The 57,671-nt window shown below is 69.0% G+C and carries 50 protein-coding genes and 1 pseudogene (1 of these 51 running past the window's edge); 20 read left to right on the forward strand and 31 right to left on the reverse strand.

Features of this window, described 5'->3' with window-relative positions; all coding sequences use genetic code 11:
- Positions 1–175: 175 nt before the first annotated feature.
- Together BXA10_RS27670 and BXA10_RS32485 are read left to right on the forward strand one after the other, a co-directional pair.
- Positions 176–508, forward strand: a complete 333-nt coding sequence (locus BXA10_RS27670; RefSeq protein ID WP_084753404.1) for a DUF6204 family protein — start codon at positions 176–178, stop codon at positions 506–508.
- 279 nt (positions 509–787) lie between these two features.
- The gene (locus BXA10_RS32485; RefSeq protein ID WP_084753405.1) at positions 788–1,081 is read left to right on the forward strand and encodes a class I SAM-dependent methyltransferase; all 294 of its coding nucleotides are present in this window, start codon (positions 788–790) and stop codon (positions 1,079–1,081) included.
- Here BXA10_RS32485 and BXA10_RS27680 read toward each other — a convergent pair.
- The 3 genes from BXA10_RS27680 to BXA10_RS27690 form a co-directional block, all read right to left on the reverse strand.
- Positions 1,055–1,970, reverse strand: a protein-coding gene (locus BXA10_RS27680; protein ID WP_425436127.1) for an IS5 family transposase whose coding sequence is annotated in 2 segments (ribosomal slippage) — positions 1,055–1,594 and positions 1,596–1,970 — 915 coding nt in all. Because the reading frame shifts where the segments join, the coding sequence is not laid out codon by codon here. The two genes, BXA10_RS32485 and BXA10_RS27680, sit on opposite strands and share 27 nt — an antisense overlap.
- Positions 1,971–2,239: 269 nt before the next feature.
- Positions 2,240–2,845, reverse strand: coding sequence for an isochorismatase family protein (locus BXA10_RS27685; protein ID WP_076473792.1), 606 nt, complete (start codon positions 2,843–2,845; stop codon positions 2,240–2,242).
- Between the two features lie 148 nt (positions 2,846–2,993).
- Entirely contained in the window at positions 2,994–3,701 is a 708-nt protein-coding gene (locus BXA10_RS27690) for a DsbA family oxidoreductase (RefSeq protein ID WP_076473793.1), read from the reverse strand.
- Between the two features lie 125 nt (positions 3,702–3,826).
- On the opposite strand from BXA10_RS27690, the gene BXA10_RS27695 reads away from it, so the two are divergent.
- From BXA10_RS27695 to BXA10_RS27730, 7 genes are all read left to right on the forward strand, one after another.
- Positions 3,827–4,270: a winged helix-turn-helix transcriptional regulator gene (locus tag BXA10_RS27695; RefSeq protein ID WP_076473794.1), complete on the forward strand. Its 444-nt coding sequence runs from the start codon at positions 3,827–3,829 to the stop codon at positions 4,268–4,270.
- Between the two features lie 24 nt (positions 4,271–4,294).
- Positions 4,295–5,596 (forward strand): IS256 family transposase, encoded by a 1,302-nt coding sequence (locus BXA10_RS27700; protein ID WP_139338183.1) that lies wholly within the window; start codon positions 4,295–4,297, stop codon positions 5,594–5,596.
- A gap of 750 nt (positions 5,597–6,346) precedes the next feature.
- Complete coding sequence (pdxR, locus tag BXA10_RS27710) at positions 6,347–7,786, forward strand: MocR-like pyridoxine biosynthesis transcription factor PdxR (protein ID WP_076473796.1); 1,440 nt, start codon at positions 6,347–6,349, stop codon at positions 7,784–7,786.
- Between the two features lie 107 nt (positions 7,787–7,893).
- A complete protein-coding gene (locus BXA10_RS27715; protein WP_245828578.1) occupies positions 7,894–8,562 on the forward strand; it encodes a TOPRIM nucleotidyl transferase/hydrolase domain-containing protein in 669 nt (222 codons plus the stop codon).
- Positions 8,563–8,856: 294 nt separating this feature from the next.
- Complete coding sequence (locus BXA10_RS27720) at positions 8,857–9,531, forward strand: NAD-dependent epimerase/dehydratase family protein (protein ID WP_245828580.1); 675 nt, start codon at positions 8,857–8,859, stop codon at positions 9,529–9,531.
- A 152-nt stretch (positions 9,532–9,683) separates the two neighbouring features.
- Entirely contained in the window at positions 9,684–10,916 is a 1,233-nt protein-coding gene (locus BXA10_RS27725; protein WP_084753408.1) for an MFS transporter, read from the forward strand.
- A 3-nt stretch (positions 10,917–10,919) separates the two neighbouring features.
- A complete protein-coding gene (locus BXA10_RS27730; RefSeq protein ID WP_217696867.1) occupies positions 10,920–11,771 on the forward strand; it encodes an HAD family hydrolase in 852 nt (283 codons plus the stop codon).
- Positions 11,772–12,781: 1,010 nt separating this feature from the next.
- On the opposite strand, the gene BXA10_RS27740 is transcribed toward BXA10_RS27730, so the two are convergent.
- Positions 12,782–13,444, reverse strand: coding sequence for a TetR/AcrR family transcriptional regulator (locus tag BXA10_RS27740; RefSeq protein WP_076473799.1), 663 nt, complete (start codon positions 13,442–13,444; stop codon positions 12,782–12,784).
- A 135-nt stretch (positions 13,445–13,579) separates the two neighbouring features.
- Here BXA10_RS27740 and BXA10_RS27745 point away from each other — a divergent pair, with 135 nt between their 5' ends.
- From BXA10_RS27745 to BXA10_RS27765, 5 genes are all read left to right on the forward strand, one after another.
- Positions 13,580–14,113 (forward strand): carboxymuconolactone decarboxylase family protein, encoded by a 534-nt coding sequence (locus tag BXA10_RS27745; RefSeq protein WP_076473800.1) that lies wholly within the window; start codon positions 13,580–13,582, stop codon positions 14,111–14,113.
- Positions 14,114–14,191: 78 nt separating this feature from the next.
- Positions 14,192–15,013: an isocitrate lyase/PEP mutase family protein gene (locus BXA10_RS27750; RefSeq protein ID WP_076473801.1), complete on the forward strand. Its 822-nt coding sequence runs from the start codon at positions 14,192–14,194 to the stop codon at positions 15,011–15,013.
- A gap of 61 nt (positions 15,014–15,074) precedes the next feature.
- Positions 15,075–15,722, forward strand: coding sequence for a nitroreductase family protein (locus tag BXA10_RS27755; RefSeq protein WP_076473802.1), 648 nt, complete (start codon positions 15,075–15,077; stop codon positions 15,720–15,722).
- 45 nt (positions 15,723–15,767) lie between these two features.
- The gene (locus tag BXA10_RS27760) at positions 15,768–16,148 is read left to right on the forward strand and encodes an MmcQ/YjbR family DNA-binding protein (protein ID WP_076473803.1); all 381 of its coding nucleotides are present in this window, start codon (positions 15,768–15,770) and stop codon (positions 16,146–16,148) included.
- Positions 16,149–16,192: 44 nt separating this feature from the next.
- Positions 16,193–17,104: an NADP-dependent oxidoreductase gene (locus BXA10_RS27765; RefSeq protein ID WP_076473804.1), complete on the forward strand. Its 912-nt coding sequence runs from the start codon at positions 16,193–16,195 to the stop codon at positions 17,102–17,104.
- Between the two features lie 169 nt (positions 17,105–17,273).
- On the opposite strand, the gene BXA10_RS27770 is transcribed toward BXA10_RS27765, so the two are convergent.
- From BXA10_RS27770 to BXA10_RS27800, 7 genes are all read right to left on the reverse strand, one after another.
- On the reverse strand, positions 17,274–20,030 hold the full coding sequence (locus BXA10_RS27770; protein ID WP_076473805.1) for a YncE family protein: 2,757 nt from the start codon (positions 20,028–20,030) through the stop codon (positions 17,274–17,276).
- Between the two features lie 4 nt (positions 20,031–20,034).
- Positions 20,035–21,390 (reverse strand): ABC transporter permease, encoded by a 1,356-nt coding sequence (locus BXA10_RS27775; RefSeq protein ID WP_076473806.1) that lies wholly within the window; start codon positions 21,388–21,390, stop codon positions 20,035–20,037.
- Positions 21,390–22,322, reverse strand: a complete 933-nt coding sequence (locus BXA10_RS27780; protein ID WP_076473807.1) for an ABC transporter ATP-binding protein — start codon at positions 22,320–22,322, stop codon at positions 21,390–21,392. Before BXA10_RS27780 ends, BXA10_RS27775 begins: the two co-directional genes overlap by 1 nt.
- Before the next feature lie 201 nt (positions 22,323–22,523).
- Positions 22,524–23,414 carry an alpha/beta fold hydrolase gene (locus tag BXA10_RS27785; protein WP_084753410.1) on the reverse strand — a complete coding sequence of 297 codons (891 nt, stop codon included), beginning with the start codon at positions 23,412–23,414 and terminating at the stop codon, positions 22,524–22,526.
- 181 nt (positions 23,415–23,595) lie between these two features.
- Positions 23,596–24,246, reverse strand: coding sequence for a hypothetical protein (locus tag BXA10_RS27790; RefSeq protein ID WP_139338184.1), 651 nt, complete (start codon positions 24,244–24,246; stop codon positions 23,596–23,598).
- Positions 24,247–24,360: 114 nt separating this feature from the next.
- Positions 24,361–24,945, reverse strand: coding sequence for a hypothetical protein (locus tag BXA10_RS27795; protein WP_245828582.1), 585 nt, complete (start codon positions 24,943–24,945; stop codon positions 24,361–24,363).
- 141 nt (positions 24,946–25,086) lie between these two features.
- The gene (locus BXA10_RS27800; protein ID WP_076473810.1) at positions 25,087–25,443 is read right to left on the reverse strand and encodes a hypothetical protein; all 357 of its coding nucleotides are present in this window, start codon (positions 25,441–25,443) and stop codon (positions 25,087–25,089) included.
- A 177-nt stretch (positions 25,444–25,620) separates the two neighbouring features.
- On the opposite strand from BXA10_RS27800, the gene BXA10_RS27805 reads away from it, so the two are divergent.
- Complete coding sequence (locus BXA10_RS27805) at positions 25,621–26,157, forward strand: cysteine hydrolase family protein (protein WP_076473811.1); 537 nt, start codon at positions 25,621–25,623, stop codon at positions 26,155–26,157.
- Positions 26,158–26,271: 114 nt separating this feature from the next.
- Here BXA10_RS27805 and BXA10_RS27810 read toward each other — a convergent pair whose 3' ends face one another.
- Positions 26,272–27,345, reverse strand: coding sequence for a helix-turn-helix transcriptional regulator (locus tag BXA10_RS27810; protein WP_076473812.1), 1,074 nt, complete (start codon positions 27,343–27,345; stop codon positions 26,272–26,274).
- Between the two features lie 144 nt (positions 27,346–27,489).
- Between BXA10_RS27810 and BXA10_RS27815 the strand changes: the two genes are divergently transcribed.
- Complete coding sequence (locus BXA10_RS27815) at positions 27,490–31,371, forward strand: S8 family serine peptidase (protein ID WP_139338185.1); 3,882 nt, start codon at positions 27,490–27,492, stop codon at positions 31,369–31,371.
- Positions 31,372–31,726: 355 nt separating this feature from the next.
- Here the strand turns inward: BXA10_RS27815 and BXA10_RS30590 are convergent.
- Positions 31,727–31,891 (reverse strand): annotated as a pseudogene (locus tag BXA10_RS30590) (ISL3 family transposase); the annotation flags it as partial.
- 204 nt (positions 31,892–32,095) lie between these two features.
- Entirely contained in the window at positions 32,096–32,371 is a 276-nt protein-coding gene (locus BXA10_RS31110; protein ID WP_139338186.1) for a hypothetical protein, read from the reverse strand.
- A gap of 457 nt (positions 32,372–32,828) precedes the next feature.
- Between BXA10_RS31110 and BXA10_RS27820 the strand changes: the two genes are divergently transcribed.
- On the forward strand, positions 32,829–33,185 hold the full coding sequence (locus tag BXA10_RS27820; RefSeq protein WP_076473841.1) for a VOC family protein: 357 nt from the start codon (positions 32,829–32,831) through the stop codon (positions 33,183–33,185).
- A gap of 472 nt (positions 33,186–33,657) precedes the next feature.
- On the opposite strand, the gene BXA10_RS27825 is transcribed toward BXA10_RS27820, so the two are convergent.
- Positions 33,658–36,921 (reverse strand): S8 family peptidase, encoded by a 3,264-nt coding sequence (locus BXA10_RS27825; protein WP_076473814.1) that lies wholly within the window; start codon positions 36,919–36,921, stop codon positions 33,658–33,660.
- A 285-nt stretch (positions 36,922–37,206) separates the two neighbouring features.
- Here BXA10_RS27825 and BXA10_RS27830 point away from each other — a divergent pair, with 285 nt between their 5' ends.
- Both BXA10_RS27830 and BXA10_RS27835 read left to right on the forward strand, forming a co-directional pair.
- On the forward strand, positions 37,207–38,181 hold the full coding sequence (locus BXA10_RS27830) for a helix-turn-helix domain-containing protein (protein WP_076473815.1): 975 nt from the start codon (positions 37,207–37,209) through the stop codon (positions 38,179–38,181).
- A gap of 131 nt (positions 38,182–38,312) precedes the next feature.
- On the forward strand, positions 38,313–39,524 hold the full coding sequence (locus BXA10_RS27835) for a HEAT repeat domain-containing protein (protein ID WP_175649329.1): 1,212 nt from the start codon (positions 38,313–38,315) through the stop codon (positions 39,522–39,524).
- A gap of 80 nt (positions 39,525–39,604) precedes the next feature.
- Here the strand turns inward: BXA10_RS27835 and BXA10_RS27840 are convergent, their stop codons facing one another.
- The 7 genes from BXA10_RS27840 to BXA10_RS27870 all read right to left on the reverse strand — a co-directional run bounded on the left by BXA10_RS27840 (position 39,605) and on the right by BXA10_RS27870 (position 46,974).
- A complete protein-coding gene (locus tag BXA10_RS27840; protein ID WP_076473817.1) occupies positions 39,605–40,273 on the reverse strand; it encodes a 3-oxoacid CoA-transferase subunit B in 669 nt (222 codons plus the stop codon).
- Positions 40,270–40,968 (reverse strand): 3-oxoacid CoA-transferase subunit A, encoded by a 699-nt coding sequence (locus BXA10_RS27845; RefSeq protein WP_076473818.1) that lies wholly within the window; start codon positions 40,966–40,968, stop codon positions 40,270–40,272. The genes BXA10_RS27840 and BXA10_RS27845 overlap by 4 nt, the downstream gene beginning before the upstream one ends.
- A 3-nt stretch (positions 40,969–40,971) precedes the next feature.
- Positions 40,972–42,162, reverse strand: coding sequence for a thiolase family protein (locus BXA10_RS27850; RefSeq protein ID WP_076473819.1), 1,191 nt, complete (start codon positions 42,160–42,162; stop codon positions 40,972–40,974).
- A 3-nt stretch (positions 42,163–42,165) separates the two neighbouring features.
- Positions 42,166–43,059: a dioxygenase family protein gene (locus tag BXA10_RS27855; RefSeq protein ID WP_076473820.1), complete on the reverse strand. Its 894-nt coding sequence runs from the start codon at positions 43,057–43,059 to the stop codon at positions 42,166–42,168.
- Positions 43,056–44,117 (reverse strand): maleylacetate reductase, encoded by a 1,062-nt coding sequence (locus tag BXA10_RS27860; RefSeq protein ID WP_076473821.1) that lies wholly within the window; start codon positions 44,115–44,117, stop codon positions 43,056–43,058. The genes BXA10_RS27855 and BXA10_RS27860 overlap by 4 nt, the downstream gene beginning before the upstream one ends.
- Complete coding sequence (locus BXA10_RS27865) at positions 44,114–45,916, reverse strand: FAD-dependent oxidoreductase (protein WP_076473822.1); 1,803 nt, start codon at positions 45,914–45,916, stop codon at positions 44,114–44,116. The genes BXA10_RS27860 and BXA10_RS27865 overlap by 4 nt, the downstream gene beginning before the upstream one ends.
- A 134-nt stretch (positions 45,917–46,050) precedes the next feature.
- On the reverse strand, positions 46,051–46,974 hold the full coding sequence (locus tag BXA10_RS27870; protein WP_076473842.1) for an AraC family transcriptional regulator: 924 nt from the start codon (positions 46,972–46,974) through the stop codon (positions 46,051–46,053).
- Between BXA10_RS27870 and BXA10_RS31115 the strand changes: the two genes are divergently transcribed.
- Positions 46,961–47,224: a hypothetical protein gene (locus BXA10_RS31115; protein WP_139338188.1), complete on the forward strand. Its 264-nt coding sequence runs from the start codon at positions 46,961–46,963 to the stop codon at positions 47,222–47,224. The two genes, BXA10_RS27870 and BXA10_RS31115, sit on opposite strands and share 14 nt — an antisense overlap.
- 26 nt (positions 47,225–47,250) lie before the next feature.
- Here the strand turns inward: BXA10_RS31115 and BXA10_RS27875 are convergent, their stop codons facing one another.
- From BXA10_RS27875 to BXA10_RS27915, 9 genes are all read right to left on the reverse strand, one after another.
- On the reverse strand, positions 47,251–47,862 hold the full coding sequence (locus BXA10_RS27875; protein ID WP_076473823.1) for a suppressor of fused domain protein: 612 nt from the start codon (positions 47,860–47,862) through the stop codon (positions 47,251–47,253).
- 176 nt (positions 47,863–48,038) lie between these two features.
- Entirely contained in the window at positions 48,039–48,533 is a 495-nt protein-coding gene (locus BXA10_RS27880) for a hypothetical protein (RefSeq protein WP_076473824.1), read from the reverse strand.
- A gap of 177 nt (positions 48,534–48,710) precedes the next feature.
- Positions 48,711–49,172, reverse strand: coding sequence for a GNAT family N-acetyltransferase (locus BXA10_RS27885; RefSeq protein WP_139338193.1), 462 nt, complete (start codon positions 49,170–49,172; stop codon positions 48,711–48,713).
- An 80-nt stretch (positions 49,173–49,252) separates the two neighbouring features.
- On the reverse strand, positions 49,253–49,990 hold the full coding sequence (locus tag BXA10_RS27890) for a class I SAM-dependent methyltransferase (protein ID WP_076473826.1): 738 nt from the start codon (positions 49,988–49,990) through the stop codon (positions 49,253–49,255).
- A 129-nt stretch (positions 49,991–50,119) separates the two neighbouring features.
- Entirely contained in the window at positions 50,120–51,502 is a 1,383-nt protein-coding gene (locus tag BXA10_RS27895; RefSeq protein ID WP_076473827.1) for an alpha/beta hydrolase domain-containing protein, read from the reverse strand.
- A gap of 107 nt (positions 51,503–51,609) precedes the next feature.
- On the reverse strand, positions 51,610–52,176 hold the full coding sequence (locus tag BXA10_RS27900; protein ID WP_076473828.1) for a QsdR family transcriptional regulator: 567 nt from the start codon (positions 52,174–52,176) through the stop codon (positions 51,610–51,612).
- A 176-nt stretch (positions 52,177–52,352) separates the two neighbouring features.
- Positions 52,353–56,690 (reverse strand): type VII secretion protein EccCb, encoded by a 4,338-nt coding sequence (gene eccCb / locus BXA10_RS27905; protein ID WP_076473829.1) that lies wholly within the window; start codon positions 56,688–56,690, stop codon positions 52,353–52,355.
- A gap of 2 nt (positions 56,691–56,692) precedes the next feature.
- Complete coding sequence (locus BXA10_RS27910; RefSeq protein ID WP_139338190.1) at positions 56,693–57,130, reverse strand: hypothetical protein; 438 nt, start codon at positions 57,128–57,130, stop codon at positions 56,693–56,695.
- Positions 57,131–57,288: 158 nt separating this feature from the next.
- Positions 57,289–57,671, reverse strand: the 3' portion of a protein-coding gene (locus BXA10_RS27915; protein WP_245828584.1) for a GntR family transcriptional regulator. The gene runs 322 nt beyond the window's last position; 383 of the gene's 705 nt are visible here — the last part of the coding sequence; the start codon falls outside the window, past its right edge — the gene reads right to left on this strand; the stop codon is at positions 57,289–57,291.

Raw genomic sequence — 57,671 nt, forward strand, 5'->3', positions numbered from 1 at the left:
CGACGCCAACGATCCCTGTCCCGGTTGACCCCTATCGAGTACGAGACCAACATGACCCCACCGGCCAGTCAGGCCGCGTGACTGAAACTGTCACCCATCGGTGCAGCAGACCCGCCGCACTAGACCGCCGACCGACAAAGGCGCGACGCTCAGCCAGATCCGGAGGTTCCCAGCAGTGGCTCGCAAGATGTATCAAGTCATCGTGCGCGGCAAGTTCGCACCACTCGATGACGAGCAGCGGGCCGCCCTGCTCGCCAAGGCTGACGAACACGACGTGTTCCGGGCGAAGTTCACCGAGGAAGGCACCGTGACCTACGAGCGGTCCCTGCTCGCGTTCACCTTCCGCTGCGTGGTCCCAGCCACCGAGGAGGAGAAGGAAGCAGCCGTAATCGGCAGGGCGGAGACGCTTGCTGCGGCTGCCGTCCGGAAACTCGGTGCCGACTACCGCGACCTTAAGTCGGTGTCGACCGACCTCGAGAACATCAAAATCCGCCGGCGCGCTGACTGACCACTTTCGACAGATCAGCGCTGCTACCGGGCCGTGATGGCGTCAGCGCGCCCGGCTGAACTCGTCGAGGCGGTTACCACTTCGCTACGCTGCCCCCAATCTGCTCTCAATGCAAGCACCACCTGTTGCATTCGTCCGTCACGGCTTTGACCTGCCCACACTCCCCCACCGTGCGGGTATAGGAAGCCGTTGACGTCGTCCCTTGCCCCGTTCACAAGCTGACCATGTTCTAAGCAGAATTGGTCGCTTCTCCGATCGTCCTGCCGACATGCTGTCCGCATGGGAGCAGGCTTTAGCGGGGACGTCGCGACCTACTACGCGAGACACCGGCTCAGTTACCCGCCCGAAGTGCTCGATGCCATCGTCGGTGCGTACCGCCTGGGTCCTGGCGACACAGTGGTCGAGCTCGGCTGCGGCACCGGCCAGATGAGTTTGCCGCTTGCATCCCAGGTGGGGACCGTCGTCGGCGTAGACCCTGAGCCCGACATGCTGGCCTTGGCCCGCCGAGCCGCCCTCAACGCCGAGAGGGCCAACGCCGCGTGGTTGCTAGGCCGTGTCTCGAAGTGCGTGTAGCCATTCGTTGATCACGGTGACGTGGATGGTGGCTTCGTAGCGGACGGCCAGCTTTTCGTATGTGGTGGCCAGCCCTCGGTGGCGTTTGAGGCGGTTGATGCCGCACTCGACAGCGTGGCGCTGTCGGTAGACCTCGGGGTCGAAGGCAGGTGGTCGGCCGCCGGCGGAGCCCTTGGCCCGCCGGTGGGCGTCCTGGTCGACCTTGCTCGGGATGCAGGCCCTGATCCCACGGCGGCGCAGGTAGGTCCGGTTGGCGCGGGAGCTGTAGGCCCGGTCGGCGATCACGCGGTCTGGTCGCACGCGCGGACGGCCGACACCGAGACGGGGCACGCGGATGCCGGCCAGCACGGCGGCGAACTGCGGGCTGTCACCGCGATGCCCGGCGGTCAGGAGCATCGACAGCGGCTTGCCGCCCTGCTCACAGGCAAGGTGCGGCTTGGTGGTCCACCCGCCACGGGACCGGCCCAGGGCGTGGTCGCCTGGCTCGGCACGGACCCCACCCGGGCGGCTCGATCTGCTGCGGCGGGCGCCGACGTGCACCCACGGCGTGTTGGTGAGCCCGAGCGATGGTGGAATCGACGCTGACATCCCACGTGATCAACCCGGCCGCGTCCGCGCGAGCCTGCAAGCCGGTCACGATCTGCTGCCAGACCCCGGCCCGCTGCCAATTCCGGAACAACGCGTAGATCGCCTGCCAGGAGCCGTAGCACGCCGGCACATCCCGCCACGGCGCACCGACCCGCACCCGCCACCGGATGCCGTCAATGAGTTGCCGCTTGCTCCACCGCGACGGTCGGCCCGGCCGCTTACCCGCAGGCAGCAGCGAATCCAACACCCTCCACTGGCCGTCGGTCCGGTCGTGCCGCCTCGTCACCGCTATGGTGGCCACGAGGTCTCCGGTATTCAGGTTCCTCTTGGTCGATGAACCCTCTACCGGAGACCTCGCTATTTATCGACCACCGACACGCCGCACCCAACTTCGAAACACTGCCTAGACCACCGGGCCGTCGCGCTCCTGCTCAACGGGCGAACACGGTGGATGCGCGAGTCCGACACCTCTACGTGCGGGATCCGTAACCGTCATGCCCCTGAAGCGGGCCCGGCGGGGGCTGAGTTGAGCGAGCGCAGCCTGCCGTCGGGCCCGCCTGAGCACCGCGTCTACTTCGCCAACCCGAATCCACCGATGGTGGTCGTGAGGTTCTCGGCCAGTAGCTTGCGGATCTGGGCGCCCTGCGGGGTGGCCCAGTCCTTGGCGAGTTCGCCGAGGACCGCGGCGGTGGTGATCAGGTTGACGCCGGCCTGGATCATGCGCAGTCGGGCGATTTCTTCGGAGTACTGGAACACCGATCCTCCGGCGTCGAGCACCGCGTAGACGTCGTATCCGGCTTGCTTGGCGCTGAGGGCGGTGTAGACCAGGCATCCGTCGTTGGTGGTGCCGGCCATGATCAGTGTGCGGCGGCCGGTGGCCTCGACGGCCCGCACGAAGTCCGGGTCGTCCCAGGAGTCGACGATGCCGGTGCGCTTGATCCGGTTCGCGTACGCCTCGGGGTTGATCTCCTCCAGTCCGGGCATCCACCAGTCCTTGTTGTCGTCCTCGGTGCTGCTGGTCCAGACGTTGGGGATGTCGAGGACCTGGGCCGCCTTGACCAGGGTGATGCTGTTCAACTTGGCGATCTCTGGCGGCTGGGTCTTGATGAAGCCCATCGAGATGACCTGGTGGTCGATCAGGATCAGCGCACTGTCCTGCGCCTTCAGGTTTGTCATGGTCTTTAACTCCAATTTGGGTATGGCGGACCCTCGTGGGTCCACTCCTTGTTCCCCGAGCGGTTCGGCTCGGGTTGCTGGCGAGGCGCCGGCCGGGATTCGCCCGCGGAGTTCCGGGCGGGCTGTCGGGTGGTGCCGGCCCCTCGGGTTATGCGCAGCCGTCCGGGGTGCAGACGCCGTCGGTGTCGACGCCGGTGACGAGCGGCAGCGGCTGCGGTGTGGGGTGGCTCTCGTCCCACACCGTGGTGATCACCTTCAGCAGGTCGTCGGTGCCGATGGCCCCGGGGACGGCGACGCGGCCGTCGAAGACGAGGAACGGTGCGCCGCGGGCGCCGAGGCGCTGGGCCTCACTCTGGTCGGCCGTCACGCGGGCTCGGTAGCGGCGGCTGCGCAGTGCCTCGGCTGCCTCCGCACGGTCCAGGCCCACCTCGGTGGCGAAGTCGAGGACCTCCTCGGCGGTCCACAGCTTGCGGGCCTGCCCGAAGTGTGCGCGGAACATCGCCGTCCAGATCTCGTTGCCCCGACCCTGGTCCGCCGCGTAGGCGAGCAGTTCGTGGGCCAGGTCGGTCGGGCCGAGCGTGCGCTCGACCGCGTGGTAGGGCGTCAGGCCCTCCGCCTTGGCGGCCCGCTCGATCGGTCGCAGGACCTGGTTCACGGTCGACGTGGGCGCCCCGGCCATCTCGATCAGCTTCCGCTGGGTGACGCCGGACCGCGGCAGGTCGGGGTGCAGCTGGAAGGACCGGTGGATCACCTGTACCTGGTCGCCGTAGGCAAACCGGTCCAGGGCCCGGCGCAGCCGATGATCCATCAGCCCGCAGTACGGGCAGACGATGTCCGACCAGAACTCGATCTTCATGGCACCTCCTCCTAATTCTTACCCTCTGTTCGTAGCCCCATCATGCATTAGAATTTGAAGCGTGCAAAAGGCACATTCATGTGCGTAGCGACCGAGTGACCGAACAGACGGAATAGGCGGAGACCATGAAGGCAGAAAATCTTCGACGGACACGAACCAACGTCCGGGCGAACGTCCGGAACGTCCCAGGGCCCTGTGCCCACTGGAACGACGAGGACGCCGACTTCATCCGCGAGGTCCTGGATCTTGTCGGCGACAAGTGGAGCGTGCTGATCATCGGCACCCTCGCCGACAAGCCCGTCCGCTACTCGGACCTCGCCGACGCGATCCCCGGCATCTCCCAACGCATGCTCACCCTCACCCTGAAGCACCTGCAACGCACCGGACTCGTCACCCGGACCTCCTACCCCGAAGTCCCGCCCCGCGTCGAATACGCCCTCACCGAACTCGGCACCTCACTCCTGTCCACCGTCCTGGCCCTGGCGGCCTGGTCCGCCGACAACCACGCCGAGATCCGCCGTCACCAGACCGAATACGACCGCGCCGGGACTGTAAGACGAACGGTGTAACTCCTGATCAAGGAGCAGCACCTGATGTCTGATAGATCGACGATCGCCGTGGATACTGCCGCGGTGGCGAAGAACGTGCCGGGACAACCGGCGGAGGGTGTGGACGCGGAGCTGGTCGCCCAGCTGGTGGAGCAGGCCCGTGCAGCGGGTCTGCAGCTGACCGGGGACGGTGGTCTGCTGCAGCAGCTCACGAAGCGGGTTCTGGAGTCGGCGCTCGAGGGTGAGATCACCGATCACCTGGGCTATGACAAGGGCGACCCGGCGGGTAAGAACGGCGGGAACTCCCGCAATGGTGTGCGGGCCAAGACGGTGCTGACCGACGTGGGCCCGGTCGAGATCGATGTGCCGCGCGACCGCGACGGGTCGTTCACGCCGCAGATCGTGCGCAAGCGGCAGCGCCGGCTGTCCGGGCTGGACGACATGGTGATCTCCCTGTCGGCCAAGGGCCTGACCACCGGAGAGATCCAGGCCCACCTGGCTGAGGTGTATGGCGCTGAGGTCTCACGTCAGACGATCTCGACGATCACCGACAAGGTCGTCGAGGGCATGACTGAGTGGCAGAACCGGCCCCTGGACCCGGTCTATCCGGTGATCTTCCTGGACGCGGTGCATGTGAAGATCCGCGACGGGAAGGTCGCCAACCGGCCCATCTACCTGGCCCTGGCCGTCACGGTCGAGGGCACCCGGGACATTCTCGGCTTGTGGGCCGGCGACGGCGGCGAGGGCGCCAAGTTCTGGCTGCAGGTCCTCACCGAGTTGAAGAACCGCGGAGTCGCGGACGCGTGCATGGTGGTCTGCGACGGGCTCAAGGGCCTGCCGGACGCGATCGCCGAAGTGTGGCCCGAAGCCGTCGTGCAGACCTGCGTGATCCACCTGCTGCGGGCCTCGTTTCGGTATGCCGGCCGGCAGCACTGGGACGCTATCGCCAAGGCCCTCAAGCCGGTCTACACGGCTCCCACCGAATCAGCGGCCCGAGCCCGGTTCACCGAGTTCACCGAAGCCTGGGGCGACAGGTATCCGGCGATCGTGCGGCTGTGGGAGCAGGCGTGGGCGGAGTTCGTGCCGTTCCTGGCCTTCGACGCCGAGATCCGCACCGTCGTCTGCTCCACCAATGCCATCGAGAGCGTCAACGCCCGCATCCGCCGCGCCGTCCGCGCCCGCGGGCATTTCCCGAACGAGGCCGCCGCGCTCAAGTGCGTCTACCTCGCCGTGATGAGCCTCGACCCCACCGGGCAGGGCCGCCGACGCTGGACCATGCGCTGGAAACCCGCCCTGAACGCCTTCGACATCGCCTTCGAAGGACGCCTGTCCGCAGGCCGCAAGTAGCCGTCAACAACCCGAGTTACACCGTTCGTTTGACAGACCCACCGCGCGACGAGACGTAGGAGCAGGGACTGTCAGTGGCGGGTGTGTGCGATGTCGCCGGCACTGCGACGTGGTGTCGTTGCCCAGGACTGGAGCCAGGCAGTCTCGAAAAGCGGTGTCAGGTTTCCGAGGTGGTTGATGATCGCCCGAAGTCCCGGGTGCGGATTCGTTCTGGGAAACATGAGGGAGAGCGGGTAGGCGAGCGTCGGGTTCACGATCGGGATGCGGCGTAGGTCGTGGTTCGTCGGCCAGATGTACGCGCGCACCGACGAGGGTGGCCACGTCGGCGGAGCCCGCAAGGGCAGCTGTCTGCGCCCTGGTCATACACCATGTGACAAACCGGCGACATATGCTCGCCGAGATGCGTCGTGAGTGACAGATGCACCAGGAGAGATCGTCTTGCTCCGAGCCTGTAGTAGCTCGGAGCAAGATGATTAATTTCGCGCTGGCTCCCGTCACTTTTGACCGCATCAAGATACTTTCGCGAGAGGAGACAAAGCGGTTATTTACAACAGCGTTGATGACCATCGAGTCACCGTCGGCGATATGGCCCTGGCCTCATCTGGTTCCCCTTGAGGCGGATTTCCGGACGGTGGCCCTGCGGTAACAGGGTGGGCAGGGCCTCGGAGCGTGGGAGACGGTTCGTGCCGTCGTTGATCGTCATGCCGGCAACGCGACGCGGCCCGTGGTACTGGGATACGGTCCACTTCCGTGACAGATTCGCGGGCCAGTTCGGGGGCCGTCCCACCGTCGGTGTTCGGCGCCGACCTGCATCTGGACCTGATCGGCCCCGGGCTGCGCGCCGGGCTCACGGACGCCCTGCGGGAAGCCATCCGCACCGGACGTCTGGTGCCTGGCACCCGGCTGCCGTCGTCCCGTTCACTCGCCGCCGATCTCGGCGTCGCCCGCAACACCGTCGCCGACACCTACGCCGAACTAGTCGCCGAGGGCTGGCTCACCGCCCGGCAGGGCTCCGGAACGCGGGTGGCCAAGCGGGCCGAACCGCGCAGCGCAGCGCCCACTGCCCCGCGCGCAAGGCCCACCCAGCGCCGTCCCACGTACGGCCTGCTGCCGGGTGCGCCGACCCTCGCGGAGTTTCCCCGCACTCAGTGGCTCAAAGCCGCTCGCCGGGCGCTGACGGCGGCCCCGAATGATGCCTTCAACTACGGCGACGCGCTCGGCCGGGTGGAGCTGCGCACCGCCCTCGCCGACTATCTGGCGCGGGCTCGCGGGGTGTACGCCGAACCCGACCGGATCGTGGTCTGTGCCGGTTTCCACCACGGCCTGACCCTGATGGCGCAGGTCCTACGGGCGCGGCGGGTCGCGGCGCTAGCTGTCGAGTCGTACGGCCTCGACGTCTACCGCGACCTGCTGACCAGCGCCGGCCTACGCATTCCGCCCGTCTACGTCGACGAACACGGCGCGCGCACCGACGATTTGACGGGGTTGAGCGCGGTGGGCGCAGCGCTGTTGACACCGGCGCATCAGTACCCGACGGGGGTCGCGTTGACCCCGCAGCGGCGCACGGCGGCGGTGGACTGGGCCCGCGCCACCGGCGGGCTGATCCTGGAGGACGACTACGACGGAGAGTTCAGATACGACCGCCAGCCGGTGGGCGCGCTGCAGGGCCTCGACCCGGAGCGGGTGGTGTACTTCGGCACGGCGAGCAAATCACTGGCGCCCGGACTGCGGCTCGGTTGGATGGTGCTGCCGAAAGAGCTGGTCCCGGAGGTCGTAGCCGCCAAGGGAGACATCGACTACATGTCGAGCGCGCTGGAACAGCTCACGCTCGCCGAGTTCATCGCCTCGGGCGCGTACGACCGTCAGGTACGCACGATGCGCGTGCGCTACCGCCGCCGCCGGGACGAGCTGGTCACGGCGCTTGCCCGGCGTGCGCCCGCCGTCCGCGTGACCGGGATGGCCGCCGGCCTACAGGTGGTCCTCGAGCTCCCGCCCGGCACCGAGAACGCGGTCGTCCAGGCGGCGGCCCGCCAGGGCCTGGCGGTGGCCCCGATGGCCGACTTCCGCCACGAGCTGGCCGACGCGGACTGGCGGTCGGCCGAGCCGGACGGGCTGGTGGTCAACTATGCGGCTCCCTCGGACAGCGCGTGGGCGGGAGCGCTGGACGCCCTGTGTGGGGTCATGCCGTAGGCCGGCCCGGTCAGACGCTTGCCGTGCCGCCGGGCCTGGTGAGGTTGTGCCAGTGATTCCTGAAATCCCCTGGTTGGTCGAGAGGCTCATCATCGATGATTGCGGCCATGGCCACGACCCGGCAGGCTGACGCCTTTCCCGCCGACGCGCTCGATGGCCACTTGGGCGGCAATGGCGCCTCGATTCGGGCGACGGCACGTGCTCTGGCGAAGGTCGAGTCCGCCGTGGCCGTGGTGCTCGTGGAGGGCATCAGCGACCAGGCTGCGCTGGAGACGGCCGCCATGGGCCGCGGCCGGGATCTCGAGGCCGAGGGTGTCGTGATCGTGCCGATGGGCGGGGCACACGCAATCGGCCACTTCCTGGCCAGGTTGGCCCCCCTGGCTCCCGGGGTGCGACGCGCCGGTCTGTGCGACATGCGTGAGGAGGTGGTGTTCAGGCGTGGGCTGGAGGCCACCGAGGTTGGCTCACCCCGTACGCGCAGCGACATGGAGCGTCTAGGGTTCTACGTCTGCGTCAAGGACCTGGAGGACGAACTGATCCGGGCGCTGGGTGCCGCAGAGGTCGAAGCGCTATTCGACTCGCAGGGCGACCTCCGGTCGTTCCGCTCTTTCCAGAGCCAGCCCGCCTGGCGCGGCCGGCCGCCCGAGGCGCAGCTGTGGCGGTTCCTTCGTAGCAGCTCCCGCCGCAACCAGCGCTACGCACGCCTGCTCGTCGAGCTGGCAGTCGCCCGAGATCGCTTGCCGCGTCCGCTCGACGCGTTGCTCACCCACCTCTGACCCAGGCCCAGGCTTCTGTCTGTGCCTTCCGCCGCGCCTGATCCTCCGACCGGTCGGTGGCAGACGTTCGACCTGCCGTCGATCGGTGCTGTGAGCGGCAGGTCAGCCGGCTGCCTGTCGGGCAGTCGGCGCTCCCCTTACTCCCGGGTGGCTCTCGTGGAGTTCCTCACCGAATTGGCCCATGAATCCGTCGGGCAACTGGACCAGATCGCAGCGCCACTCGGCGCGTAACTTTGCGACCGCGACCGCAGGATCAAGCCCTCGCGGGAACGGATACCGACTACCAAAGCACGCATGCGTGGCGCGGACGGGATCTGCCGCTGGCCGGGGCGTGGTTCGACGGCTTCAGAGTGCCAGACCTACCGAACGATGAAATTGGGAGAAATGATGCGGGTATTTCTCGCTGGTGCGTCCGGCGTGATCGGGCGGCGGCTGATCCCCCGGCTGGTGCAGGCGGGGCACGTGATCGGTGGCATGACGCGATCGTCCGACAAGACGGAGCTGCTGGCGCAGCTCGGCGCCGAACCGATCCTGTGTGACGTCTTCGACCGGGATGCCCTGATCAAGGCGGTTCGAGAATTCGAACCGGACGTCATCCTGAACGAGCTCACCGATCTGCCCGATGAGGTCGAGAAGATCGGCGAGCACACGGAGCTGAACGCGCGCATCCGGACCGAGGGCAACCAGAACCTGATCGAGGCGGCACGCCAGAGCGGATCACCGAAGATCCTGGCCCAGACCGTCGCCTGGAAGTTGCCGGACGGACCCGATGCCCGGGCCGTCGCCGAGCTGGAGCGCGTCGTTCTCGCCGAAGGTGGCGTGGTGCTGAGCTATGGGCAGTTCTACGGGCCCGGCACCTACAACGAAAAGCAGATCCCCGCCGAGCCCCGGGTCCAGATCGATCGGGCTGCCGAGCGCACAGTGGAGCTGCTGGATGCGCCGTCGGGCGTCGTCGTCATCACCGACTAGCGATCACGATCCGGCCGCCGGGCCGCATCGAACTCGGCCGTGGACCAGATCCCGGCCGACGGCGGTCCGACCCGGCGGCGGATTCCCCTTCCCACCCTCACCGACTCGGTCGGCCCGCGCATCGCTGCGTGCGGCCGCCCCAGGGAGCTGTCATGTCCTCGATCCCGGAAACCATCGACACGCCCGCGACCCGCCGGCGGCGGGCTCTCCCCGCCGGACTGGCGTTGACGGGCGCGGCTCTCGCGTTCACCAGCCTGTATCTCGCGGCAGGTGTGCTGACCCCGCTGCTGGTGCTCTATCGCCAGCAGTGGGACTTCGCACCGTCACTGCTCACGCTGGCGTTCGCGGTCTACGCGATCGGGTTCCTCGCCGCCGTCCTGACGCTGGGGTCGCTGTCCGACCATGTCGGACGGCGTCCGGTGCTGATCGGCGCGCTGGTGATCCAGCTCGCGTCGAACGTCCTGTTCCTCGTCGCACCCGATGTGGGCTGGGTGATCGCCGGGCGCATCGTGCAAGGTGTCGCCAGTGGCGCGGCGACGGCGGCCTTCACCGCGGCGCTTGTTGAGCTCGCCCCGCCGAACCGGAAGAGACTGGGCACCGTCCTCGGCAGTGTCAGCCTGACCGGCGGGCTGGGTGCCGGCTCTCTGCTGGCCGGTCTCGCCATCCAGCTCACGTCCACGGCGAACACCGTCGTCTTCGTCGTTCTCATCGCCCTCACGGTAATCGGGGCCGTCGTCATCGCCCTGTCTCCGGAAACCATGCCCCGCACCTCGGGCGCACTCCGCTCGATGATTCCGCGCGTCGCGATCCCGCCCGCTGCCCGGGCGGAGTTCGCCGCTGCAGCGCCGGTGGTCGCCGCGGTCTGGATGCTCGCAGGTCTCTCCGGCGGGCTGGCTCCGAGCATGGTCCGCAGCGTCTTCCACCTGGACAGCGGCCTGCTCAATGGTGTGGCCGGGTTCATCGCGCCGGCCGTGTCAGCCGTCGTCGGACTGACCTTCGCCCGCATCGACCCGCGCCGCGCGATGACCATCGGAATCCACGCGTCCCTCGTCGGGGCCCTCGGCATCATCGGTGGGGTGTTCGCCGGAAGCCTGGCCGTCATGATCGTCGGGCAGGCCATCGCCGGCGTCGGTTTCGGTGCCTCCTTCACCGCCGCGCTGCGCCTCGTCTTCCCGCTCGCGGCCGCACACCAGCGCGCGGGGGTCGTCGGCGGGATCTACGTCGTCTCCTATGTCGCCTTCGGCCTACCCATCGTCGTCGAGGGGCAGCTCACCGGCCCACTCGGCGAGGTGCCAGCCGTCGTCTGCTACACCGCGCTGACCGTCCTCCTCACCCTCATCAGCCTCGCCGCGCAGACCCACATCACACGACGTACCTGTGGCTGACGGATGCGACGTAGGCGACTCACGAAGGAACTCGGAAGTGAACCTGACGGACCTGACCGAAGCTGCTTCGTCGCTCGTCGCCCTGGACCTCGACGGAACCACGCTCCGCCAGGACGGATCCATCAGCGGCGCGCTGATCGAGCAGTACGCCGGCTCGACACGGCCGGCCATCACGTGGTGCTCGCCACTGGCCGCTCCTCCGCGACCACCATCCCGGTACTCGATGAGCTCGGCATCGCACCGCGGTTCCTGGTCTGTTCCAACGGTGCGGTCACCCTGCACCGTGACCCGGGTGGCTACCGGCGAGAATGGGTGGAGTCCTTCGACCCGGCCGAGGTCCTGCGGTCGATCCGCGCACACTTGGTGAACGTCCGCTTCGCGGTCGAGGATGAAGCCGGTCGCTACCGGTACGCCGAGCCGTTTCCGCCCGCCACGACCGGTCTCGACAGCGAGCAGGTGCAGGTAGCGTTCGAGGAGTTGTGGGACCGCCGGGCGACCCGTGTCGTCGCGGTCTCGCCCGGCCACGGCCTGGACGATTTTCTCGCCGTGGTCGAGAAGATGGGCCTCCGTCGGGTGAGCTACGCCATCGGCTGGACTGCCTGGCTCGACATCGCGGCCGAGGGTGTGAACAAGGCCACGGCGGTCGAGCGGGTGCGCGCCGAACTCGACATCCGGCGGGATCGGGTGATGGCCGTGGGCGACGGTCACAATGACGTCGAGTTGATCAGTTGGGGCGCCGAGAGCGGCCGCGGCGTTGCGATGGGTCATTCGCCCGTCGAACTGATCGAAGCTGCCAGCGAAATCACTGGGTCCGTACACGAGGACGGCCTCGCACAGGTCCTCTCCACGCTGTAGTCGCCCTCATGCCGCGACGGGTCGCAGCTCACGTCCGTTCGATCCGCCACGCTGCGCTGTATCGCCTCATCGCCGTGCGCGTACCGAACTCTTGGACCCTGAGCGCAGCGGCGCGGGCGATCCGGACGACCGCCGTTCGCGGTGCCGTGCCGACGGCCCGACCGACGTACATGTGTCGTCGGCCGGCCACCACCGAAGCCGGCCCTGGCGGATCCCGGCGTGCGAACGTCGCCGAGCACCTGCTCCGACCGAACGCCTGCTGCGCGCCGCAGCGATCGGCCGTCACGCGAACGAGCTGGCCCCGGCGGGCGCGAGGGTGAAGTTGCAACCGGAGTTCGGCGGGTTCGCGCCCCCGAACCTCGGCTGACCTGGCACTGCCCCGGGGCGCACGCCGGCCCGTGCAACGAACTGCGCCGCCCGGGCCGGTGCGGCCCAGAGATGCGGATCGGCGCCAAACACCTGGCCCTCGGATTGGCCCGCTAATCCGCCCTCGCTGGCGCCTGTGACCACGGCGACCTCGCCGTCGAACTGACCCGTTGCTGAACTCCCTAACGTGATGCCGGAGCGGGCAGCCCGTTGGCCGCCCGCCCCTCCAGCACACTGGGCGCAGCGGGCACCATCAATGACCGGTTGCGCATGCGCGGGTACCCGCCAGGTACCGGTGTCGGCGTGCGGCGCCCGCCGCGCCCCCCGCGCGGAGCCGCTACTGCTTCAACCAGGCCTGATCGAACGCGGGCGTCGGCGGCGGCCACGAGCGTGGACGGGTCGATGGCTTCATTGCTCAAGTCTGGTTCGATCTTGCCAACGCTCAATGCAACGGAGCTTCCTCAGGTCGCGTGCGCGCTGGATCGCGAGCGGGTATCCGAACCGAACATGACTGCTACGGCGAGACCAGCCAGGTCACTCGTACCGCCGGGTTGGAGCACGCACGGATGGGTTGCGGTGCGGGCACATCGCCCTCGGCATCGCTGTCGGGATGCGGCCGATGATGGGCGGCAGATCTAAGGGACTCAAGCGGCGGACTCGGTTCCAACTGCCTGTGTTTCGTGTGAGATCGCGAAGGTCTCGACGTAGTCGAGGGCGGCTTCCAGTGCGTCCCTGAGGGGGGAGATCTCCCGGGCGACCTGGGCGAGGAGCATGCCGCCCTGGAACGCGGCGAGGAGCAGGCTCGCGAGCTTCTCGGGGTCGGCCGCGTTGCTCAGACGGCCCTGCCGCTGCAGGCGGAGGAGCGCGTCGCGGAAGATCTCTCGCCACTGGGTGAACGCATCCGCAAGCTCGTCGTGAACGTCGAGGTCGGTCTTGATGATCTCGCTGGCGAGCGACCCGAGGCTGCAGCCTTCGTGGTAGGCGCGTTCATACCCGATATAGAACGCTGCCCACTTCCGGAACCCCTCGAGGCTCTCGAAGCGGTCGAACTGTTCGCTGCGATGGAGCCCGAGGACGCGTTCAGCCTGCCATTGGATCACCGCCAGGACGAGGCTCTCCTTGGTCGGGAAGTAGTGGTTGATCTGCGACCCGCTGACGCCGGCGGCGCGCCGGAGCTTGTCGTTGTTCGTGGCGTGGACGCCCTCGGCGTAGATGAGCGCGGCGGCGTGCTCCAGTATCCGGGCACGCGTCGCCTGCCCCTTCTCGGTGAGCTGGCGAGGCTCTGGCGCCGCCGTCCTGGACTTCATGATTCACATCTTAGCAAAAGTGGGCTTGACAGCCCAGTCTCGTGTAGTGTTCCATCCAGCGAGTGGGCTACGCAGCCCAAAACTTGCCCCAGGTCGATCACCGACCACCCCCACATGGACTGGAGTGGATTTCCCATGTCGCGCCTGAACGTTCTTCCTGCCGATGAGCACTCCGCCGACGTGCGGAGCACGCTCGACCAGGTCGGCGCGCAGTTCGGCTTCGTACCGAACATGTTCACCATGCTCGCGTCGAACCCGACAGTCCTCGATCTCGTCATGACGGTGCAGACGAAGGCGAGCAGGCTCCTGGACGCGAGGACGCGCCATACGATCGCGCTGGCCGTGTCCGAAGCCGATGGCTGCGACTACTGCCTGGCACTGCACACGGCCGGGTCCCTGAAGGGCGGCATGTCCGTGGAGGACATCGAGTTGGCGCGGGCGGGAAGCTCGGTCGATCCGAAGCGGGCTGCGGTGGCTCGCTTCGCCCAGCGGGTGATCGAGACGCGCGGACGGGTCAGTGATGCCGACCTCGCGGCCGTCCGAGGGGCCGGGTACACCGATCCGGAGATCTTGGCGATCGTCACGCTGGTCGTCCGGGCGCTGCTGACCAACTACCTCAACAACGTCAACCTGACCGACGTCGACATCCCGGCCCCCGACCTGGCATGAGCGCTTACCGAATTCGCGAGAACAGGGACCTGACCGGTCGCACCCTCGCCCTGATCAACCGCAATGGGAGGGAACGACATGTCCGGCTCTGAGCTCTATGAGAAGTTCATGGCACTGCACACCCGAGAAGAGGGCCTCGTCATGCCGAACGCCTGGGATGGCGTGTCGGCGCTGATCCTGGCAGATGCCGGCTTCGAGGCCATCGGCACGTCGTCGGCGGCCCTGGCGGCCGCACTCGGCCGCATCGACGGACGCCACAGCGTTACCCGCGACGAGCATCTCGACCACGCGCAGCTGCTCGGCCGGATCACGGGGTTGCCCGTCAACGGTGACTTCGAGGACGGCTACGGCGTCACCGCCGCGGACGTCGCCGTCACTGTGGACAGCGCTGTCGCGCACGGGCTTGCCGGTATCGGGATCGAGGACACCACCGGGAATCCCGATGACCCGATCCGCGACTTCGACGACGCGGTGGACCGGGTTCGCAGCGCGGTCGCCGCGGCGAAGCGACGCATCGTCGTCACCGCTCGCACCGACAACTTCATCCAGGGGCGGCCCGACCTCGATGACACCATCCGACGGCTGACCGCCTTCGCCGAGGTCGGCGCCGACGTGCTCTACGCACCGTTCCCGCCCGACCTCGAATCCCTGGTCGCGATCGTCACCGCCGTCGCGCCGACGCCGGTGAACGTTCTCATCTCACCGGCGGACCAGGTGCTGACCGTCTCCGAACTGCAGAAGGCCGGGGTCAAGCGCATCAGCCTGGGCCCCGCGCTCTACACCCACGCGATGGGTGCTCTCGAACGGGCCGCCGTGGCGCTCAAGGCCGGCGACATCGCGTCGGCCACGACAGGCATCAGCTTCGACCGGGTGGGCGAACTCCTCGCCCGCAAACCCTAGCCAGATCCGACTTTCACCACCTACGCACCCCGCAACCCATCACCACAGAAAGCGCGATGACATGGATCTCGACAAGCTCATGAGCAAGCACCTCAGCCGCTACTTCGACGGCAGCAGGACGATCCCGGACGAGACTCTTCAGCAGCTGCTGAAGTTCCTGCGTTCGGCTCCCACGTCGACGAACATCCAGCCGAACCACTTCTACGTCCTGTCCACTCGGGAGGGCAAGGAGCGGCTGGCGGCCAACCTCGGCGAGCGGTTCCAGGACAACGCCGAGAAGGTCCTGAACGCCTCGCACACCATCATCCTCACCACTCGGGCCGATATACCCGAGCACCACCTCGACGCGGTGTTCGCCAAGGAGCGGGCCGACGGCCGGTTCGCGGATGCGGCCAAGCAGGAGCGGTGGGAATTCATGACCCGCGACTTCTTGAACCTGCGCAGATACGGCTACAAGGACGAGTACCACTGGATGGAGAAGCAGACCTACATGGTGATGGGTCTGACGATGATGGCAGCCGCCGAGCTCGGCGTCGAGGCCATGCCGCTGGAAGGCTTCGACCCAGTCAGCGTGGACAAGGCCTTCGACATCCGCGCTACCGGATACACCACCACTGTGCTGCTCGCGCTGGGCTACCCCGACGAGGCGAAGCAGTACAAGACCCCGGTGTCGCGGTTCGAGCCCGAGCGTCTGTTCACCTTCGCCTGAGCGGTCCGATCCGGGCCAACCGATCGTTAGAGGACTTGATCAGCTATGGACGGACAGGAACTTCAGAAGGTCGCGAACGCATACGCGACAGAGCTGCCGGACGTGACGTTCGAGCACCGTGTCGGCCCGAACTGGGAGCTGTACAAGGTGGGCGGCAAGGTCTTCATGCTCATGACCGACATGCCGGGACACCCTGTCGTGATCCTGAAGGCCGATCCGGACGAGGCCGTTGCGCTTCGTGAGCAGTACGCAGAGATCACGGCCGGCTATCACATGGACAAGAAGCACTGGATCACGGCCGCAGGCGGGCCCAGCCTTGATAAGAACCTGGTGAAGGAACTCGTCACCGACTCGTACCGGCTCGTGGTCGACAAACTCCCGAAATCCAAGCGGCCCGTGGACTCAGGCACGAACCCGGCCGCCTGAAACCCGAAATCCGCACGAACAGAATCGACACAGAAGGACAAATCATGATCGGACTCGGTGTTCGAGCCGCCAACGGCGCTCTGGAGATCCTCGACCTACCCAACCCCCGTCAGCCTGACGCGGGCGAGCTCCTCCTGGAGGTGGTCGCGGCAGGGATCGGACCTTGGGACGCCCTGCTGCACACGGGCGGATGGGACGTCAGCCTCGTTCCGCCCGCGGCTCTGGGCGTCGAAGCCGTCGGCCGCGTCATCGCAGCCGGCCCGGACGAGACCGAATTCCGCACGGGAGACCTCGTGCTGGTCCACGAGGCGCCCCTGCCGGGCGGCAGTGGCACCTGGGCAGAGCGCGTCCTGGTCCGTTCCGCGCACGTCGCACGACTGCCCGAGAACCTGGCTCCGGAGATCGCGGCGGCACTCCCGGTCGCCGCGCTCACCGCCCAGCAGGCCCTCGACGAGCTCCACGTCGACGCCACCACCCGCCTGCTCGTCGTCGGAGCCTCCGGCCCCACCGCGTCACTGGCCGTGCAACTCGCCCGCCTCCGGGGCGCCGAGGTCGTCGCCGGTGCGGGGCCGGCCCGCGCCGATCAGCTCCGCGCTCTCGGCGCCAGCGAGGTCATCGACACCCACGCCGACGGTTGGGCGCAGAGGAGCGATCGCCGATTCGACGCCGTCCTCATCGCCGCGAAAGGCACCGCCGAGGACGCGATCGGACTGCTCACCGATGGAGGCCGCCTCACCTCGATCACCTCGGACGCACCCGACCCGGTTCGCGGAATCACCACCTCGAACCTCTACGTGCAGCCCGACGGGCGTGCGCTCGGCGAACTCGCGGCACTCGCCGCCTCCGGCGAACTGAAGCTCGACGTCCAGACGACACCGATCAAGGACGGCGCCGCGATCGCGAACCAGGTCGCGGGCGGCCGATCTGGTGGGGTCAAGCACGTCCTCGAGTTCTGACGTCCGCGGTAGGAGGACGTCGCAGATTGTCAGAGATGATGGTGCCGGCAACCCACGAAGCGAGGAAGGCCGCGGCGCCTCCGCCGGCGGCGCGGCGCCCCCGGAAGATGAACAGGGCCCCTGCCGGCGGTGATGCCGGTCAGGGGCCCCGTCGACGGGTCAACCCACGTCAGCCGTCGGACTCCGGCGACGGGATGTAGGCGCCGGGCACGTCCTCCGGTGCCAGGATCTTGTCCTCGCCGGGGTACGGCTTGGTCCAGTCGTGCGCCTCGTACCACGAGAAGTGGTTCATCTGTGCCGGGTTCGCGAAGTCGGGCTTGGCGTCAGGCCCGGTCAGCCGCTGGCGCGACTTCCACTCGTCCCACTGCGCGGCCACCTGCTGCTTGTCCGCCGGCACCGTCGCCGACGGCGCGGCCGCGGCGAGGGGGTTCTGCGGAGCCGGGGTGTCCAGGCCGCAGGCGGGCGGGGTCTTCAGACCCGCGGTGAGCGAGGTCCGGTTGGGCAGCGCGGTGAACGGCGTGAAGTCGGGCTTCTTGGTGAAGGCCGCACGCATGGGGCTGGCGGCGCTGTCCTTCTGGTTCATCGGGTGGATCCCGAGGATCTGCTCGATGGTGCGGATCATCGTGATCTGCGTGTAGTAGTGGCTGTCGACGACGCCGCGCTGGGCCCACGGGCTGATGATCTGGATCGGAGCGCGGTGGCCGTCGACGTGGTCGAGGCCGGCCTGGGAGTCGTCCTCGACAACGAAGATCGCCGAGTCCTTCCAGTAGGGGCTGTGCGAGATCGTGTCGACGATCTTGCCGACCGCGAGGTCGTTGTCCGCGACCTGAGCGGCCCCGTTCGCCGGACCACCGGTGTGGTCGCTGGAGAGCCAGAACATGTTCAGGTTGGCCGGCCCGTTCTTCGCGAAGTCACGCTTCCAGATCTCGTACCGGTAGATGTCCGGGACCGCGGTGTCGAACTTCGGGAAGCCGGGCACCGACACGCTGTTCAGTGACGGGATCGGCGAGGACGAGACCAGGTCGTAGGCCGTGTCCTGCCCGGTCGTTGCCATGTTCTTGGTGTCGCAGTACAGGTTCTGCCAGCTCGCGTCGGCCGGCTTGGTCAGGAACTGGTGGAACTCGCCGAAGTTCCGCACCGTCTTCCCCGCCGCCGTCGCACCGGTCCAGATGAATCCGGTCCGCTGGTGGCCGAGAGCGTCGTCCTCCGTGTCGTAGCTGCGGAGGTACTCACCAGCCGTGGACTCGGTGTACTCGGGGTTGTCGGCCTGCATCAGCCAGTTGTGGCCCTCGGCGGAGTTCGTGCCGATGTCGTAGGTGTTGTCGTACAGCCCGAACTGCTTCGCCATCGCGTGCTGGTTCGGCGTCACGTTCTCGCCGTACTGCGCCAGCGACGGGTCGCCGTTGCCCCGCGCGTCGTCACCGAGGATCTGGTCGTAGGTCCGGTTCTCCTTGACGATCAGGAAGACGTGCTTGATCGTCGACGGGTCGCCGAGCCGCTGCGGCACCGGTTCCGCCTTCGCCTTGTTGCCCTTGGCCAGCTTGACCGAGCCGTTGGTCCAGCCGTTCTGGCTGAACACTTTGCCGGTCTGGGCCTTGATGTCCTTGTCGCTGGGCAACGTGAACCGCTGCAGGCTCGACGTCGTGTCGTGCGTGCCGTGGCCGGCGCTGGCCGTGGGGCGGCGGGCGTCGATACCACGGGTGTTGGAGATCAGCACGTCCTTGCCGACCGTGGTGATCTCCGCGGGGAAGTAGTCCGTCGGGAGGAGGCCGACATAGCTGGCCGGCTCCAGCGGGGACGTGTACCGGTAGACGGCGACCGCGTTGGCGCGGCCGAGCGTCACCAGCAGGTGACCGTCGTCGGTGAGCGTCACGGCGTCGGGCTCGTAGCCCACCGTCGCCTCCGGCCACGGCTGGGTGGCGATGGTCTGGACGACCTTGTCGCTCGCGGTGTCGATGACCGACACGTCGTTGGTCGCGGTGTTGGTGACGAACAGCGTCCCGTTCTTGACGTACAGGGCGGTCGGGTGCAGGCCGACGTCGATGCTCCCGACGGCGGCGTCCGGGTTCGCCACGTCGATGACGCTGACCGTACCCGTGGTGGTGGCGGCGGTCACCGGGTCGGCCGGCACCTGGGTGTTGTACGAGTTGATGGTGCTCTCGCCGGGCAGCGCCTTGCGCCCGCCCTCGTTGCTGACGTAGAGCTTGCCGCCGACCAACGCCAGGTCACGCGGGGCGTTGCCCACGACCCAGCTCTGCCGGATGGCGCCGGTCGCCGTGTCGATGGCGACCACGCGGTTCTGGCCGTTGACGGCGGAGTACACGGTGGCGCCGTCGGGCGAGAAGACGGCCTCGGCGACGAGCGCCTGCCTCGGTCCGTCCTTCGCGATCGCGATGGACGTCGGGTTGGCGAGCGTGCCGTCGGGGTTCACGGTGAACTTCGTGTAGCCATCGGGCTGGCCCAGCCAGAGCTGCGAACCGTCGGGTGAGTACGTGGGGCCTTCCTGACCCACGTTGTTGCCGCTGATGCGCAGGTCCGCAGCCGCGTTGTTGCCGACGAGCTGCTGCACCTTCCAGGTTTTCAGGTCCACGATGGCCAGCGCCATCCCACCGTCGGTGACCGAGGCCGCCAGGTGGGTGCCGTCCGGGCTGACCGAGGACGACATGATCTTGCCGTTGTTGATGACGAGACGCTCGCCGATCGGGTCGACGTACTGGGCGTCGGACACGACCAGGCCCTTGTCGGTCACCTGGCCGACCTGGTCGGTGCCGAACTGCTGCGTCTGGGCGAAAGCGATGCCGGTGCCGGCCGCGACGACGATGGCGGTGGTGCCTGCCGTCGCCAGGGGTAGCCGGCGGCCGATGCGTTGACGGAGAAGGCTGGTCTGGCCCTTCTCCACACGCCGACGGCGGCGTGTTACCTGCATGGGATCATCCCTTCGTGGTGTGGAGCAGCTCGACGTTGCCGTCGAACTGCCATAGCGGGTTCGGTGCGTCGCCGGTCGGCGTCTGCACCAGGAAGTAGCCGTTCACTTCCTTCGGTCCGTCGCCATCGGCCACGAACCGCCCGTCGGGGGTGACGTCGAGTTGGTAGATGGCCGACCCAGCGGCCTCGACGTCGGGGAGATGCCAGGAGACGACACAGCGCCAGTCGTTACCGGGCCCTTCGGGGGTGAGCTTCCCGCCGCCCTTGTTGCACGTCGCCGTCGCCTTCAACTGCTCTTCAGTGACGTCGGGGCGGTTGAGCTGCTCGGTCTGCATGCGGTAGAGGTGGGCGAACGCCGTGGCGACCGAGCGTTGCAGCTTCTCTTGCTCGATCCCTGATCCGGTGGCCGGGGTCGCCACGGAGACGACCCCGACTGTCACGGCGAGCAACCCGACCAGCGGCAGGGCTCCGACGGTGAGCGCACGGCGCCCGGAGCCCTCGTAGGTCAGGTTGGTGAAGTCGCGGCGCAGGAACAGCAGGTAGGCCAGTGCTGTCGCGATCACGGCCCACACCAGACTGACCACGATGCCGATCAGGAGCGGGCCGAGCTGCCTCGGGCTGGTGAACAGGCCGTTCCAGGCGATGAAGGTGTAGCCGGGCAGTGCGAGGCGTACGGCGACGGGCAGCGGCAGCATCTGCGCGAGCTGCATCGCGAGCGCGACGAGTGCGGGCAGCAGCAGCCCCATCGGCGACCGCCCGAGAGCGACCGACCCGAGTAGACCGATGGCGGCGAGGGCCAGGGTCGGGGCGAGCACGCAGACCCAGGCGAGCAGCGTCGTCCCGGCGGCGCCTCCCGGCGTCAACAGGTGGCCGTCGAGGCCGACCAGTGGCTGGTTGCCGACCGCCACGACCCCGCCGGCCGCGCTGGAGCAGGCCAGCCCGGCCACGAGCAGCAGGATGACGGTGAGGCTGGACAGTGCCTTCGCGGCGAAGATCCGTCGCGGTGACCGGACCGCCACGAGCAGGTGGCGCCAGGTGCCGAGCCGGTCCTCGGCGGCGAACACGTCGCCGGCCACCACCGAGGTCAGCAGCGGCAGCGCCCAGGTGCCCGAGAACCCGAGCGTCACCAGCGGCCCGGCCCACCCGGTGGCGTGCATCCAGCGGCCGAAGAGGGTGTCGACGGGCAGCGAGCTCTGCTGGCTCACCGCGGCGACGAACAGCGCCGGCGCTACCCAGCAGGCGAGGACCAGCAGCCGGATCCGCCATTGCGAGACCAGCTTGACCAGTTCGAATCGGTAGCCGCGCGCCACCGACACCCGGCGGGTGTCCGCAGCGCGGTCGGCGGCGATGGTCGCGGTCATCAGTTCTCCTCCTGCTGCTCGCTGAGGGCGAGGAACGCAGCCTCGAGCGGCGACACCACCGGGGCGAGTTCGCGCACCGCGACGCCCGCGTTCACGAGCCGCGCCACCAGTTCGTCGAGGGCGGACACCAGCGCGCGGACGACGAGCACCTCGGCGTCCCGTGCCCCGGCGTCGTCGAGGTGGATCCCAGCCGTGTCGGCCGCCAGCTGGCGGGCCGCCTGTGGGTCGGAGGTGCGCAGCCGGTAGTCGAGCTCGCGGTCCTCGGCGGCCAGCTTGCTCAGCGGGCCGGAGAAGACGACCCGTCCGGTGGCGAGGATGGTTACCTCGGAGCAGAGCGCTTCGAGGTCGTCCATGCGGTGGCTGGAGAGCACGACGCTGGTCCCGTCCGCCGCGAGCCGGGTGAGAACGCGGTGTACGTGTTTCTTGCCGGCCGGGTCGAGGCCGTTGGACGGCTCGTCGAGCACGAGCAGCCGCGGCTTGGTGAGCAGGGCGGCGGCGAGCCCGAGCCGCTGACGCATGCCGAGGGAGAAGCCGCTCGCCCGGTCGTCGGCGACGTCGGTGAGCCCGACCTCGGCGAGCACGTCGTCGATCCCGGTCGTCCGCGCGTCCTGGCCGCGGAGCGCGGCCAGGGCGGCGAGGTTCTGCCGGGCGGTGAGCGACGGGTAGAGCCCGGGTCCGTCCACGAAGCCGGCGACGCCGTCGGGAGCGGCGAGCGCCCGCGCGAGCGGTGCACCCAGGATCTCGAGGCGCCCGCTGTCGGCGACGGCCAGGCCCAGCAGGAGACCGAGCAACGTGGTCTTGCCGGCGCCGTTCGGCCCGACCAAGCCGTGGATCTGCCCCTGGGCCACGTCGAGGTCGATGCCGTCGAGCGCAACGACCTCGCCGAAACTCTTGGTGATCCCGCGAGCTCGGATTGCGAGTGGTGCGTCCATGAGCCCCTCCTTTCGTCGCCTTAGGCAACTTAGGGAGGACGAACGGCGCGGGCAGGGACGAATAGCTGAACGTTCATGGAACGGCAGACGACCAGAGCGCAGGGATCGTGGCCGGGCCCACCGGTTCTCGCATCGGCGTCGGTCCTACTAGGAGTCGTCAGAGAGGCTCGACCCCAGTGGTAGAGCGAACGGCGCTGATGTTCAGCCGAGAAACTCCACCAGTTCCCGGTTGAGGTGCGCGGGGTTCTCGGTCGGGACGCCGTGGTGCGAGACTGCGGGCAGGACTGCGGTGACGATGTGGGGCATGAGCTCGCGGGCCTTGGCTGACACCTTGCGAATGTCATGCGCCCGGCTCTTCTCGGCCAGCAGGAGCAGTGTCGGGACGGACGAGGCGCGCAGCCGGTCGGGGTCAGGGTGGCGCGGCATGACGACTTTCGCGCGGGGCATCTCGGCGCCGAGGCACACGAGCTGCAGCCATGCGGGATCGACAGGAATACCTGCGGTCTCCCAGTCGAGAAAGGCACGCATCCGGGCCGCGTTTGGCCTGACGAATATCGGCACGGCGCGCAGGCGGTAGCTCAGCCGCAGGCCGGTGAAGCAGTCGGTCGGGTCCAGTAGCGCGAGCTTGTGTACCCGATGCGGCGCGTGCAGGGCGTAGTTGAGCGCGAGCCAGCCGCCGTACGAGTGGCCGCATAGGCTCGCACCGTCGAGGCTCAACCCGCTGAACAACCCGTCGAGCCAGTCCATGAACCTGGCGTGGGTGTCGACGGGACGGCCGTCGTTGACGCTGCGGCCGGCGTTTCCGATGATGTCGATCGCGTACACCCGATGGGCCCGACTCAGCTCACCCACGTTGGCGAACCACACCGTCGACGTGGCACCGCTGCCGTGCAGCAGGATCAGCGGCTTGCCGTCGCGTGGCCCGCAGCTGTGAACTCGGGTCATGCCGTACGGCGACGGCAGGTCTACGGATTCGACGGCAACCGGCCACTGGGCCAGGACGGCGTCGTATGCCGCGAAGTACTCGACGTGTCCCTGTCCCGTGCTGTCGGCGGGCGGGAGGCCGGGGTCCGGTGCACGATCGTCGGTCATTGGTCACCTCAGCCTGTCTGATCGTCACGGTGTTCGATGTTTCCCGGCTGCCGCTCGGCAAGAGGCCGGCGGCGGCTCCGGCACCACGGTTCGAGTATCGACAGCGTCGCCGCGGCGACCACGAGGACCAACTCTTGGACGGTCCGACAGTCTTCGGTGAGCCGCCGCGGCAGGGTCGTCGTCACGATGCGGGTTCGGGTGTACCGCCGATCCGTCCGCGGAGCACGGCGACGGCCACGCCGACGATCCAGACGATGGCCAGGAGCCGGAACAACGGCTCGAGTTTGATCAGCGGCGACCAGAGAACCGACACACACGCCAGAGCGATGAGCGGGCCGGCGACGAGCCCGTAGCGGAACACCCAGCGAGTCGGCGTGCCGGACCGCAGAACGCCCGTGGAGGCGGACCGGATCAGCACGGCGGTGCCGAGCAGATGCAATGCACCGCCGCAGATCAGCGCGGCCCGGCCGAGCCCGGACAGCACGGCGTCCGTAGCGGACGCGGCCACGACGGTGAGCAGCACGGAGAGCAGGACCGACAGTCCGAGGAACCCCGACGCAGCGACGGCGCCTCCGTACACCGCCCGGCCTGAGGCACGTAGCCGGCGGCCGAACAGCAACAGCGCCAAGGCGGCCACCATCTGCAAGCCAGACTGCACAGCGACTGCGAGCCCGTTGGTCGAGTAGAAGTGGCGCAGTTGCGCCGCCGAGGCGCCGGGCAGGTACAGCGTCTTGCCGACGGCAAGCGCGCCCCCGGCGACGAGGGAGGCGACGAACGCAGCGGTGAAGACGAAACCCCACCAGCCGGAGCGCCGATGATCGATGCTGGTCACACCGCCGATGCTGCTCGCCGCGGGCCGCGCGGGCATCGGCCCTGGAGCGGCTCCTCATATACCTCAGGGAACGTAGCCCAGGACCGACTGGTACGCGAACACCACCAGTGACGCTCAGGAGTCTGCTGGTACGCCGGCTTCCAGTTGGCCGATCATCGGGGCGAGGAGTTCGTTGAGTTCCCGAGCCAGCACGATCACGGCCCTACGGGCGGCGGACGCTACGGAATCGTCCGGACCGTCGGGAGCCGAAGGCAGATCATCGAGGGGAACCGGGGCTTCCACCTGCAGCATCGCACGTAGATGTGGGCTGCGCGTCAGGTCCTGGTCCGAGGGTGTCGTGTACTGGCCGAACAACTGCGGCCAGTCACGCCAACCACGATCACGCTGCCACTGCTTGGTCCACGTGAGCTCGGCCGGCCACCGCGAAACCACCGATACGGCGCAGGTCATGCTCCCGTCCCACCTGCTCGGCGTACAGGTCGCTGAGATGATCCGCCTGTGCCAGCGGACGTAGCCAGGTGACAGCTCGATAGCCAGTCGCCAGGCTGTGGCGGCGAAGGCAACGGGCGCGATGTCGCCCCACGTGTCGGCGAACTCGTCGGTACGACTCAGCACCTCGGCCTCGTAGCGACCGCGCCCGTCTGCGCCGTGCTCACGGTCGAACTGCTCATCCAGCCAGAAGGCGCGGGGTTCAGGCATCCTCATCTCCGTCCGAGGCCGTGGCTCATCACATCTTCCGCACCATGGCGGTCTATCACGATCTGCAAGAGACCCGCGACCGTTCGTGCCCCTGGTGACCGTCCAGGGAGGCCAGCTACCGGAACGTGGATGGATTGCCGGTCAGGCGGAAGAGCCGGCGGGTCCACTTCGCGCGGACACCGGAGACGGCTTGCCGTTCACGCAGCTCTCGATGAACAACCTCTCGCCTTCTTTCAGCAAGGCGACCTTCTCGGCGTAGTCCTCGACCTGGGGCGCGTCGTGTCCGTTGGGGCCAGCGTAGAGCTGTTGGTAGGAGTCATAGCATTCTTCCTGGTCGCCGAAGAATCCCGCGCCCTTCGTGGCATGCAGTTCGACCCCGTGCTGAGCCATCCTGCGCAGGTACTCCATCTGCTCTTCATGTGAGGCACTGCGGCTGCAGGCGGCGAGAACTGCCGCCAGGGACAGCGACAGGGCCGCTGCCACGTAGCGCTTCAACATGGGCGCGGAGTGTATCAACCACCCGTGATTTCCTGGGGGTAGGCAGCTGGGCGCCTGCCAGGAGTCGAACCTACGGCCTTGAGCGGGGAGCGTCCTTCCTCATCTGGGACTGCGAGGTTGGATCGGTTCCCGCGAACGATCCGAAAGCGCGTGTCTACCGGATGTTAGGGTCACGGGATGCCTGCACTCCTTACCAAGCCGTTCCCCGCCGGACGCACCGCGTTGATCGTTGTGGACCTGATGCCGCGTATCGTCGAGCAGGACATGGGTCCCCACAAGGGGGCCGACGTGGTGACCCGGGCAAGCCGCCTGGTGACGGCGTTCCGCCGGGCCGGCGGCACCGTGGTGCTGGTCCGGGTGGATCGGCCGGGCGTTGCCGAGCAGCCGCCAGGCAGTGGGTTCGTCCCGGAGATGGAGCCGCAGCCCGGCGACATCGTTGTCGTGAAGCAAACCATTGGCGCGTTCTACGGCACAGGCTTGGCCGACCAGCTGCGGGAGCGCGGCGTGCAGTCAGTGGTCATGACCGGCCTTGCCACGACGATGGGCGTCGAGTCGACCGCGCGCGCTGCGTCCGATCACGGGTTCGAGGTCATCTTCGTAGCCGATGCGATGAGCGGTATGACGGCGGCGGAGCATGACCACGCTCTGGCGGTGGTCCTGCCGCGGTTCGGCGAGGTCGTCACCACCGACGAGGTGCTCGACTGGCTCAGTTGACGCCCGTCACCGTCGCTGCAGGAAACGGCGGCTGCCCGGCAGTGATTCAACTGGTTTGGGTGGAACACATAGATCATCGAGGGGCAGCCGCCGCGCTGCCGGGCTATGACCGGACTACCCGCCGATCAAGTATGCGAACTGGTCGGCGCGGTGTTCGACCTGACCGGGATCGTCCGGCACGTCGTCGAGCCAGCCCCGTTGCTGCGCCCTGAGCGCGATCTGGAACCGGGTGCGTGCCCCGAGGAGAGCGCCGACATCGCTCACCGTCTGTTGGACGGTGCGCCGGCTGAGCCCGAGGGCCCGGGCGATAGCGTCGTCCTTCATCCCGAGTGCCATGAAGCGCAGCACCTGCAGCATCCGAGGGTCGGGCGCCGGCCTCAGGTCGGGGTCCGGCGGAGCGACCGGCCCGGCCTCGCTCCACGGCTGGCCGTGCTCCCACAGCTCCTCGAAGAGGACGCGTAGCACGCGCAGGAGCGGCCGCGCGTAGACGAGCAGCGAGCCGGCCGCGGGATCGTCCGGCTTGAGCGACATGATCGCGGCTACGTCGTCGAACATGACCAGCTTCATCGGCAGACCGTTGCTCAGCCGGATTTGACCGCCGAGGCTGCCGCCCTCCCGCGCGGTCCGCAGCGAGAGTTCGTCGTCGAAGCTGCCGCTGTCGTAGACGGAGCGGAAGCGCACGCCCCGGGCCATCGCCTCGCCCTGCGCGCCCATCCGCTCCGGCAACTGCTCTGTGGGAGCGACGTACGGCGGCATGACCAGATGCAGGACCTCACGCTGAGCCGAGCGCAGGTGGTGCTCATAGCGAGCGTTGAGGCGCTGCGGGCTGTCGAGCACCTCGAACTGGTCGCCGATGAAACGGCGGTCGACGGTCTCGGTGTACACCTCGTGCAGCCGCTCCGCCTGGAGCCGGACGTTTGCGAGCCGGGCGCTGCGGCGGGCGAGCAGCGACTCGATCGCGGCGCGGGGCGGGTTCGCACTCCACCGCGCGGGGCTCAGGCTCACCCGTACGGCGAGCAGCTCGTCGCTCAACGTCCGCAGCGCGAGGGCGACACCGCGCGATGGAAGGCCGAGCGCTTCCGCGATCTCGGCCGGCGTCGACTCGGGGTGCGCGACGAGGTGCTCGAGGACCTGACCCGCGGCGGGCGGCAAGCCGGCGTCGGACCACCAGGTCGTCGGCTCGTCCACCGGGACCCTCCTCCGCGCGGCATTTCACACTTGCGCAACTGCCCGGAGTCGCACCCCCGAATGCGTTGTGGCGGAAGTCTACGACCCCGACGGTTCTTCTATGTCGGGTGCGTTCCACCCGACTCCGCATACCGAAGGAGCACGATGTCCGGGAGTTCTACGAGGACGGTCTCCGTCCTCGCCTCCTTCCTGCTCGTGGGTGCTCTCGGCGCCGTCGGCATAGCGCCGGCCAGCGCCTCCCCCGCACCCGGAGTTCCCGTAGCCGGCGACGATCCGGCTGCCCATAACCACACACTGGACGACGGGTCGAAGGTGACCTGGTACGACGACGGCACCGCTACCGTCACCGACGCCAAGGGCGCGCAGCGCCCGTTCGTGGTGCCACCCGTCGCGGGCATGAGCGGCTACGGCACGACGTACAGCCCCACCATCGAGACCATCGAGGCCCGGGCGGCAGCTCAGACCTACCAGGTCGGCTCCGGTGCCGTCGGCATCGGCACGATGAACACCTCGGTCCACCTGCCCGAGAAGGTCGCAAAGGGCGCCCAGGCGCGCGCGAAGGCCGCGACCGCGACCGACGTCGTCGGCGTACCCACCAACGACGCGCTCACCAGCTCCTTCTCGTCCTGGCTCAACGCACAGGGCGTCAACGCGGTCGGCGCCTTCGTCGACGCGAAGCGCCACCTGAACGCGCTGCCCGGCGCGGGCCAGATCATCACCAACGTCTCGATCGGTGACGTCAACGACGACACCACCATCGTCCGGGACGGCCAGCGCTACCTCGACATCCCGTCGATGCCGCTCATCCCGACGTACACCGCCGACGACGACGGTTCCCTCGACCCCATGGGCACCACCGAGGGCCAGGATCCGGCGCTCGGCGAGGTGCTGCTCGACTTCTCGATGATGGCGCCGCTCCCCCACCACCAGCAGCGACCGGAGGCGCTCGGCGAGGGCGCGACAGACCTGCTCGGCATCGCGCCCGGCGCGGACTACCGTCTCGTCGTCGCCGAGGAGCCCACGTTCGAGGGCATCAACCAGGCGTTCATCGCCGCCGCCAACCAGAACCCGCGGCCGACAGTCATCACCGCGAGCCTCGGCGCCGGCACCGACACCAACCTCGGCTTCCCCGGCCGCTGGATCGAGGACATCCCGCAGATCCGCGAGACCCTGCGCAAGATCGTCGCCTCCGGCATCGTCGTCGTGGTCAGCTCCAACGACGGCACCCGGCTGGCCCTGCCCGTGTCGGTCGGCCCGGACGGGGGCAGCACGCCGACCGAGCGCACCAAGAAGAAGTCCGACCAGACGGACCTCGACGACATCGCGCCCACCACGGTCCCGACCAAGGTCACCGACACAGGCGTGATCGCCGCGGGATCGACGACGGTGGACGACACGCTGACGAGCACGGACATCCGCGCGGGGGTCTGGCCGACGACCCGCTACAACGGCGCCGCGGCATACGCCTCGGGCTTCGGGTCCCGGATCGACCTGTCCGCCCCCGGAGACAACCTGCCCGCGTTCTTCCACGCGCAGAGCCAGGGCCCCCAGGCCGTCGGCCTGCAGCTCGGCGGCGGCACGTCCGCCTCGGCGCCGATGATCGCGGCCGCCGCGGCGGTGGTCCTGCAGGCGGGTGAGGCGACCAGCACCGACCTCACCCCGAAGCAGGTCCGCCAGATCCTCATCGACACGGCCCGCCCGGTTGCCACCCCACCGCAGGCCGACCAGGAGCTCCACGTCGGTCCGCAGATCGACGTCACCCGGGCCTTCGAGAAGGTGCTCTCGCGCGGCTTCCCTATCGCCCGCACCGCCGCCCGGCTCTCGATGGCCGAGCGTCAGGTCATCCCGACCCTGCAGGGCATGTCGTTCGAAGAGGACACCGACCCCGACGCGATCGACCTGGCCGGCCCCACCGGAGGCAACGGCGACAAGACCGGACAGAACGCGGTCTCCCCGATCACCTTCGGGATGGACCTCGCCGGTGACACCAGGGGTCTGACCTACCAGCTCGTCGTCGGCAGCCGCACCTTCCCGGCGGCGGTGCCGAGCATCCGGGTTCTGCCGAAGGAGCTCTTCGACGCCGCCGGCCTCTCGATGACATCGGGCTCGCCGCAGCGCATCGACGTACGCTTCCAGGCACTCGGCAAGGTCAGCGGCAGGACGGCGGTCGTCGCGGAGCTGTCGCGGACGCTCACGTTCCTGCCCTCCGATGGGACCTACGAGCAGGCCCTGCCTCCGACGGCCCCTGGCAAGGTGGCGCTCGGCGAACCGGTGGCGGTCTCCTACGACCTGACCGGCGTCCGCGGCGTCAGCAACCCGCGCCTGGTCGTCTCCAGCGTCGGGCACTACACCCCGTCGGCCGGCGTCGACATCTTCAACGAGGCCTGGAGCACGCCGCTCACCGGGACCAAGGGCACCGTCACCGTCCCCGCCTCCGCGTTCACCGCCGGCGGCGGCGGCCTCTACGGCGTCGGCCTCCAGACCGCCACGCTCGGCGGTTACCTGAAGGTGTGGGGAGACTTCCGGGCCTTCCTCGTCGGACCCGGCGCAGACCAGCGGCCCGCCCCGATCACCTTCGGCCCCGACGTCCACGCCGCCGCGGTGCGCCGTGGCGACGCGCGCGTCCCAGTGAACTGGGACGTGCGCGACGTCAAGGGCGCGACCGGCGCGGCCGTCGAGGTCATGGCGCCGGCCCCGACCCTGGCCGGTACGCTCAACACGGCGACCAACCAGAACGGCACCAAACGCGACGACGACGGCTTCAACCACGCCTCAACGGTGTGGCGTGAGCTGCCGTCGACCAACGGAACCACCGTGCTCGACCTGGACACGCTGGACCTGACGACCGGGCTGCAGTACCCGGTTCGCGTCATCGCCACGAAGCACGGCCAGCCGATCGGCCAGGCCTCGGCCACCTCGTTCCTGCAGTACGACGACGGCGACCGCATCGACGGCGCGGTCGAGGGCTTCGTGGTCGACGGCGGCAAGGCCTACATCTCGGCCGACACGTTCGACGGGTTCGACCTGGTCGACTCCGCCACGGTGCCGTACGACCTCGCCTCCGGCACCCTCGGGGCGAAGATCAACCACAGCGCCCCGGGCTCCCACTTGCAGCTCATCAAGGGCATCGACCCCGCGAGCGGGCATGCCCTGGTGCTGCATCGCCCGTTGCTCGGCACTGAGGCCGAGGTCCGGGTCATCGACCTGGCCACCGACACCGTGGTGAAGTCGACGCAGGTCGGCAGCCTGCCCGGCCTCACCGTCGGACAGAGCTACCTCGACGGCGCGACGGTCGACCGGGTTCGAGGGCGCGGCTACATCGAGGTGTACGACAGCTCGCAGGGCTACAGCCTGCTCTACACCGTCGACATGGCCACCGGCAACGCCACCGGCCCGCTGATCCTCAACCCGAACAACCGCGGTAGGACGTTCTCGAACCTGGCCGTCGACTCCTCCACCGGCACGGTCTTCGCGACCACCGTCGGCACGGCAGGCCCCTGCCTCGCCGGCCGGGCGGGCTACTGGATGGTCAAGGCGGACGTCGCCGCGCAGACGGTCAGCCCGGCCACGACAATGCCGCTGTGCACGGCGGCTGTGGCACCTGACGGGAAGGGCGACAAGCTGTACGTCTCTGTCGGGGCCCACCAGCCGTACGGCGGCAGCTTCCCGCTCAGCTCTTTCCTGACCATGGACCAGGCCACGATCACCAAGGGTCCCGAGAAGGCCATCGACACCCGCGGCCCCGAGTGGCTGACCTATGACGCCACCCACCACGTGCTGGTCCAGACCAGCATCTACGAGGCCGACCACGACACGGACAACAACCCGATGAGCGAGGTGACGCTCATCGACCCCGACACCGGGGCGGTCCTGTCGCGCAAGCCGATGGTCAACCTGGTCAACTCCACGCTCGCCGCGTCCAACTTCGACTTCACCGCGCGCCAGGGTCTCTACCTCGACCCGACCACCCGCACGGGGTACGTCGTCGACGCGTGGGCCGGCGGATTGTCGAGGTTCACCTACTGAGGCACCCACCGACCAACTGAGGCACCCGGCCCGTCCACCCTCACGGACGGGCCGGGGTCCTCGGTGCTCGCAGCGCCATCCGCGACCCCGGGCCGTGGAAAAGGAGGCAGCTTCCCCTTGAGAACGCGAGGTTCACCAGAGCCTGCCGTACGTCGGGTCGCGGACGACGTCCGGAAACTCATCAGACCCATCGGCCCCATGCCGAGCCAACCCTCGCGGATACCGCGAATCGTACCGGCGACGCCCACGCGCGACTGGGCATAACCGCCAAGTCCTGACGCACTAACCGGTGTGCCAAGACACGGGACTATCGGGCAAAGGCCCTGTCCACATTCGGCGGTGACGGAAGGTGCCGCTATCCGAGGAGGATGCGGTGGCGAAGCAGGGTGAAGCCCGCTCGTCCGTGCATTGGCGTGCGATCCGTTTGGTCTTGGTGTTGACGCCTTCGGTGGGGCGTTGCTGTAGGGAAGCCTAGCGCGGCGTTCACGGCGTCGCGGTCTCGTTCCAGGCCCCGGGCGAAGCGCCGCTCGCCCCTCGGCTACGAACGATCAACCACCGGAGCCCTGGAGGCTCAAGCCGCATAACGGAGACCTCCACGCTTCCATGGGATGGACAGTCCGACTGGTGGCAACGCCTCGGTGCCCTGTCTGTAGCGCACGTGCGTCGACCCGGGGTCGCGGTCGGTACGACGACCCCGGGTCGATGGGTAAATCAGAGCCGCTTGTCATGCGTCGCCCAGAAGATCCTCCAATTGATCAAAGAGGGCTTCGCAGAGCCGACGATCGAACGACTCCTCGCGGGGCGCCAATGGCCGCCACAACTCGGGATCGTTAGGAGCGACCTTTCGAAGGAGCAAAGATTCCCATCCTAGATTCTGCCCAGTTCCGAGGTCACCGACCAGTTTCTCCTTCAGTTTGGCGAGCAGATCGTCGCCGACCCCCTCTCGATAACCATAGAAAAAGGCGACGTACATGACGTATGAGCCGTCCAGTCCGAACATGCCGGGTCGCTCCCGGAGATTCCGGATGAGTTTCCGTCGATTCACGAGACCGGCGTCCATTTCAAGATGTCGCCGCCATATTCCCAGCGGGATTCGAACTCCTCCATGGAGACATCCGTCCTATCTGTGAACCCGTTATAAACTCTGCCATTCGCGTCACGCGGGGTGAAGTCCTCTCGTGAGTGCGTGGAAGAAAAAAGATCCAGTCAGAAGGTAGGGCGCAGCGGGCTGGCGCGGCCACCCCTTTCCTCCTGGGCCGGTCAGGGGCGGGTTGGCGAGCTGGGCGTCGACCCGCGCCGGTCACCTTCGCGGCCTCTTTCTGCCGCCGCCGGGCCACCTCCCGTAGGACTTGGTCGTTCCGCTGGCCGTTGCCCAGTCCGTCGGCGGCCTCGTCGGGGCGACACCGCCGAGGCAATCCGGACGTGGATTGTCCGCAACCGCCCCTACCATGGCCGGCATGGCAATCGCTCGCTTCCCCAGCATCGTCATCGACTGTCCCGATCCTGGTGCGCTCGCGAAGTTCTACGGCGCAATGTTGGATTGGAAGGTCGACGTCTCCTCAGATTGGGCCGACGTCCGCGCGGAGTACGGTCAGTGCATCTCGTTCCAGCAGGTGGAGGGGTACACGCCGCCCGCGTGGCCGAGCCAGGAACCGCCCCAGCAGATGCACCTCGATGTGATCGTTGACGACCTCGATGCCGCCGAGGCGGCAGTGCTCGATCTCGGCGCAACCAAACACCCGCATCAGCCCGGTACGTCCTTCCGTGTCTTCCTCGACCCGGCAGGTCATCCCTTCTGCCTCTGCACGAACTGATCCGGACGGGCAATCCTCGTTTGCGACAAGCCCTGGCCGGCTCGGCATGATTTCACGCTCGCCGGCGCGTCCGGACGGCAACCGATCCGGCTCAGCGGGACGCACCGGGCGGATCGTCAGGCGCACCGCGCCGCAGAGGAACGACTCGGGCGACCGAGCGTCCGCCTCTTCACTGCTGCCCCGGTCCGGTGCCGCCTCAGGGGTTTACCCGCTGCGGTTTCGACGTGCGACGACGTGACCGCCGGCAATGCCCTCCCGGCCGCGCCGGCCAGGACGACGACGTCCCGCCGCACACGGTCAGCTTCATCATCGGGGAACCACTTGAACGCCTGTCCGGCTCGGCGACATCGCTTCGGGCCGGTCGGCTCCTGAATGGGCCGCGGGCCTCTGATTTCCGTGGGGCTCTGCAGCGGCCGCCGTGGTGACCCGGGCCCGAGCGGCGTCGCGAGCTGCTCGGGCCCGGATCACGTGGTTACCGGGACCGTACCCCGTAGGCGCGGTAGACGGTCTGCGTGACCTGGTTGCCGGCCCGGTCGTCGAGGGTGACGCGCAGCGCGACGTGACCCGCGGCGGATCGGTTCTCGACCATCACCTGGCCCAGCTGCCCCTCGGACGTGGCGGTCACCGCGAGCGGCTGCCAGGTGCCGCCCTCGTTGTAGGAGACCTCCACCCGCTTGACATGGGTGCCCGCAGTGCCCCCGCTGGGACGGCCGCCGACGCCGATCAGCACCTTGGTTCGCGACCCCTTGACGGCCTGGTTGTATCCGTCGAGCCCGACGGCGGTCAGCCGGGGCACGAAAAGCGGATTGTCGACGTACGAGTCGGTGCCTTCGGCGGTGAACCGCCACTCGGTGTCAATCCTGTTGGACAGGGTCGAGTAGGGCACGTCCCGACTGACGCTCGCCCGCAGGCTGTACGTCGACTTCTCGGTCGGCAGCCCGTACACGTAGCCCCACTGGTCGGCCGGCCACTGGGTGACCTGCTGGCCGTCCCGGCTGAGGGTGAGTGTGCCCGACGCGGGGCTGAAGCCGAAGGTGTGCGGCTCGGCGTCGATGAACCACGGAATGCTCGGGATCGACATGAAGTCTTCGCGGCGCGAGCCGGTGGAGTTGTCCAACATCGGCCCGAGGATCGCGTTGTTCCAGGTCTCCTTGCTCTCCTGGTCCAGGCTGACGGTCTTCGTCGGCGCGAAGATCCAGTCGTCCCCGATCCGGATGTCACTCTCGTACTGCCCGGGTGAGCGGTACTCGATGACGGTCGACGGATAGGTGACGGGGCCCTCGAAGGACAGCGTGGGCAGGCCACTGTCGCTGACCATGCCGACCGAGGCGAAGCCGCTGGAGGCGACGCCTGGGGCCTTGAAGGTCGTCACCACCCGGGCCAGTTCCTCCCTCGCCACCGTGCGTACCGGTTTCGTCGGGACGCCGTCACGGACGTCTGCGATGCGGTAGTAGTACGGGCTCGGTGACTGGGCGCTCGATCCCTTCTTGTCGAAGACCGCCCGGGCGTTGTAGGTGACCGCCGGGTCGTCGAGCGGGAGCACGTAGTTGGCGCCCTCCAGGCCGAAGGCGCCTCCGTGCGCCAGACGCCTGCCCGCCACATCGAGGGCGAGGTCCACAGAGGTCATGAGGTGCTCGGCCGAGCGGTCGGAGACGTCGAGGCGGACCTGCTTGCCGAGGCGGGCGTCGACTGTCACCGGCAGGATGGCGCTCTCGTCGGTCACGGTGATCGGCACGATCCCGTAGGTGAAGGTGACGTCGTCCGGTCCGCCCGGATAGACCGTGGTCAGCAGGTAGTGCCGGCCGGCGGGCAGCAAGGCCCGTGCCGTGCCGCCGGCGACGCTCAGCCAGGTCATCTCGCCGGTGGCACCGTTCACCGCGGCGACCCCGCCGTCGGCGACCTCGCCGAGCCGGTTGACCAGGTTCACCGAGACGTCGTAGCGCGCCTCCTGGTGGTACGTCAGGGCCGTGCGTGCCACCTGCGTCCCGTTGACGCTGGCGGTGAGCGCGCCGAGGTGGTAGGCCTCGCCCTCACCCTCGCTGCCCATCGTGAGCGTGACCGAGGCGCTGCCTCCAGCCGGTACTTCCAGGCGGGAGGTGTTCAACGTGACCAGCGCGGCTGGCACCGACGACACGGCCAGGTCAAGCACGGCCGGGGCGTTCCCGTCGTTGCGGTAGCTGACCGTGCGGGTGACGGGGGTGGTGGGGCGGGGCCAGGGCTGGTTGACGTTGACGGCGCCGGCACTCGGGGTGACCTGAGCGGCGATCGCCCGCGCGAGGTCCACCCGGCCGGTCCCGTACCGGGTCGACGGTGTGCTCTCCCAGGAGATCCCGACGGCGCTGCTGGTCAGGGCCGCCTTGAGCTGTTGACCGGTCCAGTCGGGGTGCTGCTGGGCCAGGATCGCCGCTGCGCCGGCCACGTGTGGAGTGGCCATGGAGGTGCCGCTGAGGGTCCCGTAGCCGCCGCCGGGGACGGCCGCCGTGATGTTCACGCCGGGGGCGCTGATCTCCGGCTTCAGCGCGGAGTCACCGGCGCGGGGGCCGCAGCTGGAGAAGCTGGCGATGTAGTCGTCGTCGGTGACCGCGGCCACGCTCAGCGCCGCGTCCGCGGTGCTGGGTGAGCCGATCGGGTGGGCGCCGTACGAGCAGCCGTCGTTGCCCGCCGCGATGACGAAGAGCGCCCCGGTCTGGGCCGACAGGTCGTTCACCGCGGCTTCGAGCGGGTCGACACCGGGCGTGTCGATGCTGCCGAGGCTCATGTTGATGACCTTGGCGTGCACCTCGGTCGCCGCCCACTGCATACCGGCGAGGATCGCCGACCAGGGGCAACCGTCCACGCCGCAGACCTTGCCCTCGGCCAGCTTCGCGCCGGGTGCCACGCCCTTGAACGACCCTTCGGAGGCGGCGCCGCTGCCCGCGATGGTCGAGGAGACGTGGGTGCCGTGGCCGACGTGGTCGTCCACCGTGCCTTCGCCGACGAAGTCTGCGGAGGCGACGACCGCGTCCTTGAGGTCGGGGTGGTCGACGTCGTAGCCGGTGTCGAGAACGGCGACGGTGACACCGGTGCCGGTGAGCCCGGCCTGCCAGGCGATGGGGGCGTTGATCTGGGGCACGCTGCGGTCCAGCGAGACGGCCATCTTGCGGTCCAGCCAGAGCTTGCCGAGATCGCCGCGCAGCCGATGCGCCGACTTCTCGCCGCCGGTGACCGCGCGCCACATGCGGCCGGTGTCCTTCGGCGCCACGCGCACCGCGTTCAACCCGAGCCGGGGCAGCGTACGGGTGGTCCGGGCGGTGTCGGAGAGCATGGCCCGCACCTTGTCGGACCGCTCGGCCGTGGCCGTCTTGCCGTACTGGGTGAGCAGCGGCAGATCGCCGCCGTCAGTGGTGGCGTTGTCGATCAGTGCTCCCAGGTCGAACAGCTGGGGGTCCAGGTGATCGGTGGCGAGCAGGGTCAGCGCGTCGGAGGGTACGACCGAGACGGCGCCGTCGCCGGACGACCGGGTCAGGAACGTGATGTCCTCGCGCCCGGGGCCGGGGGTGACGCGGTACGAGGTGATCCCCTTCGGCCCGCGGGTGATCGCCACCGTGTCGCCGGTGACCAGAGCCACCGTGTGGTGTTCGAGTTGTTGCGGCGCACCGCCGGATGCGGCGGCCGGCTGCGGTCCGGCGACCGCCGGGGCTGGGGCCACGGCCGCCGACGCGGCTATCCCCACCACCGTGAGGGCGCCGGCTGCCACCTTCCGGGCGACACTCCGGGGCGACCGAAGTAGATATACGGACATCGACCCTCTCTTCAGCTGACGAGCCTTGATCTTTCGTGACGTCACGACTGGCACCTGCCGACCACGGTCCGGCCGGGGTCCTCGCGGAGATGAGCTCGGCAGAGTGTCACACTTGGCACCACCCCCGGCTAGATCACTTCGCGGCGCAGATGCGCCCTGACTCAGGTGCGCCATCACCAGCACCGCTCACCGCCGAACCGGCGTGCGCGTCCGGCACCCGCCCGATGGGAGGTTCCCACCTTGCTCGAGTCCGCCGGACTCAGCGCCGCCGAGGAGTCGATTTACCTCGCGCTGCTCCGGCACGGCGCAGCCACCGTCGATCAGCTCGTCAGGCGCACGCGACGTACGGCCACGCAGGTCAGCCGGGCCGTGACCGGCCTCCGGCGAAAGGGAATGGTGCACCGCACGCCACCACCGCACGGCCTGGTCGTGCCGGTTCCGCCCGACGAGGCGATCGACCAGCTGATCCAGCGGCGGCACTCCGAACTGGATCGGGTCCGCGAGGCCGCTCACACGCTGGCGGCCCAGACCCGCGACCGCACCGCCGGACGGCGTACCGGCGAGCTCATCGAGATCGTCCAGGGCCAGGCGAGCGTGCAGCGTGCCTTCGACCGGGTGCAGCGGGTCGCCAGGACGGAGGTACGTCAGCTGGTCGCACCTCCGTACGCGGCCGCGAAACAGGTCAACAGCGTGCAGATGGAACGGGCGTCGCAGGTCACCTACCGCGTCGTCTACACGATCGACTCTCTCGACGACCCGGCCATCCTGGCGGCAACCACGGAACACGTCCGTACCGGCGAACTGGCCCGCCTCGCGCCGACCGTGCCAACGAAGCTCGCCGTCGCCGACCACACGCTGGCGCTGCTTCCCCTGGTCTGGACGGACGCCGCACAGGACGCGGCGGTGCTCGTACATCCATGCGCGCTGCTCGACGCACTCGTCGCGCTCTTCGAGGGAGTGTGGGCGGCGGCGACCCCGTTGACGCTGTCCGGCGCCGACGCATCCACCGCGCAGGGCGAGATCTCCGACGAGGACCGCAAGCTGCTGTCCCTGCTGGTCGCCGGGATGACCGACGAGGCGGCTGGGGCTCGCCTCGGAATGAGCCGCCGCACAGTTGTACGCCGGATGCAGCACCTGATGAAGACCGCGGGGGCGCAATCGCGCCTGCAGTTGGGGTGGCGCGCACACGAGCGCGGCTGGCTGTCCAAGACCTAAGCCCGGGTGGTCATCGCACGAAGGCCCCCGAAGAACAGCAGCGGGACGTGCAGGGCGCGCGACCATACGCGTCACGCGGGCCGGGGACCCGGCTGACGTTGGGTGTGCTCACCTTGTGGAGAATGCGGCCGGTGCGACTTGATCTGGACAGCATCGACTGGGCGTCGCTGACGCACGCGTACGGAAGTGCCGAGGACGTGCCTGGCCTACTCCGTGACCTGCGGTCATCCGACGCCGAGGTCCGTAGCGCGGCGATGTACGAGCTGTACGGCAACATCTACCACCAGGGCACCCGCTACGAGGCCACCGCATACGCGGTCCCGTTCCTGCTGGAGCTGCTGGCCGACCCCGCCACGCCCGCCCGGCACGAGATCATTCAGCTGCTCTCCTGCCTCGCTGTCGGCTACCCGCCTTACGAGATACCCGCCGGCGGCCTCCCCATCGCCGAAATCCGCAACGACGTGGCTCAGGTCCCGGATGAGACCTGGCGCCGCTGGTCGCAAGCGATGAAGGATTGGTACGAGGCCGTTGGTACAGGGCAGCGGCAGCCGCTTCCGCTCACCAAGCCTGAGCTGCGCCTGTTCGAGACCCGGCACACGCTCGCCGCGTACGATGCCGTCCGGGCCGGCGTTCCGCTGTTGTTGGCATGCCTGGCCGACCCAGACGGCGAGGTGGTCGGGGAGGCGATCCACGCCCTGGCCTGGTTCTCGGAGGAGATGACGTCGATCCGTCCCCGCCTGCTCGAAATCGCCTCCGACGACGAGCGCCCGGCGCGGATAGTGGGAGCGGCGGTGCTCGCGTTGGGACTGGTCGGCGGTGCGGTGACGCCGCCGGTAGCGGACCTGTTCGACAGGAACCTTGCCGGTACGGACCCGGCCCTGAGATGGGCGGCTGCTGTGGCGTGGGCACAACTGGCTCGTGAAGAGGTGCCGGACTCGGCGATTGCCGAGCTACGCGGTTGGGCGGCCATTCGCCAACAGGACGCCGGGCGGGCGATCTGGTCTGAGAGCCCCAACGATGTGGCACTCGAAGTGCTCGACGCCTTCGCCGCGCCGGTCGCCGAGCAGGTGCGGACGGAACTCGTTGCGGCAGTGCTCGCCGAGCAACCCACATCGAACTGGCACAACCATTTCAACGTGGTGCTGGGGAGCGCGTTCCCGCAGATGGAGGCGGATCACGGCCGCGGCTTCGAGGAACTTACGGCGGCGCAACGGATGGTAGTCGTCTGGCTCGTCGACAACCCGCAGGTGTTCGGCTCTTCGGGGCCTCAAGGGCCGCTCCGCCAACACGGCCTGCCCACGACCCACGAGGCGCTGCGCGCTTACGCCGGCCTGGACGGATGACAGACAAATCGCGTCGCGAGAGGCACCAGCCACGGCGACCTTGGGCGCTGCAGGTTCACCACGATGCGTGTCAGGGCCGGTCATCGGTCTCCTTGGCGGGTCCGATCCAGCAGCGGCACCTCGAGAAGATGCATCAGCTCGTCGAACCCGCAGTCGAAGAGCTCCCGTACCGCCACGCCCTCGTCTTCGATGAGGAACACCGCGAGGTCGGTGTAGACGCGGCTGACGCATCCCACACCGGTCAGCGGGTAGGTGCACTCCGGCACGAGCTTCGGAGTCCCGTCCCGCGAGAGCAAATTCATCATCACGTACGTCTGCTTGGCCCCGATGGCAAGGTCCATCGCGCCGCCGACGGCGGGGATGTCGTCGGGCCGGCCGGTGTGCCAGTTGGCGAGGTCACCTCGGGCCGATACTTGATAGGCGCCGAGCACGCAGACATCCAGGTGGCCGCCGCGCATCATGGCGAAGGAGTCGGCGTGGTGGAAGTATGAAGCGCCGGGCAGTTCGGTCACGGGTACCTTGCCGGCGTTGATGAGGTCGGGATCGACTTCATCACCGTGCGCCTCGGGTCCCATGCCCAGCATGCCGTTCTCCGTGTGCAGCACGATCTGGCTGTCCGGGGACAGGTGGTTGCTGATCCGGGTCGGTAACCCGATACCGAGGTTCACGTAGGCACCGTGCGGGATGTCGCGCGCGACGCGGGCGGCGAGTTCGTCGGTGCTGAGGCCACGCGGCGCCACGGCGGTCATCGGCCTGCTCCGACTGGCTCAGTCACCGGCACGGGCGCCGAGACCCGGACGATGCGGTCGACATAGATCGATGGCGTAACGATGATCTCCGGGTCGAGTTCACCGACCGGCACCACCTCCTCGACCTGAACGATGGTCGTGGTCGCGGCCGCCGCCATGATCGGGCCGAAGTTGCGGGCGGTCTTGCGATACACCAGGTTGCCCAGCTCGTCGGCTCGGTACGCCTTGACGAGCGCGTAGTCCGCTCGCAGCGGGTATTCCAGCACGTAAGAACGGCCATCGATCACTCGGGTCTCCTTGCCGTCGGCCAGGGATGTGCCGTAGCCGGTCGGCGTGTAGAAGGCTCCGATGCCGGCACCTGCGGCGCGGATGCGCTCGGCGAGGTTGCCCTGCGGAACGAGCTCGAGCTCGATCTCCCCAGCTCGGTACTTCTGGTCGAAATGCCAGGAGTCCCGCTGGCGGGGAAAGGAGCAAACAATCTTGCGAACACGACCCGTGCGGATGAGTGCAGCCAGGCCCACGTCCCCGTTTCCGGCGTTGTTGTTCACCACGGTGAGATCCGTGGCTCCCGATGCGATTAGCGCGTCAATGAGTTCGACGGGCTGGCCGGCGGTGCCGAATCCGCCGATCATCACGGTGGCGCCGTCGGGGATCCCCGCCACCGCCGCAGTCGGTTCATGCAGGATGCTGACCACGGCTCAGGTATCCAGGTTCTCGAGGACCACGGCAAGTCCCTGTCCGACCCCGATGCAGATCGCGGCGACCCCCCACCGCTCGCCCGCCTTCCGCAGCGAGCGGGCGAGCGTGGCGAGCACGCGGGTCCCGGATGCGCCCAACGGGTGGCCGATGGCGATGGCGCCGCCGTGTGCGTTGACGATGCCGGGGTCGACGTTCCAGGCATTGATGCAGGCCACGGTCTGCGCGGCGAACGCCTCGTTCAGCTCCACCGCGCCCACGTCGCCCCAGTCGATGCCGGCGCGTTTGAGCGCCATGTTGGCGGCCTCCACCGGCGCGAACCCGAAGTACTGCGGGTCGTTGGCGGAAGTCCCGCGGCCGGCGATCCGCGCCAGCGGCGGCCGACCGACGATCTCCGCGGCGGATGGGCTACCCAGCAGGACTGCGGACGCGCCGTCGTTGAGGGGCGAGGAGTTCCCGGCGGTCACGGTGCCGTCTTGCGGGCGGAACACCGGTTTGAGCGCGGCGAGTTTCGCCGGGCTGGTGTCGGGCCTGATCGACTCGTCGCGGGCAAGGTCCACCCCAGGCACACCGACGACGAGGTCGTCGTAGAACCCTTCCCCCCAGGCGCGGGCAGCCGTTTGGTGGGAGCGCAGCGCGAAGGCGTCCTGCGCTTCGCGGCTCACCTGCTCACGGATCGCGAGCAGTTCGGTGGCCTCGCCATTCGAGACCGTCCATTCCGGGTTCATCCGCGGGTTCGCCAGCCGCCAGCCCAGGGTGGTGGACACCAGTGTCGCATCGCCGGCCGGGTACGCCTTGTCCGGCTTGGGCAGCACCCAGGGCGCCCGGCTCATCGACTCCACTCCCCCAGCCAGCACCACGTCCGCCTCGCCGAGGGCGATCTGCCGGGAGGCGACGATGACGGCGTCCAGGCTGGAGCCGCAGAGCCGGTTCACGGTGGTGGCCGGCACCGAGGTTGGCAGTCCGGCCAGCAGCCCGGCCATCCGGGCGACGTTGCGGTTGTCTTCCCCGGCGCCGTTGGCGTTGCCCAGCACGATCTCGTCGACGCGGTCGGGTTCCAGCGCGGGCGCCCGTTCGAGCAGCGTCCGCAGCACGTGCGCTGCCAGGTCGTCCGGTCGCACACCGGCCAGCGCGCCGCCGTACTTGCCGAATGGGGTGCGTACGCCGTCGTACAGGTAGACGTCGGTGGGGATGGCTCAGCCCTCCTCGCCAGTTGCGGCCGCGGGGGCAAGAACGATGTCGAACCGCACCCGTGACCACGCGTGGTCTCCCAGGTCGCGGCCGTCCGGGGTGGCGGTGCCGGCCGGCTGGGGCTCGAAGTCCATGACCAGCGAGTCCCGTACGCCGAAAACGCTGTCGCGGTCGAGCACTTCATCCCCGCGGACGAAGATGTGTGTCACGAGGGTCCTGAATCCCTCCGCCTGGACCATGAAGTGCAGGTGCGACGCTCGCATGGGCGACCGGCCGGTGGCGGCCAGCAGCCGGCCGACCGGGCCGTCGTCCGGGATCGGGTACGGCACCGGGGCGATCCCCCAGAAGCGGTAGCTTCCGTCCGCGTCGCTGTACAGGTGCCCACGGGCGGCGACCCTGTCGTCGCCGTACTGGACGTCGTAGCGACCGTCCTCGTCGGCCTCCCAGACCTCGATCCGCGCATGGGGCACCGGCTTGCCGTACGTGTCGGTGACCGTGCCCTCGACCCAGCACGGTTTCCCGGACGCCCCGCCCGCGATGTCACCGCCGAGTTCGATCTCCGGCGAGCCGTCGACGAAGAACGGGCCGAACACCGTCGCCTCGGTGGCGTTGCCGTATGCCTCGTTGTTGACGGTGATCGTCTGCATCGAGGCGCCCAGGACGTCGGAGAGCAGAATGAACTCCTGCCGCCGGTCGTCGGTGATGTGCCCGGTAGCGGTGAGGAACTCGATGGCGTGCTGCCATTCCTGCTCGGTCAGCCGCACCTCCCGCACGAACGCGTGCAGGTGCCGGGTGAGCGCCTGCATCAGCTCCTTGAGCCGCGGGTCCGGCGTGTTGTCGAACGACGCGACCACGCGCTCGACAAGCTGTGACTCGCGGTCCTGCTGCTCCGTGCTCATCCTGTCTCTCTTCCGTCCCAGGCTCGGCGTAGCAAGCCCTCAAGGTTCTCTCGGTTGACCAGCGTCGGGTTGTTCGGCGGCACGGCCGCCAGGACAGCGTCGACGGCAGCCGGGATGTCGGTCTCACGCAGCCCGTAGTCCCGCAGTGCGCGAGGTGCCCCCACCTGCTCCCGCAGGCGCTGCAACCCCTGCACGGCGGACGTCTCGCCGAAGGCCGCCGCCATCCGCTGCTCGGTGTCGGGGACCGACGGCGCGTTGAACGCGAGGACATGCGGCAGCACCACCGCGTGCGTCTGCGCGTGTGGGAGGTTGTACATCCCGCCGAGCACGTGACAGATCTTGTGGTGCAGCCCGGAGCCGGCCGAGGCGAACGCCACCGCGGCCAGGTAGGCCCCGTACAGCGTCCGCTCCCGCCCGTCGATGCCCTGCGGATCGCGCACGACCTCGGGGAGTCCCTGGCGAAGGGCACGGATGCCCTCGAGCGCGAGCGCCTGGTCGATCGGGTCAGTCCGTGGCGCCCACATCGAGTCGACGCAGTGCGCCAGCGCGTTCAGCCCGGACGCCACGCTCAGTGGCACCGGCAGGGACAGCATCAGGCTCGCGTCGTAGACGACGGACCGCGGCAGCACGCGGGGGTCGACGCCGGTGGTCTTGCGGCCGCCCTCGGTCAGCCCCCAGACATTGGTGGCCTCCGAGCCCGCGTACGTGGTCGGAACGGCGACGATGGGCAGCCCGGTGGTGAGCGCCACTGCTTTGGCGAGGCCGGTGGTGGAGCCGCCGCCGATACTGATGAGGACGTCGACGTCGTGCTCCTCGGCTGCCGTGCGGGCCCGCTCGGCAACGTCGGTGGGCACGTGCATCACCACCTCGGTATGGCGCACCGCGGCCGGCAGGGCGGCCACCAACGGGTCGGCCAGCGAGCGGCCGGCCTCTGCGGCGATCACCATCGGGCGGGCGGCGCCGAGCCGAGCGACCTCGTCGGCCACGTGACCTGCGGCCTGGTACGACGCGAACACCACCCGCTGCGGCAGCGCCTCGTGGGTGAAGGTGACTGTCATGCGGCGGCAATCCGGCCGAGGATCGCTGACATCGCCTCGTGCAGCGCCCGTTCCGGGTCGGCGGGCAGCCGGATCGACCGCCAGCCGATGTGCTTGTCCGGGCGCACCAGAAGCGCCCCGTCCTCGTCGACCTCCCGCACCCGAGCCCAGTCGTAGTACAGGTCGGTCACCTCGCGCCCGGGACCGATCAGCACGGCCTCCAGCGGCACGCCGAGTTCCTGGCCGACCTTCTCTGCAGCGGCCACCCACGGCTCCCCTGCGATCCCGGTGAACAGCGTGAACCGGGTCATCGGCGCCAGGTCGAGCGTGGAGACCTTGTGCTGGGAATCGCCCACCCAGGCGTGCGGCAGTCGGGATCCCGGGACCGTGGACGGTTCGTAGTACAGCTCCGGGTCCCGGCGCGGTTCCGGCCGCCGGGTGCCGTCGGAGACCACCGCGTCGGACTCGTAGAACTGCCCCAGCTCGACACCGTGGGCGTTGAACTCGTAATGCTTCAGCTCCATGGCCGACACCAGCGCGGCCCGCTTGGCCGCCCCCTCGGGGGTGTTGACCTTGCGCTCCTCGATGCGCGCGGCCATCTCGGCCTCGTCCTTGGCATCCGTCAGGCCCAGCACCTCGAAGAACTGCACGAACTCCCGGCTGGACTTGTTCGCACGCTGAACGATCTGCTTGGCCACCGGCGCGCGTTCCGCCGAGTAGGTCTCCAGCAGCGCAGGCGCGGCCTGCCCACGCAGGACGGCAGCCAGCTTCCAGGCGAGGTTGTAGGAGTCCTGGATCGAGGTGTTCGAACCCAGTCCGTTGCTCGGCGGGTGGCGGTGGATCGCATCCCCGGCACAGAAGACGCGCCCCGCCTGCAGATGCGTCGCGTACATCTCGTTGTTGCCCCACAACGAAGTGCCGGTGATTTCCACCTCGATGTCCGGCATGCCCAGCAGGTTACGCACGATCTGGACAGCGGCGGCCTCGTCGACGGCCGGTGGGGGTTGGTTGATGTCGTAGCCCCACACGATGAGCCACTCGTTCCACGGCCGGATCATGCGCACCAGCCCGGCCCCGATCCCGCCGACGTTCGAGCCGGGCTGGATCACCCAGTAGAGCACCGACGGTCGGTGCCCGCAGTACGCCGAGATGTCGGCCTTGAAGGTGATGTTCATCGAGCCGGCGATGTCCATCGCACCTTCCATCGGAAGGTCGAGGTCTGCGGCGACCTTGGAGCGGGCGCCATCGGCACCGATGAGGTACTTGGCCCGGATCGTGTACTCCTCGCCGGTGAGGCGGTCGCGAACCTCGACGTCGACGCCGTCGGCGTCTTGCCGGTGCCCGAGGTACTCGGTGGAGAACCGGGCCTGAGTACCCCGCGCTGCGGCGTTGCGCACCAGGATCGGCTCCAGGTAGGTCTGGGGAATGTCGACCGGCAGGCACGGTGACGCGAGTTGGTAGTCGGCCCGTCGGGCGGGATGCGTACCCCAGGTGAGGATCCGTCCGATCTCCTCGCCGGCGATCGAGGTGCAGAAGACGGTGTCGCCCATCAGTTCGTGCGCAGTGGCGTCGGCGAGCACCTGATCCTCGATGCCCAGGTCCCGGAAGATCTCCATCGCACGCTGATTGGTGATGTGCGCCCGCGGCGTGTTCGCTGTCCACCGGTACTTCGTGATCATGATGTTCGGGATCCCCAGCGTGGACAGGGACAGCGCCGCTCCTGCCCCTGCAGGCCCGGAGCCGACGACCACGACGTCGGTCGTCACCACCGATCCCCGGGGAAGCTGCGTCTCGGCCATCCCGTCGTTGAACTCCGCCATCAGTCAGCCCCTCCACTGCATCGGCGTGTGGCCCGGGCCACGTGCGCGAACAGTGTGGCGCGGCGCTCTGCCACTTCAGCAAGTGCGGAGGCCGTAACACGGCGGAAATACGAAGCTGTGGCGGAATTGGAGAGCTAGCCGAGCCGGCGAGCCCGGGCCTGCTGGCGCAGGTCCGTAGGGCGCATACCAAAGCGCGTCCGGAATGCCTGTGCGAAGTGAGTAGCCGAGCCGAAGCCGCATCGTGCCGCGACCTCACCGACTGGAATCTGTGGCGAGGACCCGAGCAGCGCACGGGCGCGTTCCAACCGGCGCGCCAACACGAACTGCGGAACAGTGGTGCCGGTGGCGGCGAACGCTCGGGATAGGTGGCGATCGCTGATGCCGATCCCGGCGGCGACCCGGGCAGCGGTCAGGCCGCTGTCGGTCAGGTGATCCTCGATGAACGTACGCGCGTTGGCCAGATGGACCGTGCCGAGGTTGATCGGATGGCTGCCTGTCATGCTCGCGAGCAGGTCGAGCGCGATTCGTTCGTCGAGGGGCTCGCCTCCCTCGGGACGCAGGGCGCGGTCGATCAGCCTTGCGAAGGTCCGGGCCGACACGTCTCCCCGGTTGAAGTCACGCACCAGCGGAGCGCTGAGCGAGTCGAGGCCGGTCAGATCCCGGAACAGCGGCCGCGGCACCTTGATCGCGAGTTCCTCCAAGCCATGCGAGAAGCCGCGCATGAAGGGACGATCTGCGTCGCAGATCAGGACCTGTCCCGGTCGCAGGGTGAGCACGCCGTCGTCGTGGTAGAAGAACGCCTCCCCCACGAGCGTCAGGTAGACCGCGACGGCGTCCGCCGGATGCTTGCGGATCAGTTCGGCCGGACGTTCGACGACATGCGGGTTGCTGCGGACGCGGGCCAGCTGCATCTGCTCGAGCTGAAGGTTGAGCTCCGTCCCGTCGAACGGCGCCTCGCCCAGCGTGTGACACCGCAGGCCGATCAACGCCTGCACGTTGTGGTCCTCCCACAACGCGATCCTCTGTTCATCCGGGAGCCCCACCGTGCTGAAGCTCATCGGCCGGGCCGTCGCCGAACCGGTTTTCACGGTCACCCCCGACTGCGTTCGACCTCGAATATTACAGCCATCGGATCGTGATACAGGGCGCACCGGTCAGGCGTTGATCGTCCGCGTATCCCCTCAGCCGCGCCCCAGCGCCTGCCCACGCTGGGTGGCCGATGAGGAACTGTTCTGTAATACCAATTACCTCAGGACTGGCGTTTCGGTCGACGAACGTGAAGAAATCCTCCACCTGCTCGTTCCCTGACAGACGCCTTTGAAGTGCCTCTGGCTCTACCGGCCTGCGTCGGTGATCAGAAGCGGCGTGGTGGCCGCGAGCTCGGCTACCACGTGCGCCGTGCTGGTCGCCTTCATCCGGGCTAGCTCGTCGGTGGTTATCCCGAGAACGGTCAGGAACTGCACAGCTCCGTGAGGGGTGTCGATGGTTCCCAACTCGGGGTCGACGACGAATGCCACGGCTGTAAGCCGGCTGTTCGGCTCGCCCGTGATCGGTCCGCCCGGATCCATCCGGTGTCCGTCCCCGAGGGGCTGGCCCGTGGTGAACACGTAGCGGCCAAGCTGCTGCAAGAGGCGGAGCGCCCAGTTCGGTGGCTGCGCCTCGGTGGCGGGCAACCGCATCGTCAGCTCGAATCCCCACCCGCTCACCGCTGCGTCGTCACTGGTCTTGCTGAACAGTTCGGTCAACCCAAATGTGACCAGGAGCCAGTAGTCGTTCACTCGGTAGGCACTCAGTCCGTAGATGCCGTCTTGCCCTGGTAGAACGTTCGTCCCCCAGTGCATCGGGTCTTGGGGAGGAACGATCTGGGCAACCGCTGCCTCAATCGCATCCCAACCAGGTGCCTCGTCTTCGTCCTCGTCATCAACATCGAGATCAACCTCGGTCACGTTTTTCCTTTTCCTCAGGGCGCGAGCCGGCGCACCGCAATCCGTCCGGCAAGGCTAGGCCATCTGTCGGCCATGTGTTGGGACGGATCTATCAAGCATGTGGCGGGACCAATGAAACCCGACCGCCCGTCGTGGTGGACGCGCGGCGAAACTGATCACCCACCGGGGACGCCGGCTCAGTCGGAAAGTGGCAGCTCGACCGGCGCGGCCGGGGCGCCGGCCGGCGCGGAGTGCTGCGGCGCGGGGCGGGGCGGCAGTCGCGAGTGCCGGTGGTGGCGCACCGCCACCTCGAACGCGACGAGGCGGATAGGCGGGGGCGGCGTGGCGAAGGGGCCGGGACCCCAGCGCACCCAGAGCGCGACCCGGCCGGCGTCGCACTCGGCGAGCAGCTTCTCAACCGTACGGCGGCGGTCGGTGCGGTCCACCTCGATCACGACGGGACGAGCGCCGGCGCGCGCGCAGGCGACGTCCACGACCGAGTACCGGTCCTGGTAAGGGGCGGGCAGCGGAACGACACTCGCGGCGCGCCGGTAGACCCGGAAGCCCTGGGCGCCGCCCCAGCCGGCGACGGCGTCGACGAGCAGCGCGGTGACCTCGGCGGTCGACCGGTCCACGAACGTGAGCCGGGCCAGGTGTGCCGCCAGCGAGGCGGCGAGCTCGTCGTCGTCCACCGTCCGCCCCGATCAGACCTGCCGTCGCGCCGAATTCTAGGCCACCAGCGGATTCCCAGTCGGCGGCCTACCGGAAGCCGGCGTCGCGGGCGAGGAGGGCGGCCTGGACGCGGCCGGCGACCAACGAGATCGTGCGCCGCCAGCAGGAAACGCCCGCGCGGCAGTCGTAGGTGCGTACTACCGGCGGATTGCCGCCGCGTAGCACCGGACGGTGATCGTCTGCTCCGGGCTCCACTGCTGTTCGACGGTGGCCAGCAGCTGCCAGCCGAGTCGCTCGTACAGCGCCGCCGCCGCGGTGTCGGAAGCCACCACGTCGAGCACCGGATGCAAGGCCCGATCCTGTGCTGCTCCGAGCGCCTGCGCCACCAGCAGCGCGCCGATCCCGTGGCCGCGGGCCGACGGAGCGACGAACAGTCGGTTGACCACGGCGGTCGTGTCGACGCTCACGCCTGCACGAACGGCCCACAGCCCGGGTGCCGCGTCTCCCGCCTCGCTCCGGGACAGGCCCACATGGCCGGCTATGCGGCCGTCCAGTTCCGCCACCCAAGACGCGATGAGTGATGGCGGCGTGAGCCATGCGTCCGGGGCATCGGGCCAATTCACCGGATAGCCGTCGCGCTCGTGGACCTCCGCCAGCATCCGCACACAGGCACCGACGTCGCGATCGGTCCGCTGCCGGACACTCAGGCGTAGGTGCGCGCCGGAGATGTTCCCGCTCGTCACCGGCTCCGGTCCGAACGCTCGGCGACGAACACGAACTCGCGGCCCGGGCGGTCGGGTGCCTCCCGCACGTCGAGGACCCGGTAACCGTTGGCGGCCAGGCTCGATTCGACCTCGTCGCGGCCGCGGAACCGGAGAGTCGAGTCCGACGTGACGACCACACCGTCGGCCAGGAACCGGAACGTGTACCGGAAGGAGACGAACGGCAGGCTGACGTCGGTGACCTCGACGCGCCGTTCCACCGCTCCGAGACCCGGGACGTCGCGGATGACCGGATCGACGTCCGCGGCCCACTCCTGCCAGGCGCGACGTTCGGGTCGTCGGGTTTCGAAGACGAGGTGGCCGTTCGGGCGAAGGGCGGCGCGGATGCCCCGAAGGGTCCGCGCCCAGTCGTCGTCGGTGAGGAACACCTGGGCCACGTTCCCGGTCATCGTCGCCAGGTCGGCGTCGAGGGCCGGCAGCGCCGTCGCGTCGCCGTGGATCCACCGGACCCGCTCTGCCCGGTCCTTCAGCTTCGCGACCTGAAGTGACGCTTCGGCAGGGTCGACGCCCACGACCCGGTAGCCGTGTCCGGCAAGCAGGATCGCCAGGGATCCTGTCCCGCAACCGACATCGAGCACGAGGTCCGTGGGCCACTCGCGGGCGATCGCGAGGTACGCGTCCAGGTCGCCGCGATCTTCGTCGAAGGCGTCGTAGACCCGGGCCAGGAGCGGGTGAGCGAAGATCGCATCGGGCATGCGAGGACGATATCCGCCGAGGCTTGCCCTTCACACTGTGACAAGGTCTTCACCGGGTCGCGGAGGTGTCTACGTCCAGGATCGAGCGCGATCTTGCCGTGAGCGCGGACTCGTGGCCGGGTCGGTTGCTCACGCCGGGCCGGATCGGAGTGCCTCGCGGAGGTTCTCGGCGGCGTCCGCCGGCTGGAGGTAGCCGGCGACGATGTTGCGGACATCGGTGGCCACCACGTGGGCGACGTAGCCGGCGCGCGTCGGATAGAGATCGTCCAGGGTGGCCTCGTCGAACGGCTGGTAGGTGCCGAACAGCACGCAGAACGACTCGCCGGCGTTGTCACCGGTGTTCAACGCGGTGGGGACGGCGACCTGCGACAGCCGGATCCCGCCGCGGGCCAGACCCCGAGCGTCCCGGGCCTTCGTGCCGTCTGGGTTGAACACCAGCGGCGGCGCGGTCGGCGGCGGGGTTCCGCGTTCGACCCAACGCACGAGGTGGGCGTACGCGGCGGCGGTGACATGGTGCATCGGCACCCGGCTGAACGGTGGCCGGGCGCAGGTGTACACCGGCGCGGCGCCCAGGTCGCGCTCCTGCATCGGCGCCCGGTAGACCTGGCCGTTGTAGCCGCTGTGCGCCGCACCGGCCACCTCCCACCGGCGGAACCGATCGGTGTCGGCGGGTCGGACGGGCGTCCGCACGTCGGTCTCGGACAGCACCTGGAACACCGGTTCGTCGCCGACCCGGCTCGGCGCGGAGCCCACGACGAAGCTGTACCCCTCGAACACCGGCTGCACCTGCGGCAGGACCCGGTCGTAGTAGACGGTCATCCGGCTGGCCGACTGCGACGCGCCGATGGCCAGCACGGTACGGGCGCGCAGCCGGCCCAGCGGCGAGACGCCACGCGGGTCGGCGATGGCCTTCCCGGCCTGGGCGAAGATGTCGTACGACAGCTCGTCGGTGACGTACCGTCCCCCGCCGGTGACGTCGAGCCGGCCGTACCGGGTCGGGCTCCAGCCGCGCAGCTGGTCGACGCCGACGCGTTGGGCGGAGACGCCGATCCAGGCGTCGCCCGAGCGGGTGATCGACTCGGTGTTCCACAGCGCGTCGAGGTCGTACCCGGCCGTGACGTTCTGCCACTCGACCAGCGCGACGCCGCTGAACCGGCGCGGCTCGGCCGGCCGGCGCACGATGAGCCGCGTCTCGTACGCCACGTCGGTGGCGACCTGGTTGCCCGCGGTGTCCCAGCCGTCGGCGCGGCCGGAGAGATAGAACTCCTCCTCGACGTAGCCCTTGGCCGCCAGGTCGTCCGGCGTCGAGAAGAAGGGGTACGTGTCGGCCAGCCGCTCGGCGCGCGGGTCGCCCGGCACGGTTCCCGGGATCGGGCCGTGGACCGCGGCGCGGGCGATCGGCTCACGGTCACCGGTCGCCGAGGCGTGCACGGGTGCCGAGACGAGAAGTGCGGCGACCATGCTGGTGACCAGGCCGGCAGCGAGGGCGGCAACGCGGCGTGGACGTGTCATGCCGGAGACTCCTTCACCACGACGGGCTTCCTGGCCGTACCATAAGCGGCCGTCGATGGAGTGGGAATCGATCGGCGGCAACCTGAGACGGCAGTCGCAGCGGCCGTTCAGCAGGCTTCGAGCACGGCGCGGGCGGCACGTTCCGCGGTGACCGGGTCGGCCCGCCGCCCTCTGATCAGCTCCGCGTACAACATCGACTCGACGATCCGTACGTACAGGAAAGCGGCGCCGTCGAGGTCGGCGGGCGACCAGGCGGGATCGGCGGCCGCGGCGGCGAGGATGGCCTTCTGCGCCTCGACCACCCGGACGTGCACGCCGCCGGCCGGGGTGAACAGCACCCGCGCGGCCGTGACCGGCTCGGCGCGCAGGAAGGCCCGGAACGGCCGCGCCTGCCGCACGGCGACGGCGAACCGACGGGTGGTCTCGAGCACCCCGTCGACACCGGTGGTGACGGTGTCGGCCCGAGCCTGGGCGAGCAGCCGATCCGCGAGGCGCCAGAGTACGTCGCCGAGCAGCCGGTCGCGGCTGTGCACGACCCGGTAGAGCGTGGCCCGGCTGACCGCGAGACTGCCGGCGAGCGCGTCCATGTCGACGGTGGCGTGGCGGAGGAAGAAGGCGCATCCGCCCTGCACGACGCGCTCCGCGCTGACCACCCGCCGCGACGGCACCGGCATCCCCCGACGATAGCGTCGCGGCCGACGGCGTCTCTACCCGTGCGGCGGGATCACCGCCGCTCTGGGCGGGGTCGAGGCGATGACCCGTCAGTATCCGGAAGCCGGATGCGGACCTGGCAACGACGGAGCGACGCGCTCCTTCCGGAGGCGGGGCGCAGTGGCGGGATCGCGCCGCGTCAGGGCTCCGACCATGCGGTCTGGATCAGTCGGACACCGTCACGCCGGCGTACCAGCGTGCCGCGGCCGGCCGGCAACCGCTGCGGCCGCAGCCCGCCGAAGAGCTGGCCCTCATCCCGGTCACCAGACATCAGCAGGGCGGGCGAGTCCAGCTCCCGCAGGCGTTGCAGCACCGGCTCGTAGAGTGCCCGGCTCACCCCTCCCATCCGACGGGCGATGATCAGATGCAGGCCGATGTCCCGAGCCAGCGGCAGCAGCTCGTGGAGCACGCTGAGCGGGTTGTTCCCGCCGGAGGCGACAAGGTCGTAGTCGTCCACCAGGATGTAGAGGTCCGGGCCCTGCCACCAGCTCCGGTCACGTAGCTGGGCCGGCGTGACGTCCGGGCCGGGCAGCCGGCCCTGCAGGGCGTCGTAGATCGAGCCGAGCCCCTGGCTGAACGCCTGGTTGGAGGGGGCGTAGTCGAGCAGGTGGTCGCCCTCCACGGCACCCAGCAGGCCCCGGCGGTAGTCGGCGATGACCAGCCGCGCCTGCGCCGGGGTGTACCGCTCGACGATGCCCCGGGCGATCAGCCGCAGCAGGTTCGTCTTGCCGCATTCGGCGTCACCGAAGATGCTCAGATGCGGGTCACCGTTCAACTCGAGGTAGACGGGGGCGAGCGCCGCCTCGTCGACGCCGATGGGCAGCCCGCCGGCGGCCGGGTCGCTGCGCTCGTTGAGCTCGGCCACCGACAACTGGCGCGGCAGCAGCCGCACCGGCGGGGCCGGCGGTCCAGGCCACGCCGCAGCGACCTGGTGGGCGAGTTCGCCCGTCGCCCCACTGAGGTCCTCGACGGTGTCCCCACCGTCGATGCGGGCCAGGGCGGTCAGGAAGTGCAGCTTGTCGCGGGTGAGCCCGTGACCCGGCGAGCCGGCCGGGACGCTCTGCGCGGCCCGCCGATCGATCTCCGACTCCGCCGGATCGCCAAGCCGCAGCTCCAGCTTCGTGCCGAGCAGGTCACGCATGTTGATGCGGATCTCCGCCCACCGCACGGCCGTCACAATCACGTGTACGCCGAAACCCAACCCCCGGGCCGCCAGGTACGTGATGTTCTGCTCCAGCTCCTCGTAATCCTGGCGCAGGGTGTTCCAACCGTCGACCACCAGGAACACGTCACCGAACGGATCGTCGGCGAACTCCCCGACCGCCCGTCGCCGGCGGTAGGTCGCCATCGAGTCGATGCCGTGCTCGCTGAACCGCCCCTCTCGCGCCGCGAGGACCGCGACCGCCTCGGCGACGGTACGGCGCACCGCCTCGGTGTCCCGCCGACCGGCGACCCCGGACACGTGCGGTAGCTGTCCCAGGCCACCCATCGCGCCCCCGCTGAGGTCGAGACAGAGGAACTGCACCTCCCGAGGCGTGTGGGTAAGCGCCAGCGCGGCGACGAGGGCGTGCAGCAGGGTGCTCTTGCCCGACCGCGGCGCGCCGACAACGGCGACGTTGCCGTCGGCTCCCGACAGGTCGAGTCGCAGGGGAGCCTGTCGCTGCTCGTGCGGTATGTCGACCACACCGACCGGCGCGGTCAGCGCGGCCGCGGCGGGCACGTTCAGTCCCCGACGCGGGTGCCGGGCCAACGGCGGCAGGAGCTGGTCGAGGCTTGGCGCAACGGCCAGCGGCGGCAACCAGACCTGGCGGGCCGTCGGCCGGCCACCGCGCAGCCGGTCCAACACGAGGTCGAGGACGCTGAGGCCGGCCAACTCCTGTGGCACCCCCGTCTCCTCCGTCCCGGTCAACGCCGGTGCGCCGGAGACGTATGTCGCCCGGAATCGGCGCAGCGCGGCGCCGTCCTTCAGCAGGCCGTGTCCCGGGGCGTTCGGCAGCTCGGCCGCGTCCGGCACGCCCAGCACCATCCGACTTTCGGCGGCGGAGAAGGTACGCAGACAGATCCGGTACGACAGGTGGCTCTCCAACCCACGTAGCGTGCCCTCCTCCAACCGCTGGGCGGCGAGGAGGAGGTGCACGCCGAGGGATCGGCCCAGCCGGCCGATAGCCACCAGCAGGTCGATGACCTCCGTCCGGACGGCGAGCAGTTCGATGAACCCGTCACAGATCACCAGCAGACTCGGCAGGGGATCCAGCGCGGCCCCGGCCAGACGCGCCGCCTCGTACGCCGCGCGGCTCGGGTAGTTCCCAGCCGTGCGTAGCAGCTCCTGGCGCCGGGTCAGCTCGCTGAACAGCGAGACCTCGAGGCGGTCGACCAACGAGAGTTCGTCCTCGAGGTTGGTGATCACCGCGCTGGTGTGCGGCAGAGCGTCCAGAGTGGCGAAGGTGCTGCCGCCTTTGAAGTCGAGCATGATGAAGTTGAGATCGGCGGACGAGTGGCGGGCCGCCAACGTCACCACGATCGTGCGGAGCAGTTCGCTCTTGCCGGACCCGGTCGCCCCCACCAGCAGCCCGTGTGGGCCCATCCCACCCTGGGCTGCTTCCTTGAGGTCGAGGCGCACTGGTTCGCCGGCCTCGTCGACCCCGATGGGTATCCGCAGGTACTCCTCGTCGGTGGGCGTCGGGTGGCCCGCGAACGTCTGCAGCGCGGTGGGATCCGGCAGGTTGAGCAGGGTCAGGGCCTCACTCCGCAGGGTCTCGCCGGCCAGCCGGTGGCTCTCCGGCCTGGTGTTCGCCTGCGGCGTGCCCCACGCCTTGGCGATCAACGACACCAACCTGTCGGCTTCCTCCGGCGTCGCGGGCTCCGCCTCCGCCTTGAGGTCGGTCTCCCCGACCGCTGGTTCGGGCAGGGCGATGCGGAAGGTGCGCCTGCCGTGAATGGCCCAGCCGGGCATGTTCAGCGGAAGGCGGGCCGCCTGGTCCGGATTGACCAGCGACTCGTGTGGCTGGGACAACCGGGTCTCGATCCGGGTCTGCGGCAGCTCCCGCAGTTCCTCCGGGATGCTGCGCCAGCTCCGGTCGAGAATCACCACGTGGAACCCGTACCCGAGACCCTTGTTGGCGAGATCGACCACCCGGGGGGCGAAGTTCTCCAGCAGGGTCGCGAAGTCCTGCCAGCGGTCCACGATCAGGAAGACGTCGGGACAGGGCCCGGCGTCCAGTTCTCCCCGTCGGGCGCGCAGACTGGTCGGCGACTCCAGGGAGTGCCGGCGGAACAGCTGCTTGCGGTCGAGGACATCGCGTTCCATGCGATCGAGCAGATCGCTGACCTCGCTGAGCTGGTCGTCGCCGAGGACCGTGCGGACGTGTGGCAGGCGCTGCATCGGCCCCAACCAGTTCCCGCCCGACTCCAGGCAGTGGATCGCCACTTCGTCGTCGGAGTGGGTTAGCGCCAGCCCGGCGATGATGGTCCGCAGCAGGGTCGTCTTGCCGGTGCCGGCGCGACCGACGACGAGTAGATGACCCTCGGCGGACGCCAGGTCCAGCCAGACCGGTTCGCCGGCGGGCTGGTCGATGCGGTGCGCCTGACCGACCGGCACCTTCAGCAGCCCACGCCGGCGCCAGTCCGTCGCGCAGAGCGGCACGTCACCCGCCGACTCCAACTTGCCCAGCAGATCACCGAGGCGCGGATCCCGTTGGTCCCGGCGCAGGCGCTGACGGTGCTGCCCCTCACGGGACAGGGCAATGTGTATCTCGTCGCTCGCGCTGCCGAACTGACACGGCGTCTGGGCCGACCGTTTCGGCAGCTCCAGGTGCACGTACCGCCACAGGTCGTCCGGGGTGATCCGGCCCTGACCGGTGATGTCGGCCGCGCCGGTGCTGAGGCCCTGGATGATCGTCCCGGTGAACGCCGACCTGGAGCCGGGCTCGGTACCGGTGGCCGGCCGGCCGTCGTCGGCCCGTTCCACCGAATTGGTCGCCGTGATGACGTAACGGCCGTACCCGGTCCGCAGCTCGCCGTCGAGGGCGAGGTCGTCGTCCGCCGCCTTCAGGCCCAGGCCCTCGAACGCGCCGCTGTAGCAGCAGTCGAGCAGGAGCACCGAGCTGGCGGCATCGGACTCGTCCAGCAGCTCACGGATGAACGACGCGGAGATCGCCGTAGAGGAGAGGTGATCCACCTCGGTGTTGGCGACCGCCAGGTGCAGCCGTCCGCGTTTGCTGCTGCGCACACCGTGGCCGGAGAAGTAGAGCAGCACCATGTCCTCCGGGCCGGCGGCCCGCAGCATCGACTCGATCTCCCGCTCGATGGCGCTCTTCGACTCGTTCTCCAGCAACCTGAACTGGTCGAACGCGCCCACGTCCGGGTCGGCCAGCAGGCTGAGCAGGTCCCGGGCCTCCTCGCGGGGGGCGTAGAGATCCGCCAACGAATCGTCGATGTACCGGTCGTTGGCGACCAGTAGCGCCCGTCGCAGTCCCACGCTCAGCTACCGGAGATCCCCCTGGACGAATCCTGCGCGGCGGGCGGCGCGACGCCCACCGCCGCCTCGGCGGAACCCGGCGCCATGAGATGCGCCAACTGGTCGACGAGCCGCTGGTCCACCCGCGTCGCCCCAGTGATCACCAGCTCGTTGCCGCCGCTGCGCACGGTGATCGAGCGGGCCTTGACCCGATCCGCGTAGGCGATCGCGATCTGGGCTACGGCCCGCATCGTGGTAGCCGAGAAGACACCGCCGACGATGAGCATGCCCAGCTCCCACGCCTGCTGCGACTTGCCGTGCCCAGAAGCGGGCGACTGAGCGTGCGCGACCTGCAGGCCCCGGACTGATCGCAGGTCATCGGCGAGCCCGGCGGTCAGCGCGTCGACCCGATCGGCGGGAAGCCCGACGGACGGCTCGACCACAAGGGAGATTTCGGACACGGGCGCACCTCCAGCAGCACGAGTGCCTATATTCAACACCACTACTCGATCCGTGCGGTGCCGCCGCAGGGTGGCAGCCGGCCGCCGTCCCCGCTCGGCCCACCGTTTCTCCACGCGTTCGGCGCGGTCGCGTCATAACCGGCCGTCCCTGCTGGCGGTCAGGGTTCGTGGTGGCCGGCCCAGGAGCCACGGACGTGGCCGATGTGGCGTCGCACCAGCGCCGCCGCTCCCGGCGCATCGCCGGCCACCACCAGATCGACGATCTGCTCGTGCTCGGCGGCCGAACGCCCCAGCTCGCCACGCTCGGCGAGCTCTTGCAGCCCGTACAGCCGGCTGCGGGCCCGCAGGTTTCCGACCACGTCGATGAGCAGCCGGTTGCCGGCGAGGGCGAGCAGCGAGAGATGGAAACGCCTGTCGACCTCGACGTAGCCGATGAGGTCGCCGGTTTCGGCGAGGCGTTCCACCTCCTTCGTCAGGGGACGCAGCGCCTCGACCGCGGCCCGGGTGGGCTCGTTGATGGCCCGGGCGATCTCGGCCACGG

Source organism: Micromonospora avicenniae (assembly GCF_900156065.1).
GTDB lineage: Bacteria > Actinomycetota > Actinomycetes > Mycobacteriales > Micromonosporaceae > Micromonospora > Micromonospora avicenniae.

Coding starts and splice junctions, on each gene's coding strand:
- BXA10_RS32485 (WP_084753405.1), top strand. CDS start 788: ATGGGAGCAGGCTTTAGCGGGGACGTCGCGACCTACTACGCGAGACAC.
- BXA10_RS27685 (WP_076473792.1), bottom strand. CDS start 2,845: ATGACAAACCTGAAGGCGCAGGACAGTGCGCTGATCCTGATCGACCAC.
- BXA10_RS27690 (WP_076473793.1), bottom strand. CDS start 3,701: ATGAAGATCGAGTTCTGGTCGGACATCGTCTGCCCGTACTGCGGGCTG.
- BXA10_RS27695 (WP_076473794.1), top strand. CDS start 3,827: ATGAAGGCAGAAAATCTTCGACGGACACGAACCAACGTCCGGGCGAAC.
- BXA10_RS27700 (WP_139338183.1), top strand. CDS start 4,295: ATGTCTGATAGATCGACGATCGCCGTGGATACTGCCGCGGTGGCGAAG.
- BXA10_RS27715 (WP_245828578.1), top strand. CDS start 7,894: ATGGCCACGACCCGGCAGGCTGACGCCTTTCCCGCCGACGCGCTCGAT.
- BXA10_RS27720 (WP_245828580.1), top strand. CDS start 8,857: ATGCGTGGCGCGGACGGGATCTGCCGCTGGCCGGGGCGTGGTTCGACG.
- BXA10_RS27725 (WP_084753408.1), top strand. CDS start 9,684: ATGTCCTCGATCCCGGAAACCATCGACACGCCCGCGACCCGCCGGCGG.
- BXA10_RS27730 (WP_217696867.1), top strand. CDS start 10,920: ATGCGACGTAGGCGACTCACGAAGGAACTCGGAAGTGAACCTGACGGA.
- BXA10_RS27740 (WP_076473799.1), bottom strand. CDS start 13,444: ATGAAGTCCAGGACGGCGGCGCCAGAGCCTCGCCAGCTCACCGAGAAG.
- BXA10_RS27745 (WP_076473800.1), top strand. CDS start 13,580: ATGTCGCGCCTGAACGTTCTTCCTGCCGATGAGCACTCCGCCGACGTG.
- BXA10_RS27750 (WP_076473801.1), top strand. CDS start 14,192: ATGTCCGGCTCTGAGCTCTATGAGAAGTTCATGGCACTGCACACCCGA.
- BXA10_RS27755 (WP_076473802.1), top strand. CDS start 15,075: ATGGATCTCGACAAGCTCATGAGCAAGCACCTCAGCCGCTACTTCGAC.
- BXA10_RS27760 (WP_076473803.1), top strand. CDS start 15,768: ATGGACGGACAGGAACTTCAGAAGGTCGCGAACGCATACGCGACAGAG.
- BXA10_RS27765 (WP_076473804.1), top strand. CDS start 16,193: ATGATCGGACTCGGTGTTCGAGCCGCCAACGGCGCTCTGGAGATCCTC.
- BXA10_RS27770 (WP_076473805.1), bottom strand. CDS start 20,030: ATGCAGGTAACACGCCGCCGTCGGCGTGTGGAGAAGGGCCAGACCAGC.
- BXA10_RS27775 (WP_076473806.1), bottom strand. CDS start 21,390: ATGACCGCGACCATCGCCGCCGACCGCGCTGCGGACACCCGCCGGGTG.
- BXA10_RS27780 (WP_076473807.1), bottom strand. CDS start 22,322: ATGGACGCACCACTCGCAATCCGAGCTCGCGGGATCACCAAGAGTTTC.
- BXA10_RS27785 (WP_084753410.1), bottom strand. CDS start 23,414: ATGACCGACGATCGTGCACCGGACCCCGGCCTCCCGCCCGCCGACAGC.
- BXA10_RS27795 (WP_245828582.1), bottom strand. CDS start 24,945: ATGCCTGAACCCCGCGCCTTCTGGCTGGATGAGCAGTTCGACCGTGAG.
- BXA10_RS27800 (WP_076473810.1), bottom strand. CDS start 25,443: ATGTTGAAGCGCTACGTGGCAGCGGCCCTGTCGCTGTCCCTGGCGGCA.
- BXA10_RS27805 (WP_076473811.1), top strand. CDS start 25,621: ATGCCTGCACTCCTTACCAAGCCGTTCCCCGCCGGACGCACCGCGTTG.
- BXA10_RS27815 (WP_139338185.1), top strand. CDS start 27,490: ATGTCCGGGAGTTCTACGAGGACGGTCTCCGTCCTCGCCTCCTTCCTG.
- BXA10_RS31110 (WP_139338186.1), bottom strand. CDS start 32,371: ATGTTCGGACTGGACGGCTCATACGTCATGTACGTCGCCTTTTTCTAT.
- BXA10_RS27820 (WP_076473841.1), top strand. CDS start 32,829: ATGGCAATCGCTCGCTTCCCCAGCATCGTCATCGACTGTCCCGATCCT.
- BXA10_RS27840 (WP_076473817.1), bottom strand. CDS start 40,273: ATGACCGCCGTGGCGCCGCGTGGCCTCAGCACCGACGAACTCGCCGCC.
- BXA10_RS27855 (WP_076473820.1), bottom strand. CDS start 43,059: ATGAGCACGGAGCAGCAGGACCGCGAGTCACAGCTTGTCGAGCGCGTG.
- BXA10_RS27860 (WP_076473821.1), bottom strand. CDS start 44,117: ATGACAGTCACCTTCACCCACGAGGCGCTGCCGCAGCGGGTGGTGTTC.
- BXA10_RS27865 (WP_076473822.1), bottom strand. CDS start 45,916: ATGGCGGAGTTCAACGACGGGATGGCCGAGACGCAGCTTCCCCGGGGA.
- BXA10_RS27870 (WP_076473842.1), bottom strand. CDS start 46,974: ATGAGCTTCAGCACGGTGGGGCTCCCGGATGAACAGAGGATCGCGTTG.
- BXA10_RS27885 (WP_139338193.1), bottom strand. CDS start 49,172: ATGCTGGCGGAGGTCCACGAGCGCGACGGCTATCCGGTGAATTGGCCC.
- BXA10_RS27890 (WP_076473826.1), bottom strand. CDS start 49,990: ATGCCCGATGCGATCTTCGCTCACCCGCTCCTGGCCCGGGTCTACGAC.
- BXA10_RS27895 (WP_076473827.1), bottom strand. CDS start 51,502: ATGACACGTCCACGCCGCGTTGCCGCCCTCGCTGCCGGCCTGGTCACC.
- BXA10_RS27900 (WP_076473828.1), bottom strand. CDS start 52,176: ATGCCGGTGCCGTCGCGGCGGGTGGTCAGCGCGGAGCGCGTCGTGCAG.